51 protein-coding genes (2 of these 51 cut by a window edge) are annotated in these 57671 nt (G+C 50.2%); 32 read left to right on the forward strand and 19 right to left on the reverse strand.

What is annotated here, in order from left to right:
• A protein-coding gene (locus QOL41_RS00255; RefSeq protein ID WP_283428179.1) for a CDP-alcohol phosphatidyltransferase family protein crosses the window boundary here: on the forward strand, positions 1 to 89 show its final stretch. 706 nt of this gene lie to the left of the window's left edge; only the last 89 of its 795 coding nucleotides appear in the window; the start codon falls outside the window, past its left edge; it ends in the stop codon at positions 87 to 89.
• Here QOL41_RS00255 and mpaA read toward each other — a convergent pair.
• From mpaA to ruvC, 3 genes are read right to left on the reverse strand one after another with little or no spacing between them, the layout of a single operon-like run.
• A complete protein-coding gene (mpaA, locus tag QOL41_RS00260; protein WP_283428180.1) occupies positions 61 to 759 on the reverse strand; it encodes a murein tripeptide amidase MpaA in 699 nt (232 codons plus the stop codon). The two genes, QOL41_RS00255 and mpaA, sit on opposite strands and share 29 nt — an antisense overlap.
• A gap of 14 nt (positions 760 to 773) precedes the next feature.
• On the reverse strand, positions 774 to 1448 hold the full coding sequence (locus QOL41_RS00265) for a M15 family metallopeptidase (RefSeq protein ID WP_283428181.1): 675 nt from the start codon (positions 1446 to 1448) through the stop codon (positions 774 to 776).
• Positions 1448 to 2026 (reverse strand): crossover junction endodeoxyribonuclease RuvC, encoded by a 579-nt coding sequence (ruvC, locus tag QOL41_RS00270; protein WP_283428182.1) that lies wholly within the window; start codon positions 2024 to 2026, stop codon positions 1448 to 1450. The genes QOL41_RS00265 and ruvC overlap by 1 nt, the downstream gene beginning before the upstream one ends.
• Before the next feature lie 77 nt (positions 2027 to 2103).
• On the opposite strand from ruvC, the gene QOL41_RS00275 reads away from it, so the two are divergent.
• The 6 genes from QOL41_RS00275 to QOL41_RS00300 all read left to right on the forward strand — a co-directional run bounded on the left by QOL41_RS00275 (position 2104) and on the right by QOL41_RS00300 (position 9578).
• Positions 2104 to 3999, forward strand: coding sequence for a CHC2 zinc finger domain-containing protein (locus tag QOL41_RS00275; protein ID WP_283428183.1), 1896 nt, complete (start codon positions 2104 to 2106; stop codon positions 3997 to 3999).
• The gene (locus QOL41_RS00280) at positions 3999 to 5186 is read left to right on the forward strand and encodes a glycosyltransferase (protein WP_283428184.1); all 1188 of its coding nucleotides are present in this window, start codon (positions 3999 to 4001) and stop codon (positions 5184 to 5186) included. The genes QOL41_RS00275 and QOL41_RS00280 overlap by 1 nt, the downstream gene beginning before the upstream one ends.
• A complete protein-coding gene (locus tag QOL41_RS00285; protein WP_283428185.1) occupies positions 5183 to 5500 on the forward strand; it encodes a Dabb family protein in 318 nt (105 codons plus the stop codon). The genes QOL41_RS00280 and QOL41_RS00285 overlap by 4 nt, the downstream gene beginning before the upstream one ends.
• A gap of 78 nt (positions 5501 to 5578) precedes the next feature.
• Entirely contained in the window at positions 5579 to 6073 is a 495-nt protein-coding gene (locus QOL41_RS00290) for an SRPBCC family protein (RefSeq protein ID WP_173652774.1), read from the forward strand.
• 14 nt (positions 6074 to 6087) lie between these two features.
• Positions 6088 to 7941, forward strand: coding sequence for a UbiD family decarboxylase (locus QOL41_RS00295; protein WP_283428186.1), 1854 nt, complete (start codon positions 6088 to 6090; stop codon positions 7939 to 7941).
• On the forward strand, positions 7938 to 9578 hold the full coding sequence (locus tag QOL41_RS00300; protein ID WP_283428187.1) for a hypothetical protein: 1641 nt from the start codon (positions 7938 to 7940) through the stop codon (positions 9576 to 9578). Before QOL41_RS00295 ends, QOL41_RS00300 begins: the two co-directional genes overlap by 4 nt.
• Here the strand turns inward: QOL41_RS00300 and QOL41_RS00305 are convergent.
• Genes QOL41_RS00305 through QOL41_RS00320 form a run of 4 tightly spaced genes read right to left on the reverse strand, consistent with a single transcriptional unit; the run spans position 9575 to position 15177 of the window.
• Positions 9575 to 11143: a glycoside hydrolase family 57 protein gene (locus tag QOL41_RS00305; RefSeq protein ID WP_283428188.1), complete on the reverse strand. Its 1569-nt coding sequence runs from the start codon at positions 11141 to 11143 to the stop codon at positions 9575 to 9577. The genes QOL41_RS00300 and QOL41_RS00305 overlap by 4 nt on opposite strands.
• A gap of 39 nt (positions 11144 to 11182) precedes the next feature.
• Positions 11183 to 12397, reverse strand: a complete 1215-nt coding sequence (locus tag QOL41_RS00310) for a DUF4912 domain-containing protein (RefSeq protein WP_283428189.1) — start codon at positions 12395 to 12397, stop codon at positions 11183 to 11185.
• A 24-nt stretch (positions 12398 to 12421) separates the two neighbouring features.
• Entirely contained in the window at positions 12422 to 13663 is a 1242-nt protein-coding gene (locus QOL41_RS00315) for a BamG-related protein (RefSeq protein ID WP_283428190.1), read from the reverse strand.
• Positions 13663 to 15177 (reverse strand): hypothetical protein, encoded by a 1515-nt coding sequence (locus QOL41_RS00320; protein WP_283428191.1) that lies wholly within the window; start codon positions 15175 to 15177, stop codon positions 13663 to 13665. The genes QOL41_RS00315 and QOL41_RS00320 overlap by 1 nt, the downstream gene beginning before the upstream one ends.
• A 106-nt stretch (positions 15178 to 15283) precedes the next feature.
• On the opposite strand from QOL41_RS00320, the gene thrC reads away from it, so the two are divergent.
• A complete protein-coding gene (thrC, locus tag QOL41_RS00325) occupies positions 15284 to 16624 on the forward strand; it encodes a threonine synthase (protein ID WP_173652767.1) in 1341 nt (446 codons plus the stop codon).
• A gap of 71 nt (positions 16625 to 16695) precedes the next feature.
• Here thrC and QOL41_RS00330 read toward each other — a convergent pair whose 3' ends face one another.
• The gene (locus QOL41_RS00330; protein ID WP_283428192.1) at positions 16696 to 16875 is read right to left on the reverse strand and encodes a hypothetical protein; all 180 of its coding nucleotides are present in this window, start codon (positions 16873 to 16875) and stop codon (positions 16696 to 16698) included.
• Positions 16876 to 16989: 114 nt separating this feature from the next.
• Entirely contained in the window at positions 16990 to 18396 is a 1407-nt protein-coding gene (locus tag QOL41_RS00335) for a sodium-dependent transporter (protein ID WP_283428193.1), read from the reverse strand.
• A gap of 103 nt (positions 18397 to 18499) precedes the next feature.
• Between QOL41_RS00335 and sufB the strand changes: the two genes are divergently transcribed.
• Both sufB and QOL41_RS00345 read left to right on the forward strand, forming a co-directional pair.
• Positions 18500 to 19939: a Fe-S cluster assembly protein SufB gene (gene sufB, locus QOL41_RS00340; RefSeq protein ID WP_502846873.1), complete on the forward strand. Its 1440-nt coding sequence runs from the start codon at positions 18500 to 18502 to the stop codon at positions 19937 to 19939.
• A gap of 82 nt (positions 19940 to 20021) precedes the next feature.
• Complete coding sequence (locus QOL41_RS00345) at positions 20022 to 20567, forward strand: DJ-1 family glyoxalase III (RefSeq protein WP_283428194.1); 546 nt, start codon at positions 20022 to 20024, stop codon at positions 20565 to 20567.
• An 89-nt stretch (positions 20568 to 20656) separates the two neighbouring features.
• On the opposite strand, the gene QOL41_RS00350 is transcribed toward QOL41_RS00345, so the two are convergent.
• The 3 genes from QOL41_RS00350 to QOL41_RS00360 all read right to left on the reverse strand — a co-directional run bounded on the left by QOL41_RS00350 (position 20657) and on the right by QOL41_RS00360 (position 29525).
• Entirely contained in the window at positions 20657 to 27541 is a 6885-nt protein-coding gene (locus QOL41_RS00350; protein WP_283428195.1) for a hypothetical protein, read from the reverse strand.
• A gap of 11 nt (positions 27542 to 27552) precedes the next feature.
• Positions 27553 to 28911: a PulJ/GspJ family protein gene (locus tag QOL41_RS00355; protein ID WP_283428196.1), complete on the reverse strand. Its 1359-nt coding sequence runs from the start codon at positions 28909 to 28911 to the stop codon at positions 27553 to 27555.
• A gap of 122 nt (positions 28912 to 29033) precedes the next feature.
• Positions 29034 to 29525, reverse strand: coding sequence for a type IV pilus modification PilV family protein (locus tag QOL41_RS00360; protein WP_283428197.1), 492 nt, complete (start codon positions 29523 to 29525; stop codon positions 29034 to 29036).
• Between the two features lie 100 nt (positions 29526 to 29625).
• Here QOL41_RS00360 and QOL41_RS00365 point away from each other — a divergent pair, with 100 nt between their 5' ends.
• From QOL41_RS00365 to QOL41_RS00380, 4 genes are all read left to right on the forward strand, one after another.
• Positions 29626 to 30504 (forward strand): Hsp33 family molecular chaperone HslO, encoded by an 879-nt coding sequence (locus QOL41_RS00365; protein ID WP_283428198.1) that lies wholly within the window; start codon positions 29626 to 29628, stop codon positions 30502 to 30504.
• Positions 30505 to 30508: 4 nt separating this feature from the next.
• A complete protein-coding gene (gene thrH, locus QOL41_RS00370) occupies positions 30509 to 31126 on the forward strand; it encodes a bifunctional phosphoserine phosphatase/homoserine phosphotransferase ThrH (protein WP_173654463.1) in 618 nt (205 codons plus the stop codon).
• 323 nt (positions 31127 to 31449) lie between these two features.
• Complete coding sequence (locus QOL41_RS00375; RefSeq protein WP_283428199.1) at positions 31450 to 32622, forward strand: hypothetical protein; 1173 nt, start codon at positions 31450 to 31452, stop codon at positions 32620 to 32622.
• 24 nt (positions 32623 to 32646) lie between these two features.
• Positions 32647 to 33411 carry a hypothetical protein gene (locus tag QOL41_RS00380; RefSeq protein ID WP_173654461.1) on the forward strand — a complete coding sequence of 255 codons (765 nt, stop codon included), beginning with the start codon at positions 32647 to 32649 and terminating at the stop codon, positions 33409 to 33411.
• Between the two features lie 101 nt (positions 33412 to 33512).
• Here the strand turns inward: QOL41_RS00380 and trpA are convergent, their stop codons facing one another.
• The 7 genes from trpA to QOL41_RS00415 all read right to left on the reverse strand — a co-directional run bounded on the left by trpA (position 33513) and on the right by QOL41_RS00415 (position 42918).
• The gene (gene trpA, locus QOL41_RS00385; protein ID WP_283428200.1) at positions 33513 to 34265 is read right to left on the reverse strand and encodes a tryptophan synthase subunit alpha; all 753 of its coding nucleotides are present in this window, start codon (positions 34263 to 34265) and stop codon (positions 33513 to 33515) included.
• A 9-nt stretch (positions 34266 to 34274) separates the two neighbouring features.
• The gene (gene trpB / locus QOL41_RS00390; protein WP_283428201.1) at positions 34275 to 35546 is read right to left on the reverse strand and encodes a tryptophan synthase subunit beta; all 1272 of its coding nucleotides are present in this window, start codon (positions 35544 to 35546) and stop codon (positions 34275 to 34277) included.
• 460 nt (positions 35547 to 36006) lie between these two features.
• Positions 36007 to 37521, reverse strand: a complete 1515-nt coding sequence (locus tag QOL41_RS00395; RefSeq protein WP_283428202.1) for a bifunctional indole-3-glycerol phosphate synthase/phosphoribosylanthranilate isomerase — start codon at positions 37519 to 37521, stop codon at positions 36007 to 36009.
• The gene (locus QOL41_RS00400; RefSeq protein ID WP_283428203.1) at positions 37518 to 38708 is read right to left on the reverse strand and encodes a cytosine permease; all 1191 of its coding nucleotides are present in this window, start codon (positions 38706 to 38708) and stop codon (positions 37518 to 37520) included. The genes QOL41_RS00395 and QOL41_RS00400 overlap by 4 nt, the downstream gene beginning before the upstream one ends.
• Before the next feature lie 109 nt (positions 38709 to 38817).
• Entirely contained in the window at positions 38818 to 39744 is a 927-nt protein-coding gene (locus QOL41_RS00405; protein ID WP_283428204.1) for a LysR family transcriptional regulator, read from the reverse strand.
• A gap of 128 nt (positions 39745 to 39872) precedes the next feature.
• Complete coding sequence (locus tag QOL41_RS00410; RefSeq protein WP_283428205.1) at positions 39873 to 41468, reverse strand: bifunctional anthranilate synthase component II/anthranilate phosphoribosyltransferase; 1596 nt, start codon at positions 41466 to 41468, stop codon at positions 39873 to 39875.
• A 1-nt stretch (position 41469) separates the two neighbouring features.
• Positions 41470 to 42918, reverse strand: coding sequence for an anthranilate synthase component I family protein (locus tag QOL41_RS00415; protein WP_283428206.1), 1449 nt, complete (start codon positions 42916 to 42918; stop codon positions 41470 to 41472).
• A 406-nt stretch (positions 42919 to 43324) separates the two neighbouring features.
• On the opposite strand from QOL41_RS00415, the gene QOL41_RS00420 reads away from it, so the two are divergent.
• From QOL41_RS00420 to QOL41_RS00505, 18 genes are all read left to right on the forward strand, one after another.
• Positions 43325 to 43864, forward strand: a complete 540-nt coding sequence (locus QOL41_RS00420) for a hypothetical protein (RefSeq protein WP_283428207.1) — start codon at positions 43325 to 43327, stop codon at positions 43862 to 43864.
• Positions 43865 to 43888: 24 nt separating this feature from the next.
• Complete coding sequence (locus QOL41_RS00425; RefSeq protein ID WP_283428208.1) at positions 43889 to 44473, forward strand: hypothetical protein; 585 nt, start codon at positions 43889 to 43891, stop codon at positions 44471 to 44473.
• A 27-nt stretch (positions 44474 to 44500) separates the two neighbouring features.
• On the forward strand, positions 44501 to 45235 hold the full coding sequence (locus tag QOL41_RS00430; RefSeq protein WP_283428209.1) for a hypothetical protein: 735 nt from the start codon (positions 44501 to 44503) through the stop codon (positions 45233 to 45235).
• Positions 45236 to 45237: 2 nt separating this feature from the next.
• Positions 45238 to 45558, forward strand: coding sequence for a hypothetical protein (locus QOL41_RS00435; protein WP_173654452.1), 321 nt, complete (start codon positions 45238 to 45240; stop codon positions 45556 to 45558).
• 16 nt (positions 45559 to 45574) lie between these two features.
• Positions 45575 to 45937, forward strand: a complete 363-nt coding sequence (locus tag QOL41_RS00440) for a hypothetical protein (RefSeq protein ID WP_283428210.1) — start codon at positions 45575 to 45577, stop codon at positions 45935 to 45937.
• Positions 45934 to 47010: a TIGR04133 family radical SAM/SPASM protein gene (locus QOL41_RS00445; protein WP_283428211.1), complete on the forward strand. Its 1077-nt coding sequence runs from the start codon at positions 45934 to 45936 to the stop codon at positions 47008 to 47010. Before QOL41_RS00440 ends, QOL41_RS00445 begins: the two co-directional genes overlap by 4 nt.
• 105 nt (positions 47011 to 47115) lie before the next feature.
• A complete protein-coding gene (locus tag QOL41_RS00450) occupies positions 47116 to 47250 on the forward strand; it encodes a hypothetical protein (protein ID WP_283428212.1) in 135 nt (44 codons plus the stop codon).
• Positions 47251 to 47545: 295 nt separating this feature from the next.
• Entirely contained in the window at positions 47546 to 49645 is a 2100-nt protein-coding gene (locus QOL41_RS00455; protein ID WP_283428213.1) for a RelA/SpoT family protein, read from the forward strand.
• Positions 49642 to 50235, forward strand: coding sequence for a hypothetical protein (locus QOL41_RS00460; RefSeq protein WP_173654448.1), 594 nt, complete (start codon positions 49642 to 49644; stop codon positions 50233 to 50235). The genes QOL41_RS00455 and QOL41_RS00460 overlap by 4 nt, the downstream gene beginning before the upstream one ends.
• Positions 50236 to 50264: 29 nt before the next feature.
• Positions 50265 to 50645 (forward strand): NADH-quinone oxidoreductase subunit A, encoded by a 381-nt coding sequence (locus QOL41_RS00465; protein WP_072978267.1) that lies wholly within the window; start codon positions 50265 to 50267, stop codon positions 50643 to 50645.
• Between the two features lie 4 nt (positions 50646 to 50649).
• A complete protein-coding gene (gene nuoB, locus QOL41_RS00470; RefSeq protein WP_283428214.1) occupies positions 50650 to 51909 on the forward strand; it encodes an NADH-quinone oxidoreductase subunit NuoB in 1260 nt (419 codons plus the stop codon).
• Positions 51906 to 53048 (forward strand): NADH-quinone oxidoreductase subunit D, encoded by a 1143-nt coding sequence (locus tag QOL41_RS00475; protein ID WP_283428215.1) that lies wholly within the window; start codon positions 51906 to 51908, stop codon positions 53046 to 53048. Before nuoB ends, QOL41_RS00475 begins: the two co-directional genes overlap by 4 nt.
• A 3-nt stretch (positions 53049 to 53051) precedes the next feature.
• Entirely contained in the window at positions 53052 to 54173 is a 1122-nt protein-coding gene (locus tag QOL41_RS00480; protein ID WP_163436912.1) for a complex I subunit 1/NuoH family protein, read from the forward strand.
• 1 nt (position 54174) lies between these two features.
• Positions 54175 to 54648 carry a 4Fe-4S binding protein gene (locus tag QOL41_RS00485; protein ID WP_163436910.1) on the forward strand — a complete coding sequence of 158 codons (474 nt, stop codon included), beginning with the start codon at positions 54175 to 54177 and terminating at the stop codon, positions 54646 to 54648.
• Positions 54648 to 55226: an NADH-quinone oxidoreductase subunit J family protein gene (locus QOL41_RS00490; protein ID WP_173654444.1), complete on the forward strand. Its 579-nt coding sequence runs from the start codon at positions 54648 to 54650 to the stop codon at positions 55224 to 55226. Before QOL41_RS00485 ends, QOL41_RS00490 begins: the two co-directional genes overlap by 1 nt.
• Complete coding sequence (gene nuoK, locus QOL41_RS00495; RefSeq protein WP_072798596.1) at positions 55223 to 55528, forward strand: NADH-quinone oxidoreductase subunit NuoK; 306 nt, start codon at positions 55223 to 55225, stop codon at positions 55526 to 55528. Before QOL41_RS00490 ends, nuoK begins: the two co-directional genes overlap by 4 nt.
• Positions 55521 to 57476 (forward strand): NADH-quinone oxidoreductase subunit L, encoded by a 1956-nt coding sequence (nuoL, locus tag QOL41_RS00500; RefSeq protein WP_283428216.1) that lies wholly within the window; start codon positions 55521 to 55523, stop codon positions 57474 to 57476. Before nuoK ends, nuoL begins: the two co-directional genes overlap by 8 nt.
• 14 nt (positions 57477 to 57490) lie before the next feature.
• Positions 57491 to 57671: the 5' portion of a complex I subunit 4 family protein gene (locus QOL41_RS00505; RefSeq protein ID WP_283428217.1), read on the forward strand. Its footprint extends 1325 nt past the window's final position; only the first 181 of its 1506 coding nucleotides appear in the window; its start codon is at positions 57491 to 57493; the stop codon falls past the right edge of the window.

Below are 57671 nucleotides of genomic sequence, written 5' to 3' on the forward strand. Positions count from 1 at the left end.
CGCTCTGCTCTGTATACCTGATTGCAGGCTTTACCTTAGGCTTGATTCAGCGTAAGAAGATTATCGAAGAAGCGAAAGAAGGAAAGTAACAAAGCTTTCGCTATAGCGATCAAAGAGCGCTTCTAGCGACATTCGAGGAAGTTCCAGAGTGATGCACTCTGGACTTTTTTGTTCTTTGCACCAAGTGCCGAGACTCCCTGGTGTGGGGTATCCAATGTCGGCATGCCAAGGCAAATTGAAGGATTCGCACAAACTTTTTACAAGATCTGTACATGCCGGAGCATCGACACAAGCCATAGGAGCGTGCATCGAAATAATGCTTTCGGGCGAAAGTTTTTGAATGAGTGCTACGAGCGCAGCCGTTTCCGGCTCACTGCCAGGAGCATTCCCTGCCGACAGGAACGTATCGCGCGGGGCTTCTAGAATGGAGCGTGAGCCTACGGGTTCCTTGCTCCAATTTGCCGTCGGAAAGTTGCGGTTCAAGTCTACCCCATTTGCGTTTCCGCGGGTTCCAAGCGTCATGCCGTCGGGATTTGCACAAAGCACGAAAGCGACCGATTCAAAAGGGTTTTCGAACGCCCGAAGGACTCGGCTCAGCAGAAACGTGGTTTCGGGCTCTTCGCCATGGATTCCAGCAACCACAAGCACGCGGCATGAGTCGGAGCACGGAATGTAGCGCAAGGGCGTACCGAGAACGGAGTGCCCGTATTCAGCAAAGGGCAAGCGAAGGATTCCACGGGTTTCAGGAGCAAAGGGCATAACAGATTCAAGACCTACACAAAATACGGGTAGATGTAATTTTCAGCGAGCGATTCCAAATTATCCAGCAATGCGGATTTGCAAGCGATATCCGTCTTTTCGTAGAGAGCGCGAAGGTCTTTGAGCGAGAAGTTTTCAAGGTATTTTCGCGAGGTCGGCAAGTGCGCGATATGCCACTTTTCGGGCTGAATCTTGCCGCGGCCAGGCACGAATACGCGCTCGAAGCCGAAGGACTCGCCCGCCCCGATTAGTTCGGTCAACTTTTCATGGAAGGGGCGGAACATGCCGTCACATTCGGCGGGGGTGAGTTCCACCTCGTAGCCGGCAGGGCATGCATTGCCATCGACCACGTCTAAATCAGTGCCCAAATGGTGACGGCTTGCGCCAGGGAGCGCCGACCAAGTTAAAATCGCATACATCAATTGTTCTTCGTCTGCCGGGCGCTCCATGGGGAGTCCTTCGGCAGAAAGCAGTTTGAGTTCACCACTTGCCTTGCGATTCCAAATCGAAAGTTGACGTTCGAACGGGCGGTAGGCGGATTCTATGCGGAGAGCAAAACCGCACTTCGCAAAAGTCTCTTTTAATTTGTTGTAATCGCCGAGAACCTGTTTGTCAACAATGTAGCCATCGACCTCAACAAAATCAGCAGAGTCAACCGGACGAAGGCCGTAACAAATCTTGAAGTCCATCAGACATGCCCTCCCATCTTTTCAATCAAATCTAGCCACTGCTTGGTAGTCGCCTTCTTTTTGCGCACGACCTTCTTTTTACCGAGAACCTTAGACACCGCATCGTTCAGCGGAGACGGATTCGCATGAGTCCATGCGATTGCTAAAGCATCGGAAGCATCGAGCGGCAAGCCACTCCCTTGTATTCCGAGGCGCGCAAAAATCATGTTGGCCACTTGTTCCTTGGAAGCGCCACCATCGCCTGTAACCGCCTGTTTGACAACTCGCGGGCTGTATTCGCTATACGTAATTCCGCGCTTGCGGCAGGCCACCAGAACCGCGCCACGAATGTGGCCTAGCACTAGAGCACTCTTGGCATTTTTCGCAAAGAAAATACCTTCCATGCCAAACGATTCGGGCTTGTATTTGTCCAATAATTCTTCGAGCCCGGACACGATATGCAACAGTCGATCTTCGAGCGCATGGCTTGCTGGAGCATGCAAAGTTCCGTATTCCAGGACCTTTACTTTTTGTGCGCTAGATTCAATAAATGCATAACCGGTCGTAATGGTGCCGGGGTCAATTCCAAGGACAATCATACCCTAAAAATAAAAAAGATTTACTACCCTAGCCCAAAAGAAATAACTAGATTTTCAATGTATAAAAGAGGACCGCTATGATTATCGACCAAGAACATGCAGGAATTGTCATGCGAGCCAAGACCCATCCGCGACAGCTGGGAATCCCTTTAAGTCGCTGGGGCCGAAATCTGATTGCATGCTGCCCGTTTCATTCTCCCGAAGAAACGTCTCTGTTCTTTTATGACGCTTTAGGATACTGGCGCTATCGTTGCTTGCAGTGCGGCAGCGAAGGTGACCTTGTTGAATTTGTAATGCGCAGTCGCTTTAACGGCATGGACGAACAAGCCGCTAGAGCGGAAGCTGTAGACTTTTTAGGAACGCTTGAACCGGATCGCGACCGCGAACAAGATGAACATCCGTGGATCAAGGAAATCGGTGGCGAAAAATCCAAGGTTCTCGAAAACTTTGTGCGCTACTGCCACTGGGCCGCCTGCAGAAGCCCGTCTTCGGCCGACTTCTTGGCCGCCCGCGGATGGAGCATTGGTCAGGCTCAGCTTTATGGCATTGGCTATTACAGCGGCGACCCGGAACCGTTCGTGAGCTTCTGCATGATGTCGGGCATTGAACGCCACCAAATCAGTTTTTATCTGGACAACTTGGATGCCTACCACGAACCGCGTATCACGATTCCTGCCCGCAATTCTAAGGGCTTGATTCACTCCGTTTACGGTCGCCTGATCGATGAATCTGACGGACCGCACACCTATGTTTCTTACGCCTCGGGCCCGGCAGACATTCCGTTCAACATTCAGTCCGACATTACAAAACCTGTAATTGTCGAAGGCTTCTTCGATGCACTGACCGCCGACCTCGCCGGCATTCCGGGTGTGGTTTCGACCATGTACCAGGAACTGAGCCTGAGCCACCTGTACAAGCTGAAGGCTTGCGGAGCCGAATCGGTAACGGTTATCTTAAGGCGCGAACAGGACCGCCGCGAACAGGAATACCGCATTCAGAAATACCTGAAAATGGCCGAGCACCTCGGTCTGAAATTCAAGTCCATCGTTCTCCCGAAAGACGAAACGGTCGACATTGTGGTCCGCAAGAACGGCGCCGACCAGTTGCTTTCGCTTGTCGAAAATACAGTCGAAGACACGGTACACACCCACCGCCGCTCCATGCTGTTGCAGGACATCAAGGAAAACTTCGATGCCGCCATGGTTTGCCCGCCGGATGTAAGCGTTGGCTACGCCCTCAACACCTTCCCGAAGTTGACTCAGGAAATTGACGGCATTCAGTCTGGCTGCTTCTATGTGTCATCGAAGCCCTTCGGCCTGAAGACGACCCTCCTTTCGAGCCTTGCTTTGGATTTGGTCCAAAGTAACCCGAAGCTCAAGCTGATTTACATTGCCCTCGAAACGCCTCGCCGTCAAATCTTTGACAGGCTCGTCGCCATGCTGATTGGCGAATCGGTGCTGACCGTGCGCAAACAAAGCGAAGACGAAGGCGTAAACCAGAAGATTCTGGAAGCGACCCGCGACCTGATGGCATTCGTGCGCAACAACCGCTTGGAAATCTGGGACGACCAATTTGATTTCGACAATATTGAACTGCTTGCGAACTTGAGAGAAGAAATCAAACAGCACCACAACTTGGTCGTTGTCATTGACGGCATCGACCATTTGAAGGTTTCGGACTACGCGGAACTTCTGGACATTCACGAAAGACGTTCTTCGGTAATCCTCGACTTGTACAAGGCCCTGGACATTCCGATGTTCGTTGGCGGAGAGCTCATCTCTTCTGACGAAGGACTTGTGGGACCACGCGCCTACCTGCGCGATTCCGATGCCATTTACTGGCTGGAATCCAAGGACGGGAAAATGGTTCTTACCGTCGATTCCAAGCGCTTGGGCAACAACCAGCTGTACCAAGGTTCGATTTCAATCGACCCGGCTTCTAACCGCATGCAAGAAGAAGCCGAGATCGACTAATGTTCACCATAGTTGATTTCAACAACTTCTGGAGTCCATCGGGCGGTGGCGTACGACGCTACCACCTGCAAAAGATGGCATTTTACGAACAACAAGAAGAAGTCTTGTCGGTGTTCGTGATGCCGGATTCCAAGACTTATACCGAACAGAAAAGCAACGGGCTCATTATCGAGCACGTGGAAGCGTACCGATTCCCGGGCAAGTGGGAATACCGCTTTATGTGGCGTCCGTCGCAAATCAAGCCCATCCTTGAGAAGTACAAGCCCCAAGTGATTGAAGTCGGTTCGCCCTATATTTTGCCGACCGTGGTGCGACACGTTGCCAAGAAGGTTGTGCCCAACGCCATTCTTTTGAGTTTCTGGCATGCGGACTTTCCCATTACCTACGTGCAACGCCCCGTGACAAACAAGTTCGGCCGTACGCTAGGCATTTTGGCGAAGAAGGTCGCCTTCTGGTACGCTAGACAAGAATTCAAGCATTTTGACGGCATCCAGGTTTCTTGCGACGAAGTCCTGAAGCGCCTCGAAAAGAATCGCCTGCCCAAATCGCACTGGATTCCGCTCGGTTGCGATATTCAGATGTTCTCGCCCGCAAAACGCGACGAAGCGCTTGTTCAGAAATTAAAAGCCGGAAAACCGGAACGACTCACTATCTTTTTCCCGCATCGTTTTTGCGAAGAAAAGGGAATCGAGCTCTTGTTGGGCGCCTACCCCCTGATTGCAGAAAAGCTGGGATGCGAACCGGCGCTTGTCTTTGCCGGCACAGGCCCGTACCTGCCGCAGGTCGAAGAAGCGGTCAAGAAGCATTCTCACATTCAATACGCCGGATTCATTTCGTCGATCGATGAAATGGCAAGACATTACGCCAGCGTAGACATGGGACTGGCCCTTTCGGGCTGGGAAACCTTCGGGCTTTCGATTCTGGAAAGCATGGCCTGCGGAAACGCCCAAATTGGGGCAAGCACAGGCGCCGCTGCTGAACATGTGCTGAACTCAGGTGCTGGCGTTGTCTTGAAAAAGCGCACGCCCGAAGCCCTGGCAGACGCCATTGTAGAACTTTACCGTTCGGACCTGAGCCAAAAGAAGGCAAACGCCCGAACCTACGCCGAAAAATTTAGTTGGAACGATTGCTTTAAGCGGCAATTGGACCTTTACAAACAAATTTATAATCAAAAGAGGAAATCATGATCCGTCACATTGTATTTTGGAAATTGAAGAGTGAAGCTGAAGGTGCTTCTGCAAAAGAAAACGGCCAGAAGATGGTCGATGCATTCCACGCTTTGGCCGGAAAGATTCCTGGTCTCTTGAGCATTGAATCGGGTTTGAACTTTAACAAGGCCGAACTGGGCAACGGGGATGTAGAATACGATGTCGCACTCGACACTACATTCCACACCAAAGCAGCACTCGACATTTACCAGAACCATCCGGAACATTTGGCAATTGTATCGTTTGTTAAAAAAGTCGTAACAGAACGCCATGCAGTTGATTTCGAGTTCTAATCGTTGAGCTTGGAAAAAACTCATTTTATTTTGTAAGACTCACGACAAATCTCATTTCTTTTTGCTAAATTATTGAATATGGTTCAATACAGTCAAACTTCATGGCAGGAATATACTCTGGCAAATTTGCTGGAGACCATGCGCTATGCGCCCATGAACGTGACTATCGGAAAATCCCCCGTTGTACACTATACGCTGCCCAAGGCAATCGAAGCTGGCGAAATCGTACGCTACACTGTTGTAGTCGGGTTCCGCAAGATTTGCTGGACGGGCCGCATTAGTGCAATCAACAAGGGCAAAATCATGGTCCGCCTGGACAAGGGTCCTTTCCGCGGATTCAATGCGAGCCACGAATTTGTAGACGAAGGCAATTTGACCGCCTGCTACGACGACTTTTCTTTCCAAGGATTCAGCGAATTCCCGGAAGAAGCTTTTGCAAAAGTGATGGACAACGCTTCGATTGTTTACGCTGTGGCTAGCCGTAAGGACGCCCGCGATACTCTCGCAGCCATCGAAAGCAAGAAACAGACCCAAGGGTTCAGCGCCATCGACCAATCCGCTACCGCCGGATAGCAGCGGAGATTTCCATGTACAGAAACCTGGAACAGGCACTGCTAGATCTTGAACGAGCAGGCATGCTCAAGCGCATTCAGCGCGAGGTGGACCCGTACTTGGAAATGGCCGAAATTGCCCGCCAGGCATTTGAAAACAAGGGACCGGCCATTCTTTTCGAACATGTGAAAGGAAGCCCGTTCAGGGCCGTTTGCAATATCTTTGGCACGCAGGAACGGCTTGATTTTCTGTTCCGCGACACCCTGAAAGGGACTCAAACCGCGGTCCTGTTCAAGTCGAATCCGGTCGAATTCTTTAAGCACGCCTCGCCCGCCAAGCTTTTAAGAGCCGCACGCACAGGCCTGCATTCACTCCCGAAAAAAAGCGGAAGCCTTAAGGATTTTAAGGAATGCAAGCTTTCGGACTTGCCGCAAATTGTCTGCTGGCCTAATGACGGCGGTGCCTTCTTGACGCTCCCGCAGGTAGCGACCCGACCCGCCGAGAACGCCTCGATTATGACGACGAATATGGGCATGTACCGCGTGCAGATTTCGGGAAACGATTACGCCAGCAACGAATGCGGGCTCCATTACCAAATCAAGCGCGACATCGCTAGGCACCACCAGAAAGCGATTGAAGAAGGCAGACCGCTTAAGGTCAGCATCTTTATCGGTGGCACGCCCGCGCAGACGGTGGCAGCCGTCATGCCCATGCCCGAAAACCTGAGCGAGCTCCTGTTTGCAGGTATGCTCGGCGGCAAGCGTTTCCGTTACTTTATTCACGACGGCTACCTGGTTTCGAGCGATGCGGACTTTTGCATTCTGGGCGAACTCCAGCCGGATTTAAAGCCCGAAGGCCCTTTCGGCGATCACATTGGCTACTATTCCGATAGGCACCCGTTCCCGTATCTCAAGATCGAAAAAGTCTTGTGCAAGAAGAACGCGATCTACCCCTTTACCGTCGTAGGGCGCCCGCCGCAAGAAGACACCTTATTCGGAAGCTTTATTCACCAGATTACAAAGCCCATGGTGCCCGCCTCGATTCCGGGGCTTGTGGCGCTCCACGCCGTCGATGACGCCGGCGTACACCCGCTTTGCCTAGCGCTTGCCCACGAACGCTTTAGGCCCTACGCCAAGCCCGAAGACCGCGAGCCGCTCGAACTCCTGAAGACGGCAAACGCTATTCTCGGATTCAATCAGGCAAGCCTGACCAAGTACCTTTTGATTGCCGCCGCCGAAGACGAAGAGGCCGGCCATAAAATCGACGTCAACGACGTTGCCGGATTCTTCGGGCATGTGCTGGAGCGAATCGACTTTAGCCGCGACTTGCATTTTGAAACCAGCACCAGCATCGACACGCTTGACTACACCGGAAGCAAACTGAATCACGGTTCCAAGCTGACACTTGCTGCCGCAGGCTTAAAGAAACGCGAACTGCGCCACAATCCCGAAGATTTGCAATCACTCAAGATCCCGGGAATTACCTCGGCCAAGATTCCGATGCCAGGCGTCATCGTTTTGCAAGGCCCCGCTTACGATAGCTCTGGCCGCGAAAACTTCATCGCAGAAATCGAAGAGGCGCTCGCTCACTGGGAATTCCGCGAGAATTATCCCTGGATTTCGATTGTCGACTCAGAACTCGATTCTTCTCTGGACACTAGCAATCTTCGCGATTTCTTGTGGCTAACCTTTACACGTTCTGATCCGGCAAAGGATGTTTTCGGTTATCAAGCCCGCATGAGCGAAAAGCACTGGGCATGCGAAGCCCCGTTGATCGTGGACGCTCGTATCAAGCCGCATCATCAGAAAGCGCTTACCGTGCCTGCAGAAATTCGAGAACAAGCGCATCAAGTTTTGGAGGAAGAAAAAGTTTTTGGGGGTTGTAAATGAAACGTTTTTGTTGGATAACCGTACTTTTTTTGAGTTTTGCATCGTTTGCCTTTGCAGATCATGTCTGCGGGACATCCATCATGATGGAAAACTTTTTAAACAACAAAAACAAGTCCTTCTCGCATTTCAAATATTCTAAACCGAGCGCTCTCGAGTCTGCAACAGCCTGCACAGATTCAGACCTTTATGATAGCGTTTACACTCGCACTACAAAACATTTCGAAATTTTCTATACGCTCGAAGGCCCGCACAAAACGACTAAGGCCTACATTGACTCGCTAGAAAAAGCCCTTGAATACGCATGGGACTTTCATGTGAACAAATCGGGAATGCGCCCTCCTAAAGGGTACTTCGAAACGCATCAATACCAAAAGTCAACACAGAGTGACCTTTATCCGGTTGAAGTGATAGACCTATCCATGTTACGCAACGCCAAGGAGCTCCTCAATGGCGAAACCTGCGATTTGTGTTTCGGGCTCACACTTCTCATGAATGACGACGAAAGCGTCCTGCTGATAGAAAACGATTTTAGGCATGGAGTGGAGAAAGCCTCAACCATTGATACAGCCCATGTCAATGGAAAGTCCTGCCCATACATTAGCCCCACAGAAGATTTCACGAACCCGATTTATAATTATTCTTACGCTAAAAACTTTATGCCAGCGCTCCGCGTGACGGCGGTTCATGAGCTTTACCACGCCATTCAATTTCGCTATTTGAACACCTCTGTGAACTTCTGGTTCGAAGCATCGGCTTCGGGAGTTGAAGAAGTTGCGGCTCCAGATGTCGATGACTATTTCGAACACCTTTCGTATGTGGCAAACAGAGTCGGGCAACCCTACCCCACTCTTGCCAAACCTTACGGCGCAAGCGTCTTGTTCTTGTACCTGAACAACCATGTGGGCAGCGACATAAACAGACTTATCTGGGAAAACTTTACGAAAGAACCCAACAAAAATTTCCAGTACCAATTAACGCAAGTCGCAAAGAAAAAGGGTCTTTCAGCTGATTCCTTGTTCCACGACTTCGCAGTCAGACTTTCGTTTGCGGGCGATCGAAGCAAACTTGTCGATTCTACGTTCTTGATTGCAGACGATCAAACAAAATGGCCCCAATTCAAGACGACACCTCAAACCGGAAATTTCGAAGCACTCCCTCTTGACTATGTAGCCTACTATTATAACACGAACGGAACGCCCGATTTGTCCAATTTTGAAGGAAAGGCCTCGGCGGTCGCAATTTATCCGGATTCCTACAAGATTCGATTCTTGCCAACAACGAACAGCATCGATTCTGTCAAGACCGAATTTTTACGCCAAGGAACTCCAGATTCTACCATCTGGGTTTTCAGCCGTTTTTTCGAAGACGACTTGATTCCGACCGTATTAAAGGATTCTACGCTACGAGCCTACCCCACCCCTTGGCGCCAAGGCCCGCTTTGCTTTACTCCGCTTCCGCGTAACAAAGATTATATTGAGCTCCGTAATCGCCGCGGTAACCTGATTACCAAAATCAAGTATAACGGCAGTACGCATTGCATTGACGAAAGCGAAGTCAAATCGCTTTTTGCGCCAGGAATATACCGCTTTAGAATTGAAAATAGCGGTAAGTTGAAAGACTTTATAATTGTTTATTAAAGCCAGCTGAAAATATTGTTCGTCTTTTCGAGACCGGGCAATATGGAGCTTGCGGCAGGCTTATCCGTATTGCGGAGAATTGCCTTGCAGGCTTCGGCAAACAGTTCATGTCCGTTATTGTAGTGGTCGTCGAGACGGCGACGAGCATAGCCTTCTGCGGAATGGTTGTGAATCATGAACGCCCAGTCCGAAGACTGGAACAGCATGAGTTCGCGTTCCATCTGCTTAATGTAGCGGGTCAAGAGTTTTCCTCGCGGAGACCCCTCGCCCATCTTTTCGCGAATAGATATCAAATGATCAATCATCGCCCGCATACGATACGATTGCGGGTAATACTTGTCCGTTTCACCGTTAATCCAAACGGAGCCGAAACCGCCTTCGCCCCAGCTGGAGAAAGCCGGCTCATGCACATCGGGGTCCGCAGAATTAGTCATCACCTGGTCTGCGCCCGCAAATTCAATCACCGACGAAGAGGCTGCACGCATCAGCATTTCTTCGAGGAATATCGGGCCTTCAAACCACCAGTGGCCAAAAAGTTCAGCATCGTAGGGACAAAGCATGGCTGCCTTGTGGCCTTCCATGTTCACCAGCAATTCCGAAATGGTGGCTTCGCGGTTTACCACAAAAAGTCGCGCATGGTCTTCGGCGAGTTTCATGGCATTCCACGGGCGGTAAATTTCTTTGTGTTCGCCACCGGTAATGCGCTTGTACTTAAAGCCAGAATCAATCGGAGTATCGCCGGCAAAGAAGTATTCGCCCAAATAATCACGCGGGCGTTCTCTGGCGATATCCGTAAAGAATTCACGGTACTCGGGGTGGCCCGGATAACCTGTACGGCGGCTCCAGACCTCCATGGAACTTTTCTGTTCGCGGCCCATGCAGTAAAGCCCCTGCGTGGTACGCAGCGGCGTGAACACGCCGTACTTGGGCGGAGGCGACGCCAGCAAGGCGCCATGGGTCTCTAAGAAGAAATAATGCAGGCCGAATTCGGCAAGGTACTTGTCGAGTCCCGGGAAGTAGCCGCATTCAGGAAGCCACACGCCCATGGGCTTACGGCCAAAAGCGCGCTCGAACGTTCGCACTGTGACATCGAGCTGCATGCGAATAGATTCCGGATCGCTCTGGTATGCCGGCAAGAACGGGTGCGTGCCCACGCAAGTGAGCAAGTTCAACTTTCCAGCCTTTTCAAGCTCCAGGAATTCCGCAAGCAAGTTGCGATGGATGCGATTTTCCCACAAGTCAATCAGCGTGTGCTGACGCGAAAGGTAAAAATGAGAGAGAGTCTCTAAATCCGTGCCCGCGTTGCGGGCCACTTCTTTTTCAATCAGCTTAAGTTGCTGTTTCAAATGGTCCGAAAACTTGTTCAGCAAGCTTTCGTCCGAAAGCATTTCAATCAGCGGAGGAGAAACGCTTAAATTGAGCGTCCCGGGCACACCCTTTTCCAAGAGACGGCGCATGGCCTGCACCAAGGGCAGGTAGGTTTCTGCAATAGCTTCAAACAGCCAATTCTCTTCGAAAAAGCGTGTATAATCCGGATGCCGCACAAAAGGTAAATGTGCGTGCATCAGGAAAATGATTTTTCCGGGAGCTCCCATTAAAACGGATTACTCCGTGCGCTTCACGACAATCGGAACGATCGTGGTCGGGAAATCGCCATCCTTGTCGGTCGCAAACACCGGAATGATCTTGGTAGAATCCGGCAAGTCTTCTTCAAAGCTGAAGGTGCCATCCGGGTTCAGCGGGAACGGTTCGCCGCGCACCTGGAGGTGTGCATCCGGACGAGTTCCGCCGTAAACGATCAAGCGAGTCTTGACCCACAGGAAGAAATCCTTACCGTAGTTCACGGAATCCTTAGCGACTTCGATGTTGTTCGACTGGAGGGCAGCGCTAGAAAGGGCGCCCGAGAACATCGATTCCGAAGAGCTACCAAAGTTACCGCCAAGCTTCTTGAGCCAAGATTCAGCCGTCTGGCTAGAGAATCCGGAACTCATGAAGTTGCCGAGCGTGTTGCCACCGAGAGAAGCCTTGGCAAAGGCATCGTCTTCGGCAGGAGCGGCTGCGGACTTGTCAAAAGTCATGACCGGAGCCGATTCCACAATGGGCATAAAGTTCTTGCCGGATACGGCACCGAGAACGGCGACGCAGGCCTTGCCGGCGGTATTTTCGACATACCAGCTACGGGCATTTGCCGGAACTTCGACATCGCGGAACTTGCGCTTCTTGCCGCGCTGCACCGTAAGGTCATCGGCAATGTCGAACAGACGAAGAACGATTTTCCCCTTACCGTGCTTCGCTTCGTTAATTCTGTTTTCGGACACTTCCCAGAAGGCGTGCATCCAGTTCGGGTCCTTCTGCATGAGCACCAGGTATTCGGCGTCAAAGGACTGTGCCATTTTGGCGACATCTTTTTCGGACACCTTAGCCCTAGGCTTTCTTGCAACCGGCTTTGCAGGCACAGCCTTTACGGCAGGCTTGATAGCGGGCTTTGCAACAGGCTTTACTGCAGGCTTAACAGCCGGTTTAGCGGCGGGTTTAACAGCGGGCTTTGCAGCAACCTTAGCGGCAGGCTTTTCAGCAGCTTTTGGAGCAGCGGCCTTCGTTGCAGTCTTTTTCGCGGCGACCTTTTTCACTTCGTCCGAAATCTTGGAAACCTTCGTTGCAGCAGCCTTCTTCACCTTGGCTACGGCTTTTACAGCCTTTTCTTCAGCATCCTTCATCGTCTTAAGGGTTGCGGTCTTTTTGGCAGCGACCTTCGCCACCTTTTCCTTTACCACAGCCTTAATTTTCGACTTTGTTTCTGTTTCTTTTTTTATAGCCATACTAGGCCTCCTTCATTAAAAATCCTACCTGCGCTCCTGGCCCCATGTAGCAATACCGGTGAGACCAATACGGAGCCCGATAAACGTTTCTTCCCATTCTGTTTTAGAATCGGAGAAGCGCTTGCCCCCTTGCAATGCAATATCGATTGTGGTGCCCTTGCGGCCCAGCGGGAATCCGCCACCGAGCGAGCCACCCACTTCATAAACATCCTTGATGTACCAATTTCTGTACCATGCTCCGGCGCGATAACTAATTCGGCTCCAGTAAGCATCATAGAACAGCGGAGATCCATCAAACTGGTAACCAAGCGACACCATGTAATCTGTCTGGGTTTCAGTTTCTTCGGGCATGTTCCAACCACCCGCGATATTCTGAATATCCTTGTCCCAAATGCGCCAAGTCAAATCCATCATGACATTGTGACGCTTTGCCAAGCGGTAATTGACGCCTGTGGCAAGCATTGCCGGCACATCAATTTCGCGCTTAGAATGGGTCGATACAATCGAATCCAGTTCGCTGAATCTAAAGTCATAATCCAGCGAATTGACCAAGGTATAACCGGTCGTATACGACAAGAAATACGATGCCATCTTACCGCGATACTGGATAGCTCCCGTATAGTAAGCCGGGTGATGCTTGATTTCCCAATCGCCTTCAACATGGTCAGAAAGATTGCTTGCATCTGCAGCCCAAGTTTCAGAAGATTCCAGGTCGTCGTAACTAGGACCAATCGTCAAATCACGAGAAATATTGCCCATTACAACGTGCGCAGACGCACCCACAGAAAGGGAACGGAAGAACGGCAAACGAACCGCATAAGTCGGAACGAGTTCGTAGACGCTACCCTTGTATTCAATTTTGGAATCAGTCGTCGCATTTTTATTTTCGAATTCATCGTTCAGAGAAGACGAATAATGCTGCCACAACGAAAGACCCATTGCACCGAACATGCCCATAGGGAACGAAAAGTTCATGGACGGAAGCGTCATGCCGGAATACGCATAATGCTTACCCCCGTTACGGGCTGCATCGAGTTCCATAGCAAAGTTCAGGTTAAAAACCACCTTCGCATCAAAAGCCATTCGTGCCGGGTTCACGACAGACAAGCCTTCGGCATCGCCCGTTTTGGCATTACCGGCAAAACCGCGTGCCGCCGCAGACGTAACACCACCCATCACCTGTTCTTCGCCCAAGGCATCAAGCCCGATCATCGAAGAAAAAGCAAAACTCGTAAAAGCACCTAATGCAAGCAGAAATTTTTTCATTATTCATCCCCCCGCCTAGATGCAAGCCAGAGCTTAAGAGTCATCGGATTTTCCAAAGAGGTTGAAAAATCGTAGCGGGCATAATCAAAGTAATTCACATACTGAAGGAGAGTGTCTGTCACACTCACGATCGAATCGCCACGATCGGTCTCAATCGTATCTTTCCTAGACTTCGTATAATCCGTGAAGGTCGGGTCCTTTTCCTGCAAGTACGGAAGGCCCATACGCATCATGAACTTCATATTACGGCCATCGCTAGCCTTATTCAAGAATTCACGCACGCCGTAAGTCAGCTGAATCGTCAAGGAATCGCCGTCGTGGAAAATCAAGTTCTGGAAACCCGATTCGACAACCGTAGCCGTATCGATAAGGTACTTCGACTGCATACGGCGAACCACCTGGTCAGCACTATCCACAAAGGAGCCGCTCAGCATCTGGATGGGATAACCAAATTCGTTACTGCCCTTGGAATCATCGCGGGCCATCGTAAGTTGCGCATGGAGAACCACCTGGCGAACATCGTTGCCGTCGCCATCTGCACTGGGGAATTCATCGCCATAAAATTCAGACAGAGCCTCAAGGATAGGTTCGGACGGAAGTTCAACAACCAAGGAATCGTAAGTACCAGCATGCAGAATCGGGCATTCCGGACAATCTTCCTCGTTAGTCATGACATCTGCCATACGGAACGGATTAGGCGTAACGTATGTCATCGAATCTGAATGCATTTCGAAAATAGGCGGACGAGCCGTTCCATCGCCATAGAAACGGTACATACGGGGCGACTTCGGCGCAGAAAGACGAATCTGCAAGCGAGCGGCACCCTTCACCTGTTTAAGTTCGTTCACTAACTTCGAAGGCATATCCAAGCGGAGCCCTCTAGCCGTCGTGGTATCGGTGTCTTTAGCCTTAAGCATCTTCTTTGTCAGCTTGACTTGATAAGTCGTATCAACCGAGCCATCGCTTTCCCATTCCGTCAGGCTTTTGTACCAGGTCGTATCAGCTTCGTCCATCACATTCGAAAGGAACTTCTTATACGAAACAGAATCCGTGGATGTAAGTTTCCAGCTCACCGTGAAATCGACTTCTTCGTCAAAAGGAACATAATCCGACGGGATAGCGTTGTCTTCGTAGAAAGGCTTATGCCAGAACAGTCCCAAATACGCGCCCGAAGTATCCGATTCCGTAAACGACTTCATAAAATTCGACTTGGCTTCAAAAGCAATATCAAACACCAAGTCATGCGTAATGTTCGAAGAATGTCCAAGAACAGCACTGATGTCTGCAGACCTAGGCAACTCAGGAGCATACCTTTGGGCCGATGCCACCTTGATATTTTCAATGCTCAAAGTCTGCACCTTATAGCTACTCGGCAAGCCGCGAGCATCAAGCCAAGATTCCACACCATTTTCGTCAGAATCGAACAAGCAGGCGGTCAACGTAATTGTGCATAGCGATAGCGCCAACGCCAGTAAATGGGTCTTTTTCAAATGATTAAGCAATGTTTTCTTCACTCAGTACTCCGAGTCTAATCTGTAATTCCAAGGACAATATAGCAAATTAGGTACAAATAACCGCCAAAATTTCCTATATTTAGGCCCGAAAAAACTAGAGGATATTATGGCCCAATTCAACGCCCATTTTAGGAACATCAACGGGGACGATACTTACCCGCTGACCGACGTCATTTACCGCAGCAAAGTCGACGGTAGCTTGCTCGAAGTCGAACATGACCGCGCAGCACTTGCAAGCAAGAGCCCCGACGAATGGAAGAAGCTCTTTGCCGAACGCCGCATGAGCTTTGAACCGGCCGACATGAGCGGTATTTGGAGCAAGCGCGAAATGGTGCTTCCCGACATGCCTCTCGAAGACATCGTGACCATGCGCGAAGGCTGGAGCCCGCTGTTTGACGCCGCTCCGCTCGCAAAAGAAATGGGCATCAAGAGCCTGAAGGTCAAGCTTTGCGGTAACTCTCACACAGGTTCTTTCAAGGACCTCGGTATGACGGTTCTCGTGAGCCAGGTGAACCACATTATCAAGAAGGGTATTCACCCGATTGACGCTGTGGCTTGCGCCTCTACCGGTGACACCTCTGCCGCTTTGAGCGCCTACTGCGCCAAGGCCGGCATTCCGAGCATCGTGTTCCTGCCCGCCGGCAAGACGAGCGTTGCCCAGCTGATTCAGCCGATTTCTAACGGCAGCATCGTGCTCGCCCTCGACACCGACTTTGACGGTTGCATGAAGATTGTGCAGCAGGTCACTGCCGACAACCGCATTTACCTCGCCAACTCCATGAACAGCCTCCGCGTGGAAGGCCAGAAGACGATTTCTCCGGAAATCTGCCAGGAAATGGGCTGGAAGGTGCCCGACACCGTGATTATCCCGGGCGGCAACCTCGGCAACGTGAGCGCTCTGGCCAAGGGTTTCGAAGACTGCAAGGCCATGGGCCTTATCGACCGCATTCCTCGCATTATCGTGGCTCAGGCCGAAAACGCCAACCCGTTCTTCCAGGCTTACGAACGCGGTTTCGACAAGCTCGTTCCGATGCAGGCCAAGAAGACTCTCGCTAGCGCCATTCAGATTGGTAACCCGGTCAGCTATCCGAAGGCCGTGCGCGCCATCCAGAAGACGAACGGCATGGTCGTGAGCGTTACCGAAGAAGAACTCGCCAATGCCGCCCACCGCGGCGACCGTATCGGTCTCTACTGCTGCCCGCACACTGGCGTGGCTCTCGGCGCCCTCGAAAAGCTCGTTGCCGCAGGCAAGATCGATAAGGAAGAAAACGTGGTCGTCATCAGCACGGCACACGGCCTCAAGTTCACCGAATTCAAGGTCGGCTATCACGAAAAGAAGCTCGAAAACATCTGCTCCAAGTTCGCGAACCCCGTATTCAAGGCTCCGGCAGACCTCGGCGCCGTCATGGACATCTTGAAGAAAGAGATGGCCGAAAGAAGGCGCTAATGCGACAAATCGTCATTCCGGCCACCGCCGGAATCTAGAAAAGCTCCGCGTCAAAGCGGAGCTTTCTTGTTTTAGGAATTTTGAGCGGAGTCCAGCCGTTCCCCGATAACCAGGCTTAAATAGGCGATTGCGGCCGAAGATGCGGCAACCACGCTATCAGAACCATAGAACATAGCGCCGAAAACGACCGGAGCCAAGACCAGGAGCGTGGAAAACAGGATGTTGTTATTTGCAATGCTAAAGCGATTCATAATTTACCTCTCTTTTACGCATACAAATATACCTTTAAAATAATGACAAAAATTGTCATTTTGCAAACAATAAAAAAGGCGGGACTTGCCCGCCATATTAGCTAATAAAAAGAATTAGCCAAATATCTTGTTGTACAATTCCGGAGCGAACTTCTGGAAGTACCCCTGAATCAAGATTATCGCGATTACAACGGGAATCACCCACTTTACATAAAAGCGAACAATCTTATGAGTCGGGAACTTGAACCCTTTACCGGTATTGATTTCGGCATAGAACTTTTCTTCGCCCCAGCCGCGCTTATGACAACAGAACACGATAAACAAAATCGAACCGATTGGCAACAGCGTATTGGAGACTAAGAAATCTTCGAGATCCAGCACACAACTACCTTCGCCAAAAGGCTGGAAACCAGAAATCATATTGAAGCCGATGGCGCAAGGAATCGAAAGCAGCACTACCAGCACGGCATTCACGCGCACCACTTCCCTACGGTCAAAGCGGCGGGCATCGCGCCAGAAGGTCGTGATGTTTTCAAACACGGCCACCACAGTCGAAAGAGCCGCAAACGAAAGGAACAGGAAGAACGCCGCACCGCAAAGTCGCCCCGCAGGCATCTGCGAGAACACATTCGGAAGCGTCACAAAAATCAAGCCCGGCCCCGCATTGGGTTCAAGCCCAAAGGCAAAACAACTGGGAATAATAATCAGACCAGCAAGCAAGGCAACTGCGGTATCCAAGGCGCAAATATTGGCCGCCTCTTTTGCTATCGAATGATCCTTTTTGATATAACTTCCAAAAATGGTCATGGCTCCAATACCGAGACTCAGCGTAAAGAAGCTCTGACCCAACGCCGCAAAGAGCGCTTCGCCAATGCCGTTCTTCACAAGGTGGTCAAAATTGGGCAACAAGTAAAAACGCAAACCCGCCCCAGCACCAGGAAGCGTGACAGCGCGAATCGCAAGCGCAATCATAATGACAAACAAAAACGACATCATCCACTTGGTAATGCGTTCTACGCCCTTTTGGAGTCCGAGCGAAACAATACCGAAACCAATCAGCGTTGTCGCGACCATCCAGCCAACCTGAATCGCAGGACTTGCAAGCGTTTCGCCGAACATTGCGCCGACCTGTGCCGGAGTCACGTTCGAGAAATCGCCCACCACCATACGGTAGAAATAATAAAGCATCCAGCCGCAGACCGTGGTATAGAACATCATGAGCAGGTAGTTACCCGCAATCATGGGCCACTTCGCCAAATGCCACTTGGAATGTTTCGGTTCAAGTCGTTCAAAAGCACGACCCACACTGCGGTTCGCGGCACGGCCCACGGCAAATTCCGCCATGAGAATCGGAAGGCCGAACACGAGCAAGAAGAACAGGTAGATCACCACAAAAGCGGCACCACCGTACTGCCCCGTAATAAACGGGAAACGCCATACGTTACCTAGGCCAATGGCGCAGCCTGCCGAAATGAGGATGAACCCCATACGGGAAGCAAAGGATTCTCTGTTACTATTCATATAAAAAAATATAGAGTGTTGTAAGTTTTTTGTCACATTTTAGTTTCGAAGAATCCGATTAAAACGGATCCTTATTTGGCATATTCCATATCATTTTCTAAATTTGCACGCGCAAAAAAGGTGTAAAATGAGCGAAAACTACAAATACGGTTTTGTAACGGATATCGAGAACGAGGCCTTCGAGAAAGGTCTGAACGAAGATGTTATCCGCAGGGCGTCCAAGCTCCGCGGTGAACCGCAGTTCATGCTCGATTTCCGACTGAAAGCGTATGAAAAGCTCAAGACCATGGAGCAGCCGAACTGGGGCGAACTGAGTTTCGCACCGGTGGACTTGCAAGACATTGTCTACTACTCCGCCCCGAAGACCAAGAAGAGCCACGAAAAGATTGAAGACGTGGACCCGGAACTCTTGGCCACCTTCGAAAAGCTCGGCATTCCGCTAGACGAACAGAAGCGCCTTGCCAACGTGGCCGTGGACGCGGTCTTTGATTCGGTGAGCATTTACACCAGCCATAAGCGCAAACTCATGGAAATGGGCATTCTGTTCTGCAGCATCAGCGACGCCATCAAGGAATACCCCGAACTCATCGAGGAATATCTGGGTTCAGTCGTGCCCGCAGGCGACAACTATTTTGCAGCACTGAACAGCGCGGTCTTTGGCGACGGAAGCTTTGTGTATATTCCGCCTGGAGTCAAGTGCCCGATGGATCTTTCCACCTACTTCCGCATTAACAACAAGGAAGCAGGCCAGTTCGAACGCACCTTGATCATCGCTGATGAAGGTGCGAGCGTAAGCTACCTGGAAGGTTGCACGGCGCCGGAATTTAGCAGCAAGCAGTTGCACAGCGCAATCGTGGAACTCGTGGCGAAGGACAACGCCAGCATCAAGTATTCGACCGTGCAAAACTGGTACGCGGGCGACCGCGAGACGGGAGCCGGCGGCGTGTACAACTTCGTGACCAAGCGCGGCAAATGTGCCGGCAAGAACAGCCGCATCAGCTGGACGCAGGTCGAAACAGGTTCTGCCATCACTTGGAAATATCCGAGCTGCGTGCTGCTAGGCGACAACTCTGTCGGAGAATTCTACAGCGTAGCCCTCACCAACGGGCACATGCAGGCCGATACCGGCACCAAGATGATCCACATTGGCAAGAACACCAAGAGCACGATTATCAGCAAGGGTATTAGCGCCGACTATTCTAGCAACGCCTACCGCGGCGAAGTGAACATTCACAAGTCCGCCACAGGTGCCCGCAACTACACGCAGTGCGATAGCATGCTCGTGGGCGACAAGAGCGCGGCACACACGTTCCCGTACATCACGGTCGCAAACGCAAGCTCCACCACCGAACACGAAGCAACCACCAGCCGCATTAGCGAAGACCAGCTTTTCTACTTCGAAAGCCGCGGAATCAAGCGCGAAGACGCCATCCAGGCAATGGTCGGCGGATTCTGCAAAGACGTGTTCAAGGAACTCCCCGGCGAATTCGCCACGGAAGCTCGCCAGTTGCTGACTTTAAAGCTCGAACACAGCGTCGGGTAGCAGCCTCAAAAAACTTGTCATGCCGGCCCCAATCCGGCATCTTTTTTTTATTACCTTTTGAACATCCTTTCACGGAGGTTTTATGCAGATCTTATTCTTGATGGCAGATGGTTTCGAAGAAACCGAATTCGTCACTCCCTTTGACTACTGGCAGCGCGGCGGCCTCAATGTGACCCTCGCATCCATTAGCGACAGTTTGTCCGTAACAGGTAAGCTCGGGCTCCGTATTCAAGCAGATATTCTGCTGAAGGACGCCGACCTTGCACAGTTTGATGCCATTTACCTCCCCGGCGGGGGTCTGGGCGTCAAGAATCTCGCGGCAAGTGCAGCTGTCGAAGCAGCCATCAAGCAGTTTGACGCCCAGGGTAAATGGCTGTTCGCCATTTGCGCGGCACCGCTGGTACTTTCGAAGGCAGGCCTCTTGAAAGACCGCAAGTGCACTTGCTTCCCCGGCTGCGAAGGCGACCTCATTTGCAAGCAGTACCTGACCGACCGCGTGGTAGTCGACGGCAAGGTGATTACCAGCTGCGGTGCCGGCTCCGCCGAAGAATTCGCCTTCGAATGCCTCGCTCAAGTAGCGGGTCGCGAAATCTCTGAAAAGATTCGCAACCAAGTCGTCGCCCGCTAAAGCGCAACTGAATACAGAATTTTCCGAAACAAAAAAACCGGGTTGCTTTTGAAGCAGCCCGGTTTATTTCATAGAAAAGGTTTTAAAAGTTAAGGACTAGTAACCTTACACGACATCTTCTTTCCTGGCAAGCACTCTGTTGCAAAAGTTCCCCTGCAAGAAGTTGGTGTATTTCCATATCCATGCGAATCACAAACATGAACCGAAGTTACGTTATATTGACCAGCTGTTGAAGATCCTACAGTTTTATCAAAAGACCCTGAACAATATAAGCCAGTTCCATTATTTTCGTCTGTTGTTGTTGAAACCACAATCGTCTTTCTACAGGGAACTTCCGTATCCACACCCTTCGAAGATATTTCAACAGAACCAGTCACCACGACATCATTCACCGTAACATCAGCCACACATGAAGCCTCGCCTTTGTCACCACTGGTTACAGTATATGTATAGCGCTGCGTTCCAATTGCCAACGGTGTAATCTCATAACGGTTTGCACAGCCCGCAGCCCCACTCGTTCCAGATCCAGTCAATGCAGAAGTCCAACATGAACCACCATAACTAGGCGTTAAAGTAAATGATTGTCCCAAATCAAGGGTCAACTTACTAAACGTACAACCAATAGAACCAGTGGTTGAGACACCTCCAGAACTTGCTGCCGCATAATTCACCGTATAGGTTCCTGTACAATTTACAGCATCATCCTCTCCATGCTTAATTGACACAGTATAATCATGCTTTCCCGGAGCAGTAGCGCCAGTAAAATAGAGATTATAGCCACTATTATACGTTGTAGGGCCTCCCACTATCGAAGAACCATCCTTAACAGTATAAGTACATTCATTCGCGCCGCAACCACTTACAGTCACAGAACTAGCAGGAATCGCCATAGACGGACCTGTACTAGTAGCAACCGCATTCACCGTTGCAGAAGTAATGCTACATGAAACTTCATTCTGGTTTCCTGCACTAGAATTACCGCTATTAGAGCCTCCTCCCGAAGAAGAGCTTCCTCCGGTTCCACTTGATCCAACAGTATAAGGAACAGTACAAGCAGACTCTCCATTTAAAGTCAGCACTAGGGTATACGATCCATTAGGAAGGTCTACTGCCTGAGTAAATTCAGTGTATTCAGAAATTGTCCTTTCGCTGCCAATCACATTTCCAATAAGATCGCCATACCACAACTTGGCCTTTGCTGCGCCTGAAGACGGTGCCGTTATATTGGCCTTGAACACACCTTCTTCTACGCGGCAATTCGACGCCGAAGCCGGAGTTACCGCATTCACCGTAACTGTAGCTTCGCAAACTGGCAACGTAGAGTATTTCAGTCTATACGTTAATGTACCTGCCGCCGTATTAATATCAGCAGGAGTCCAGCTCTGTGCTTCGCAAGAAACACTTTCTGTGCAGTTTTTATTGTAAGTCACGGACTGTTCATCTACTTTGCCAACCAGTTCTACAGTCGCATCGCAGCCACCTGTAGGACAATTTTGCATATAGTACCTGAACGCCGGCAAATTCTCACCAGCATCAATTTCACTCGCCTCAACCCAGCAAGACATGGATGTTTTTTTCACGTTAACGACATTTGTCTGACAAGTTGTTTGAACGTTTTCCTTGTCCGTCATCGTTATGGTGAAGGTATAATCCTGCGATTCTGCGTTACCACTATTCAAACCTTCATAGACATCGGATCCTGGCACATAGAACGAACCATTCGCAGGGCAGTCCTGAGTCATATCGCTAAGAATTTTTTCATTATTGGAAACAGTACAGCCACCATTAGCCGCATTTATCGTATTGGTGATTGTAGAATTAATCATAAACCCATTCCCATCAAATGAGGCTGTACAATCAAAAACGCCAGGAGCATTGCTACAATAGCTCTGTAAGCCCGAAACCGTAAAGCCCGTAGATCCAACAAACTTTACTGCCGAAACAGTCTGAGGATCAAAGCCCATCTTTTCCGAAACTTGCGATACGTCAAATTCAATAGTACCATCGGCATTAATGGAATACGGATCACTAGCTACATTATTTTGGTCAATCAAATAAGCGTTGATGGATCCACTTAAATTCGAAATAGCCATCGAAAGTTTAGCTTCTCTCAAATTCGCATATTGATTATCCGGCATACTAACAAAGCAAGGATCTTCGCTACAATATTTTTCCTGATTAAAGGAGCGTTCATGCTTGGTACAAGGGATAATATCACCTACATAGAATTGACCACAATCCGTAGAATAGGTGGTACTGCCACATGTAATTTGGACAGATGCATTCTTGGCATAGCCGCTTAACCGAAGGTTACTGAATATAGCCATCGCTCTTGAAGTATCAATTTTATGGTAGCCTTCGTCTTTAAAATTATAAACATTACTGTTCAACTCGGCACCTTCATCCCAGAAGGCACCTATTCCACCTTCATCTGAACAATTGAACGCCGTTCCTAAATAACTAAAGCCCCTTTTATACAAACTACTACTCATATCACAGCCATTGTAGTAATATCCTACATCATTACAGTCGCTTCCGTTAAACCAACTAGACATGCTAACCCACGGAGTTACATTAGAATCCTTGGGCACGGTACCACCAAGGTACTGGTTTGCGAAAGAGCAATAGATTCGGGGGGTATTAAAGCAACTGTCACTATAGGTTTCAGAAGACCAAGATATGTCCTTATAGCGATAGAACGTATTGAACATTTTTATGCCCACGTATTCATGTCCTGGCGCTCCATAAGACAGCGATGTATTTTTCAATTTGCTCAAATCAAATGACACGGTACCTAAATCATGAGAACCAGTAGCAATGAAAGCCGTATTATAGTCCAAATCAATCGTAAGTGAAGCCCCATCCAGAGTAATATTCATCGATACATCCGTTAGGGATTCCATTGGAACAAAATTTCCATCATACTCATTTTTAAAGTTTGCTTCAAGGCAAGCGGTGCTATCGTTAAATTGTCCTTGAACATAACAAACACGAGCCCTAGCACCTATTCCTTGACCCTTCAATATCTTGGCTCTATACAAGGTTACCGACAAATAACTATTGCCTGCCGAATCGGATCTAAGCACGGCCCCGTCATTAAGATCTTCTCCTATACCAAAAAGGCTTTCAATTGTAGACGTAGTTCCAGTAGGAAGTTTCATTTTTAAGGACATTTTTCCATTTGTTCCAGCCTTTGCACGATTCAAAATAAATGTCGGGGCGTAGGCGTCCCAGATGTCACTGATATCACCCGCAATTTTTGGGGATTGAAGCAAACCATCATCTAAAAAGAATTCTGTCAAATTACCATGGGAGGCGGGTCGCTTAAAATCACGATATTTACGTTCTACACACTTATAGACTGGTACAAAACCAAGCGCCGACACCCACTCCCTTTTCACACATTCTGCATCAGAATTAGTGTAAATCATCATCCAGTTCGCTTCGGGATCATAACCTTCATACGCTTGCCCTTCAACACCTACAGAACAATGAGTCTTGCTCTTGCAACGGTCAAGGCAATTTTCATAGGTATTGTTAGGACACCACATTACAAATTTTTCATTCACACCGTTACTATTTTTTTGATCGTTAAACGAGTCAAAGAAACAATGGCCGTCACGTTCATTGAAATGAGCGACTAAGGTATCTACTCCTGTAACCGAAAACGCCGCGGTATCAGCATTTATAATACCATTGTTAACAGCATCGCAATCTGGGCCTTTACATTTCCAGTAATTAAAATTATCATCACCTTTATTTATTATCTCAGCCTTCACGCGATAGCCTGCATACACCTGATAAACCCTATAACCGTTTTCTGTGGTAATGGGATCAATTATCGTATAGCTAGACTCACCCGCTGTTTTCTTGATAGATACCTGAGGAGTTGCTGAACCTTTTTCGCCCACCATTTTCACATATAATTTATGTGGTTTACGCTTTAGCGAGGCATAAAGTAGGTATGTTTCATCGTTATCAGCTTCCAAGCTTGTATCTGGAATAAATGCCAAGCAATATTTCGAAATGTTATATTTCAGCAAACGAATAGCGAAATTCGTGCCACAAGTCCATGATTCATTGTCCGCAATAGTAGTCAACGAATTACAGTAAGGATAAACCCAGACCCCGTTCTGCACATCATCGCAAGATGGCCAATCAGAGCTAGTCACGTCGCTACAGTTATAAACTGAATTATCTGAAGCCGTAAGGGTTGCGTGACCTTCAGCATCACAGAATGATGCAGGAATCGGATCACGATTAATGGTCGCAGAACCAGAAATAGAAACATCGTATGTTCCAGGAGTACCCACAACACAACCGCTCAAGGGTCCACTCAGTTCAAAGTGGACCGTTGCAGCAGCAGCATCGGAAGGTGCCGAAATTTTGAACAGAGGCTTTTTGGCTTCGTTCGCCTTAAACGACACAACATAGGAACTCTGACCTTCCACACCAGAGATTACCGACTGAGCAGTAACACCCGGCTGAGGAACTAGCGTCCAAGATGCAGGCAAGTTATAGACATTGACACCCACCGTCATGGTCGCAGAACCCGTAGCCTGCTTTACAAGCATATTGACTGTTGCCGCGCTACCGCCTGCAGTAATTTGGGTCCACCCCGGTTCTTCAAACGTTACCGCAGGTGTTTTACCTTTCTTACCGTTCACGACAACATAGAACGGATTGTCTCCATAGGTAGATTCATACTTACAGGTATAGATATCATCTGGCACATTAGTTTTGCCATCATACTTAATCGTCGTAGATAAACCACCCGGGTTACAAGAGACAGATGCATTCCCCTTGTCAGCCGCCTTATTCAAATTCAAGACGCTGTAATAATCGGACAGTTTACCCACAAGATTCTGCGGCACGTATATAACACGAGGCATCACGATTACAGAAGGCTGAATATCCGTTCTCTTGGCTTCACTCAGAGAGGCTGGGTCAATTTCCTTGTTTTTGTACTGCGATTCAAGCGAAATATTCAACTGCGGAGCTGTAGCCACATAATAGGCATCCAAAGCTCCTGCACCTGCAGAATATGCACCACCAGTGCCATCTGGATTTGCCACCGCCGTGTAATCCGGATTTTCCTTAATCAAGCCGGCTTCAGCCATTGTATTCACAACGGTGCGACCAAATTGTAAACGAGTTTCCCCCTGCGTTTTAAGAAGTCTCTTACCGGGTTCAAGAATCAAGGTTCCCGTAAGTTTCAAGCCATTGATTTGATCAATGTCTTCTTTAGAATAAATCACATAGTTGTGTTCACCTACAGCATTCAACTGTCCGGCACCCTGTTCCAAATACAACAAGACCATGCCTTCATCAGAAGTTGCGGGCAGATACGGGTCGCCACCTAGTTTTTGAGTAGCATAGAAAACAAACTTATGGTCCAATGTATGAGAAGGTTGCTTATTCTGGTTATAATTCCACTTAATAACCAAAAAATCATTATATAGCTTACCTGCTAATGCGGCCCTTGTATAACATTCATTTAAAGAATCAACAGCAGCATCATCCATATCAAACTTGCCATTTGCGTTATTGAAACGGCCGCCACAAAATGAATTTGCCGTATCCGCTTTCCAGGCATCTTCATGATCTATCAATATCGGCTGTGGAATCGCATCGTCAACAATAAGGTTACCATAAGCATTTATTTTATCAATCTTGGTCCAATATTGTCCGCTAACATTTTTCAAGACATTATCCGTTCTATCCCATTTGACAATTGTTTGGGTTTCATAAGATGAAGCAGAAATACTTGCAATTCGATGATTTTTGTTATAATCCTCACTGTCGTAAATAGAATTCTGCTCTGTAGTTTTCATATAAACGCCATATGCCGTACCACTAGAATTCTGTTGTAAAATTCTATAATAGTTGGTCGAATTATAACGATAGACCGCCCCCGAGACAGTAATTGCCCTATTCCCATTTACATCACCACACTGTCCGCTAGGTTCACAATGAGCCTCAATTTTATCTGGTAGATAAAGGTTACCGCCAACAGTTATCGAGGAGTACGAATTAAAGTCCGCTCCTTGCTTATTATAATTCAACACACCGGTCTCCGTAAAGACCATATTCTTCCCAACCTTGATTTTAACGATATTACTGTTGTCAGCCACATCCAAGTGACCCGCCACGGTCAAGTTGCCTTTAACGTCCAAAATACATTTCTCAATAGGACCAACAAGATACAGGTCTCCATACACGGTAAAAGGCTGACCATCAGCACATTTTACTTTTCCGCCGACATAGCCAACCAAAGTATCAATGGTCGTCGCATTACCGAAAGTAATTTTACCCGTCGTTTCAATTCCTTTACCGATATAAACATCGCCAAGATGTTCAATATCGCCACCATATTTAGCCTTTCCGGTAATAACCATTTTTGAATATATTTTAGGAATATTATTGGCTTCAAAATCACCTGTAATCAAGCCGGATTCCAAACTATCGGATCCCGTAATACCAGCATGCTGACCAGCGAAAGCCCCATCAAAGTTGATACCTAAATGCTTTTCGGGAATTCTCACTCGATACAAGCCATTCACTTTTAAAATGGAGTTTTCGCTATAGGTCGCAGCCCCTCCACGAGCCGTTCCGACAGATGTAATCTTGAGTCGATACGGAGATGTTGAGGCATCCACTCCGGTAAGCCATACCGAGTAATCCTGCTTATGGGAACCAAATGCCTTTACGACAGCATCCAACCGAACCGGTTTATTGCCGCCGTTAATGTATTGATGCATCACAGCACCCACATCGTTAGCATGGAATGTCATCCATGCACGAACGGCGTCCAAACCCGCTCTAGAAGCCTGCTGAGCCTCTGCAATATTCATTCGACTCGCGCTAGAGCCCTGCGCGGAAGAAAGCCATTTATAGGTTGCCGTACCAGCAATTGTTGCTATTAGCATAAACAGCAACACCGTAACGAGAGATACACCTTTCTTGTTAAACATATCTGCCCCCCTTAGTCTCTAGGACCATTGCTTGGGATTGGAATAACTTGTCGAATCGCAGAACCTTCGCCATTACGCTTTGCCACCACCTTAAGAAGCAAAGCCTTGATATTCTTTTTGTCCTTCTTGAACTCTGTATGATTAGGATCATCAGGATAGTAGTTTTCATCGGAAAAATCAAAGTTGGAGAATTCTACCTTTTTCAGAGCAACGTTACGGAGTGTCAACTGCCCTGTTGCCGCAATGGGAGAATAGCTCGCAAAGGTGAAGGCCATGCAAACGTTTGCCGCCTGGGTTTTTACGGTAAAACGGAACGTACGTTCAGCAGATTCGTTCGACGACGCCGGCATAAAGAAATTAAAGTCATCTAGACCGGCTATCATGGCTCCATCCTGGGTTCTAAACCCTACAGCAGCATAGTCGCGACCAGGACAGAACATTCTGCTGTTCGATTCCACATAGGGCGCCACGAATGAAATTTCGTATTCCACCTGAGGTTCCAGAGTAACCTTTTTACAAAGGGTTTTCCAAGTGCCCGTGGTACCATCGCTTGCCCCCACAAACACCTGATTCGCCTTTTGACCGGTCGTAATCGGTTCATTGATATCAAAATCATAATTTGCAACAAAGCCAGACAGCGTTACAGAAGTGCCCCCTGCAGGCGGGTTAGCCGACAACAACTCGAAATTACCTTCGCCATAACGCGGGACCAACCTGAATTCCTTCACGGAAGCATCAGTGCTTGGCAACAAATAAGAAAGAGCAGCAGCACTCTTGGTTTCCGTAGACAGGACTCTCGGCTTTGCAGGAATCACCTTAAAGGTGTCAATATGGTCAGCAACCTCGACCGGCTCGTAGTCGGTAGATTCATCGGGGCAATCCGTCGACGCTGTCGATGACGTATTAGGAACGATTCGACAGCTACGGAAAAGTTTTTTACCTACGGTAAACCATTGAACCTGTTCTACCGCCTTGAAGTGACCATCGTCGTCATAACGCACACGGCGTACCGTTAAGGTGTCTGTATTACAGGTATTACAAGACCTAGATATTCTGAACGAAGAAGAATCTTTTGTTCCAACCGTAGGATCCATGTAAAGAGAATCCTTCGTAGAAAAAGATTCAGCAGCAGCGTCCTTAGCACTCTTAGCACCAGTCTGACCAATGTCGTCTAACATAAAGAACGACACATCGCTTGCTATCGCATTGGACTTGATCATGCCTTCGGACCGGACCCTAAACTTGGTACTATCACTAAATACCTGGCCCGCAATAACTACAATCACACCTACCAGTGCCATATACACCAGTAGTTCCATAAGGGTAAAACCACCCTTTTCCCTGCAGTTTTTAATCAATATCTTTTTCATGTCCTTCTTACCATGAAAAACGGAATACCGGCAATAGCATTCCGTACCCCACTTAATATAATTTTATTTTTACAATAATGGTCAAAAATTTTTCGTAAAAAAGCCCCCCAAAGGGGCCATTTTTACCTCAAAACAGTGGACATACTGATTGAATGCGGAGTGCCCTTATAGGTCCATTCCACTTCTATATCCACTTTTTTGGCATAAACATGCTCTGTAGTCTTATAAAGAGATGAATTTTGCTCTTTATAATCAGCATCATTAGAAATCCCTATCCTGACCGTATAGTCAACCGTCATTTTATGGGCATAAACGCCAGGTTTACCTTCCCATTCACGGATTTTATGGAGAACTATCTTGTTCCCGCTAGCGGGCATCTGCAGAGAGGCCACCCCCACAGCAGACAAGGAATCCAGGACCTCCTGGGAAATCGCCACAGCGCCATCACGGGTGCGAATGCGGATAATAGAATCCCTATTGCTGGTCTGCAGCAAATTCAAGGCAACGATCATAAAGCCCAAAACAGCCGCAGAAATCAGGATTTCCATGATTCCGAAACCGGCTTTGCGACGACGCACTTCAGGAGAAATGCTCTTTTCGGTCCAAAAACGCATAAATAACGCCACCCTCCATTAAATGCACGAATACACCAATAAAGATAATATTATTTAACAGAAAAAGACTCACTTTTTTTCATTTTACTAAATTTGGGCTATGAATTTCAAGGACCGCATTATCCGCGCTACGGGCAAAAAAACGCCCTTCCGCCTGATTGTCGTCGACTTGACCGCGACGATGAACGAAATCGGCAAAAAACACAACGCCCAGGGGTTCGCCCTGAAGCTTTTGGCCGAAAACTCCATCGCAAGCATTTTCTTGAGTGCTTCGCTCAAGTTCCCGGGCACCGTGAGCTTTACCACCCGCTTTTCGGGCGAAATCACGCTGGTGCAGTCGGACTCCACGCCGCAGGGCCTGGTGCGCGCCATGATTCCGCAGCCGGAACTCCAGGCTGTTGGCGGTAACGAGCCCGCCCTGATTCCTCAGAGTGTCCGCGTCGTCAAGCTGAACGAACAGGGCAAGCGCGTCCACGAAAGCATTATCGAGGCTCCCGCCGTATCGATGGGTCAGAACCTCGCCACCTACCTTTTGCAGTCCGAACAGATCCGCTCGGCCGTAGGCATCGAAGCCGCCTTCAATAAAGAAGACCCGAGCAAACTCGACTACGCCGCCGGTTTCTACATCGAAGCCTTCCCCGACCTCGAAGACAAGGACATCAACCTGATCGAAGTCATCGTGCAGAACTTGCCGAAGTTCTGCGACATGAACACGCCCGAAGGCTTTGACCTGGACGAGCTCCTGGACCAGCTGCGCGGCCCCTACGAAATCGATATCGTGAAAGAAATCGACCCGAAGGCCTACTGTCCCTGCAGTCGCGAACGCACCGTGGCAACGCTTGCCACACTCCCGCTCAAGGACTTGCAGGACCTCGAAAAAGAAGGCAAGGACCTCGAAGTGATTTGCGACTTCTGCCGCACCCCGTACCAGATTACGATTGCGGATTTGCGCTCCATCATCAACGAACGAAAGAAATAGCCCTATGTTTACCAAGCAATGTGTCGTTACCCTGGACCTTGAAGGTGTCCTCGCCCCTGAAATCTGGATTGCCGTCGCCGAAAAGACCGGCATCAAGGACCTGCGCCTGACTACGCGCGACATTCCCGACTACGACGTGCTCATGAAGGGCCGCATCAAGATTCTCGAACGCGAAGGCATCAAGCTTTCGGACATCCAGAACGTGATTGCAAACCTCGGCTTGCTCGACGGCGCCCGCGACTTTATGGACAAACTCCGCGACGAAGCCCAGGTGATTATTCTTTCGGACACTTTCCAGGAATTCGCCTACCCCATCATGAAGAACCTCGGTTTCCCGACTATCTTCTGCCACAACCTGGAAGTCGAAAACGACATGATCAAGGGTTACCACCTGCGACTCAACGACCAGAAGACGAAGGTCGTGAAGCACCTGCAGGACCTGAACTTTAAAGTGTTCGCCAGCGGCGATTCCTTCAACGATACGGGCATGCTCAAGCAGGCCGACAAGGGCTGCTTCTTCTGCGCCCCGGACTCCATCGTCGCCCAGTTCCCGCAGCTGGATTCCACCAAGACCTACGCCGAACTCCTGGAAAAATTCCACCAGTTCCAGGCCACTTTATAAGACCGCTCGACTCTATCGCATAAATAAAAATGTGATTTCGCCTCGCTCTCACAAACGCCCTCGGTTAACACCCGAGGGCTTTGTTGTTCACGGTAAGACCGCTCGCGCCCAATCGTACTAAGTACGTACCCTGAGCGCTCGCTCTCGCAACCGCCCCAGCTTAACGCATGGGGCTTTGTTGCTCACGGTAATCCCCCAAAAGTACTTTTGGAACTTTTTTGTAAAAAATTATACACATTTAAAAGAAATAAGATATATTCAAAAGCAAGGTTCAATTCGGTACCGCTAAAAACCGAACGTAATCGACTACAGGGGATAAATCGATGAATAAAATATATGTGCCCAAATTTGCCATAACGGCAATTGCGCTTTCCACCATGCTCGTCGGGTGTGCAAGCATAGTCAAATCTATCGGACAATCTGTCGCAAGCAATGCCGTTAACGCTGTCGTGAATAGTGGCGAGAGCTCTAGCAAGTGGTATTCCGGCGAATTCGTGTTGGAATCTCCAGAGAAGATGACAGTGTTCTTGCCCGAACCGAAATGGGAACTCAAGAAAAACTCCTCGACGATGAACAGCCAAGAAGTCAAATTTGAGCGTAACTCGAGCGACGAGAAAATTGAAATATTTGCTCTTGGCAAGAGCGCGCTGGACAATCAGTTCAAGTCGTTGTTGGGAAGCGCGAAGACGGATGCCGCCAAGATAAAGTATATGCTGAATTGGAGAGCGGGGCAACTGAACAACGCCAATGATTCAGAGGACGCGGTAAAGACCGAAGGGCAGGATTTGGAGAAGCGCAGAGCATGGACCTGCCTTGCCGCCAACGCAAAGAAGGTGTGCGACTTCGCTATCTATACCGAAAAAGAAAACTGGGTGCTCGTGCATGTTGAAGCCCCCCTGTCTAGCGATGCACGGGAAATAGGCGTCGCACTTTTTGAACAAAAAGAAGAAGAGGAAGAAGAGAAGGTAGCCGAAGTCGAGAGCTCGGAAAATAAAAAACGTGCCGGCGCATCCCGTAAATGGCGCACGATAGGCGGAGGCATGTCTATCTGGTACAACTGGGAAGACGAAGACCTGAACCCAGACCGCGACTTCAGCAGAGCAGCCTCCCTTCGCGAAGGTAAAATTTACGATCAGGGAGGAAGATTCGCGTTAACCTCTCTGAATATCTACGGATTCAACCCGGGCAACGGATGGCACAACTGGGGCTGGCGTGCAATGCTCATGTACGGTTTCCGCATCAACATGTTTAATCTCCCGGTTACACCCTTTGTCGGTGCGCAACTCGGTCTCGGCATGCAATACGATGACCATTATCGCAGGTTCCGCGATAAGTTCGCCATAAATATTGCAGGCGACGTTAATGCAGGCATCGTCTTCTGCCGTTACTGCAAATACCAATTTGAAATGGGAGCATCTTACGATGCTGTTGAAGATGGATTCTTCAACGACCAAGTTTTCGGTTCGTTCAACTTCTACGGCGCCGTAAACTACTAGCTTTTTTTAAAAAGGAGAAAAAACATGCTCAACTTCAAGTTTCTTGCCATTTTAGGCATTACAAGTATGTTCGTCGGTTGTGCGAGCATGCCTAGGGAACTTTCTGACCACAAGGAAATCCCCGGTGGCGAATACTCCGGATCGGCACAGAACAACCGCCCCGAAGAAATCAAGTACCAAAAGCTCCCTGATAACATGCAGTACGTACTTGCAAGCGACTCGCTCGTTATCGCCACATACAACAAGCTAAAAGAAGACCTTGCTGTCGAAGAAAGCAATCTCCCCATTGCCAAGTACCTATTCTTGATGCCGGGCACTTGGGAAAAAATTGACCAAACCGGTCAGAACGAATTCTTTAACAAGCGCAAAAACACATTCACCTTCAAGGCTGGCGACGAAAAGTTCAAATTCAAGTACGCCATTCCCAAGACTGCGAAATCCGCTAGAAAAGCTTGGGAAGGAGTCAGACAAGAAATCCGCCGCCCCGCATTCTACACCGCCCCAGCAGGCAGCGAAGAAGCTAACGCGCTTGGAGAAATCACCATTCGAACCATCAGCACCGCTGAAATGGAAACCATCGTTTGGTTCAGCCCGTTCAAGATGGTCGAGCCCCTCTTCATTGTCAACGACACCTATATGCTTGGATTCAACAAACAGGGTGAACTTGAAGTTATCGATGAAGTCCCCTACTACCTCCCCTTCTATGAAAGGTTAAAGCCAATCATTGCCGAATATGAGCATCAAAAGAAATTGATGGAAGAGCAACAGGCACAGCAAAAGAAAAAATAAAAGAAAAAGCCGATGGAAATAATCCACCGGCAAATTTTAATCGCCCACTTTTTCTGAAATGCCGTTAGGCATTTCGAACCCGTATGGCAATCTAATAGATTTTAATTTCCTGAGATTTCCTTAGCCTTCGCCTCGATTTCGGCGATGGCTTTTTTGCGTCCTTCAGCAGAGTCTTCGTTGTTCAGCACAATGTTCACAAACACGGAGCCCGCGACCACGGCGTACACGTGCTTGCTAAGCACTTTAGACTGTTCGCCATTACGGATACCGAAGCCGCCGAGCACTTTTGCGCCACCCTTACCGACGGTGTCGATAAAGTCAAGCGTTGCCTGGTCAATCGTCGTTTCGCTACCGGTCGTACCTGCGCGGAGTGCGGCGTAGATGTACTTGAAGCCTTTGGAAGCCATCGCTTCGAGGCGTTCCTTGGTCATGCTGGGGGCCGCCACCGGAATGTTTTCGAGGCCGTGCTTCTTGCAAGCTTCAGTCAGACCTTCGTCACCGTCGAACGGCAAATCCGGAATGATGCAAGCGGAAACGCCCACGTCCTTGCACATCTTGACGAAGTTTTCGACGCCTGGCGTAAAGGCGAGCGAGCCGTAAGTCATAATGTAGATGGGCGTTTCGGGGTGACGTTCGTGAATCTTCTTCACGATTTCGAGGCCCTGCTTGGTAGAATAGCCCTTATCGAGAGCAATGGTCGATGCCGTCTGAATGGCCGGACCGTCGGCACTCGGATCACTGAAGGCAAGCTGGATTTCAAGGATGTTGGCGCCACCCTTCACAAGTGCGTCGGCGATAGCGATAGAAGTTTCTGCGTCAGGAAAACCCGCAATAAGATGAGACATTAAGTTCATAGTGATTACCTACTTATTCATAATTTCCGCATCGTGGATGTCTTCGTTGTTTTCGAGGCGAACAAGTTCCGCCTTCAGGAATTCCTTCCACTTTTCGGGGCGGAACACCGGACTCGTGATAAAGATGTCCTTGTCGCCGCGGCCACTCATATTGATGACGAGCGCCTTGTCCTTCGGAAGTTCCTTCGCAATCTTCATGGCGGCGGCGCCAGCATGAGCGCTTTCGAGAGCAAAGAGAATGCCTTCATTGCGGGCAAAGAACTTCACCGCTTCCAAGGCTTCCTTGTCGAGAATCGCGGTGAATTCCACGCGGCCAGATTCGCCGAGGGCAGCGAGCTGCGGGCCGATTCCCATGTAGTCAAGGCCCGCCGAGATGGAACGAGTCGGCAGCGACTGACCGTCTTCATCAATCAGGAAGCGGCTCTTGTAACCCTGCAGAATGCCTTCGCGGCTCGCGTTACCCGTCATGCGGGCAGCGTTTTCTCCCTTGTTCGGGCCGATGCCACCGGCTTCGGCACCAATCAAGCGCACATTCTTGTCTTCGATAAACGGAGTGAATACGCCGATAGAGTTGCTACCGCCACCCACGCAAGCGACCACGGCAGCGATGTCGATGTTGCGTTCAGCGGCCTGGCGCTTGACTTCTTCACCGATAATGGACTGGAAGGTACGAACAATATCCGGGAACGGAGCCGGACCGAGAGCAGAACCGAGCACATAGTGGGTGTTCTTGAAATTCGTAGCCCAGTCGCGCATGGCTTCGTTCACGGCGTCCTTAAGGGTGCGGGCACCGCTCGTGACCGGCACGACCTTGGCACCGTACATTTCCATGGTCGCCACATTCGGCTGCTGGCGACGAACGTCCACTTCGCCCATGTAGACAACGCATTCGAGGCCGAGCTTTGCGCAGGCTGCTGCGGTGGCAAGGCCGTGCTGACCGGCACCCGTTTCAGCGATAATGCGGGTCTTGCCCATCTTCTTCGCCAAAAGGCACTGACCGATGGCGTTGTTGATCTTGTGGGCACCGGTGTTGGCAAGGCCTTCAAGCTTGATGTAAATCTGTGCGCCACCCAGAAGTTCCGTTGCGGTCGGAGCGTAATACAGCGGCGTTTCGCGGCCAATGTAATCACGCTGAATAATGCGGAGCTCTTCGAGGAATTCCGGATCGTGGATGTACTTGTTGAAGGCCGCTTCGAGGTCGTCGAGCGGACGACGGATGATTTCGGCAACATACTTGCCGCCGAACTTGTCAAAGAAACCGTTGTTTGAAGAAGTAGTCATATTGGGTTTTGGGGTTTAGGTTTAAATTCTCGGGGTAAAAAATTAAAGGCCTTCGGTGAGTCCGAAAGCCTTTTACAAACACTTGATGAAATCAGCAAAACGGACTCTATTTAGTAGAGCCCCACCACCAACGGTTGAAACGGATTGCTGAATTCATCTTCATATGCACTAATTTAGGAATGTCTCTTTAATGTGGCAAGGGGTTCAGCTTAAAAAAAGTGAAGACTCTCGATTATCGAGAGTCTTCCTTTAAACACTTGATGAAATGGCAATGCCTAAATCCCTTCTTTGAGAACCTCGTCGATAGCGGCGCTAGCGTCAAAGCGGATTGCCAATTTCATCTTTATGTCTTCAATATATATACTAATTCGTTGTCTGTCAATAGGTTAGCGCAAGATTTTTGTAAAAATTTCTTTCATAATTTGTACAAAAAGACCTAAATTCGGCCATTTGGGCTATTTTACGAAAGAGCCGCAAACAACGCCTTCAGTTTTTCACTGTTTTTGATTCCGGGGGCATCTTCGACACCGCTGGAAACATCGACGAGTTCCAGGTGGAACTTTTGGACAATCGCGCCCACATTTTCAGGCGTGATGCCGCCAGCAAGCCAGAGAGGGATATCCCCCGCTTTTTCGCGGAGCAGGTTTTCGGGAATGGTCTTGCCCGTGCCGCCAGGGATTCCTTCGACTTTGGCATCTAAGAGAATGCGTGGTTCACCATTCTTGCGGAGAGCGGTCACCTTATCGAAATCGGATTCTTCGCCAACGCGGGCGGCACAATAGTATGCAAAGTCAGCATTTTTCGGTTCAACGCCGTGAAGCTGGACTGCATCGAGCACGCCTTCTTTGGCAAGCTTGATAGCGGTTTTGCCTTCAACGGATTCGGGATCGGTGATGACGCCAACAAGGAGCGGAGATCCTTCGACTCCGTTTGCACTGCGCTCAGGATGACACTCGCGAATCTTTTCGGCAAAACTGCGCACGAATTCTTCGGTAGTCAAGCGCTTGGTGGTGCTGAATACAAAGCCGAGCATGTCGGCGCCGAGTTCAGCAGCCAGCTTACCATCTTCGTCGCGAGTAATGCCACAAATTTTAACGAGCGGGCCCGCCTTTTTGGCAGCCTTGCGTTCTGCAAACTTTTTCCAGAACTTGCCGCGGGCATTTTCTGAGCCCGATTCAAATGCGCCTACCACTTCTTTAGCAAGCGGCGGATTCTTGGCAACGGCCTCGCCCACCAGGATTCCCGTGAAGCCAAGGTTGCGGGCATAAGTCGCATCGGCCGGGCATAAAATTCCAGATTCAAAAACAGCCTTGGCCGGAAGTTTGCTACGCACCGACGCCGGCACCAGCGGGTCCGTATGGAAGGTCGCCAAATCGCGAGAATTCACGCCCGCGACAATGGTCTTGGCAGCAGATTCGCCAAGGGCTTCGGTCACGACTTTCAGCTTGCGCAAGTCATCGACTTCGCGTACTTCGACAAAGGCCTGCATGTCAAAAGACTGTGCACGCTTCGCCATCTTCACAAGCTGATTGTCTTCTAAAATACGAGCAATCAAGAGCACCGCATCGGCACCGCAACGGTAAGCGATATCGATTTCATCTTCAAACAAGAGAAAATCTTTGCGAAGTACGGCGCAGGCATGCAAGCCCTGCTTGCGACGGCGTTCCATCAAGTCGGCAACCGCAATCAAATCGCGCAGCGAGCCTTTAAAGAAATTACCTTCGGTAAGCACCGAAACCGCCTGCGCATGGGCCTCGGCATAAGTCGTCGCCAGCGCCACCGGATCCAAATCCGGCGCAATGTCGCCCTTCGAAGGCGATGCTCGCTTGACTTCAAGAATCGCACCGGCGTTCCCAAGAAATTCGGTATGACCGCCACGGCGTTTTTCGGGAATTTCAATTCCGAAATTCAAACCCAACCGCGAAATATCTTCGCGGCGCATACGTACGATTTTGGCTAAAATGTCTTCGCTCATGAATTTCCCTTAGGCTTCAAAGTCAAGGCCTTAGAGAAAAGATAGGAAATTATGGCCGACGCCAGGATAGAAAGAAGCGTGGGGCCAAGAATTACAGAATCCAGGTGCGACGTGACTTGGTAAACGGCAAAGCCCACCAACCATGCGAATATGTTCAAAATCCAGTACTTATGGCCCACCTGGTGATTTTTCGCCAAGAAGAACGAAACCAGGAGTACGGCAGCCATCGGGGCAAACACCGAGGCAATCAGGTAAAGGAAACCAATGTAATGATCCATGATGCCCGAAATGGCAAGGACTGCGCTGATACCGCTGACCACGACACCCGTGATTTTCGGATTCAACTTATGGACAATGGCCTTGGCCGATTCGCCAGCAGAGTTTGCAGCCAAGAAATTGGTGGTCACGGTCGAAAGCACCACGATAATGATTCCCGGGATTCCAAGGCCCGCCAGCAGAATGGCTCGGGCAATATCGTTACCGACTCCGGCAGCGGCAATCTGAAGCCCGATAAAGTACATCCAGAAACTTGCCACCGAGTAGGCAATTGCAGAGACCGCCGTGGCACGCGTCGGCTTTTCAACATCCTTGGTGTAGTCCGAAATCACCGGCAACCAAGAAAGCGGAAGCGCCATCGAAATTTCAAAGATATTCCAGAAGCTAAGCGCATGTTCTGCGGCAGGCGCACTCGAAGTTCCGACACCGAACAACTTGGCCGTAAGCACAATCAAGAGCACCGTCAAAACCGCCATCACAGCCGTCGTGACTTTCGCAAAACGGCGGAGTCCGACAAAGACCCAAATTGCAATCAGCACCGCAAGAATCACGCAAGTCAGCGGGAACGAAATCGGGAGATTGAGGCCCGCCAAGACCGAGGCTCCCTGCGCATTCAGCACGGCAATCCAAGCAATCAACTGGAACAAGTTCAGCGAGGCAAAGAACTTAGAACCGTAAGAGCCGTAGACAGACGCGGTCGTTTCCATGGCATTCAGGCGAACGCGTGCACCGATAAGGCCCACGAAGAACAGCAAAATGCCGCCCAGAATATGACCCAAAATCAGCGGGAGCCAAACAGAATCGTAAGAGGAGGCAGCCCCAATTTCAATACCGGCTTCGATTTCGGAAACCGAGATAGCCACCCCAAACCAGATGACTCCATTCGTTAATAGATTCGTGCGTTTTTCCACAATGCACCTCCATAAATTCCAAAGACGAGCCAATAATAGTAAAGCCCGTCTTAGAACTCAAGGAATAGTTTAATACTTCTTTTTAATGTTCTGTTATAGTTCGTAGCTATTACGACGAGCAGGTTGCCAAGTAGCGCTGCAATTCTTCGACATAGCGCTCGCCCACCAGGCCAAGCAGCATGTTGCGCTTTGCGATGTAGCCGATTTCCATGACGCGGCGGGATTCTTCGCTCTTGTCCTTGAAGGGCACGGCCAAGTAATCGGAGCCGTTCAATTCTTCGCAGATAATGCCGGAGCAAAGCGTGTAACCGTTCAGGCCAATCATCAAGTTCAGCATGGTGGCACGGTCGTTCGCCTTAATGGTACGCTTGTATTCGTTCGTACTCAAGATTTCTTCGGCAAAATAGAACGAGCTGTTGTCACCCTGTTCAAAAGAAAGGCACGGGTATTCAGCCAGTTCATCGAGCGTAATGAACTTGTTGTTGGCAAGCGGGTGGCCCTTCCACAGGTACACATAAGCCTTACAGTCGATGAGCTTATGGAAAGCGAGGTCGCGGGCATTCAGCAAGTTCATGATAATCTTGCGGTTGAAATCGCTCAGGTAAAGAATACCGATGTCGCTCTTGAAAGAGGCCACATCTTCGATGACTTCTTTGGTGCGGGTTTCGCGAATAGCGAATTCGTACTTGTCGGTATCGAAGAGCTTGACGGTTTCCACAAAGCTCTTGACCGCAAAGGAATAATGCTGCGTCGAGACGCCAAACTTCTTTTTGCGCTTGCCGATTTTGCCGTACTTGTCGAGCACCGATTCGTAATGATGGTAAAGTTCGCGAGCGTACGCAACGAATTCTTCGCCTTCGCTGGTGAGTTTGACACCGCGGCTAGTACGGTTGAAAATGAGGATATTCAGCTCATCTTCAAGATCCTTAATGGCGGCGGTCAGCGACGGCTGCGAAATATAAAGTTTTTCGGCGGCCTTGTTAAAGGAACCGGTTTCTGCAATGCCGATGGCATAACGTAATTGTTGTAGAGTCATGTTTTTCGGCCTCCTGTTGAAAATCGTTGCGGGTTTTCATTTTCCTAGTTGTTTAGTAGGAATAAAAATATAGTTAAAAGCTATAAGGTTGGCAAGGGGTTATAAAACCCTTTGCCAACCTTATTTGATTACGAGTTGGTTGCGACCTTGACTTCTTCAATCTTTTTCAGGACCGAGCCGTCTTCCATCGCCTTCATGGCCTTATCGAAGCCTTCCTTGAGGCTGGCAGCCTTCTTGCTGATGTAGAGGGCGGCACCGGCGTTCAGAGCGCAGGCATACTTGATGCCCGGGCGGCCCTTGCCATTCAGCACGTCGAGAGCGAGGTTAAAGTTATCGACACCCGTACCGCCGGCGAGGTCTTCGGGGTCCACAGCCGGGACGCCGAAGTCCTTCGGGTCGATGCGGTATTCGCGATATTCACCGTCTTCGAGGATTTCGGCAATGGTCGTCGGGACGCACGGAGAGATTTCGTCGTAGCCGTCGTCGGAGATGGCGACCATCACGCGCTTGGCACCGAGGGACTTCGCCGCCTTGGTGAAGGGTTCCAGAATCGACTTGCTGTAAACGCCGAGCATGAGGTACTTGGCTTCGGCCGGGTTCGTGAGGGGGCCGAGCAAGTTCATGATGGTCTTCACGCCGAGGGCACCGCGAACCGGGCCGGCAAAGCGCATGGCGCTGTGGTAGACCGGAGCCATAAGGAACACGAAGTTCGTCTTGTCGATGACACTGGCGGCTTTTTCCGGAGTCATGTCCAGCTTGAAGCCGGCTGCAGTATAGAAGTCGGCAGCACCGGACTTGCTGGAAACAGCGCGGTTGCCGTGCTTGGCAATCTTGGCGCCGCAGCTTGCTGCGATAAGACCGGAGAGAGAGCTCACGTTGAAGCTGCCCTTGCCGTCGCCACCGGTACCCACGATATCGGTGAGTTCGTCACCGCTATACGGGAACTTGCGCTTCTTGCTGCTCAAAACCTTGGCGCAGCCTGCGATTTCTTCGGTCACGGGGCCCTTGCTGGAAAGGGCGGTAAGGATTGCGGCCATCTGGCGTTCGTCCATGATGCCGTCGGTCAGGTCTTCCATGAACATTTCGGCAGTTTCGCGGCTCAGGTCCTTGCCTGCGGTAAGCGTGTTCAAGATTCCGCGAATATCCAGCGGTTCGCGACGGTAGTTGAGGAAAGCCTTGAAGAATTCGTCGGCGCGGCCGCTAGCGATGGATTCCGGGTGGAACTGCACGCCTTCAATGGGGAGCGTCTTGTGGCGAATGCCCATGATGTCACCATCGGTAGCGCGGGCGGTCACTTCGAAGTCAGAAGAGAGCGTCGATTCGTCGATGACGAGGCTGTGGTAACGCGTGAAGATGTTCTTCTTGCCAATGGTGCGGAAGAGACCCTTACCGTCGAGGTCGATTTCTTCGGCGATGCCGTGCTTGATGAACTTGGCCTGCACAATCTTGGCGCCGAAAGCGTAACCGATAGCCTGGTGGCCGAGGCACACGCCGAGAATCGGGAGCTTGCCAGCAAAGTGCTTGATAGCTTCCACAGAAACGCCAGCATCTTCGGGGCGGCCCGGGCCCGGGCTCACGATGAGGCGGCTCGGGTTCAACTTTTCGATGTCTGCAATGGTGCATTCGCGGCTACGGAGCACGCGGATTTCTTCAGTGGTAATCTTGGCCAACGCCTGGTAAACGTTGTAAGTAAAAGAGTCGTAGTTATCGATAATGACGATCATCTTAGTTTTCTCCTTCGAGCACGGCGCGGATGGCACCCAATTTTTCGTTCGTTTCTTCAAATTCGCGGTCGGCGTTCGAGGCCGCGACAATGCCACCACCGGCCTGCAGGCTGATAGTCTTACCCTGCTTCAAACAGCAACGGATAGCGATACAGAAATCCAAGTCACCGTCGGATTCCATGTAGCCCACTGCACCGGCGTAGAAACGGCGCTTAACCTTTTCGAGGCCAGAAAGGATTTCGATAGCGCTGATTTTCGGGGCGCCGCTCACCGTACCTGCCGGGAAGCTGGAGCGCAGCACTTCGATGGCCTTCTTGTTCTTTGCCACACGGCCCTGCACATCAGAGACCAGGTGAATCACGTGGCTGAACTTTTCGCATTCCATGTACTTGGTGGTTTCCACCGTACCGGCTTCGCAAACGCGGCCAAGGTCGTTACGGGCCAAGTCCACGAGCATCAAGTGTTCGGCACGTTCCTTCGGGTCGCCCTTCAAGTTCTTCATCAGGGCTTCGTCTTCCACGTCGTCCTTGCCGCGGCGGCGAGTGCCTGCAATCGGGTGGATGGTGGCGATGCCATCACGCACGCGCACGAGGCTTTCCGGCGATGCACCGATAAACTGGTGCGTGCCGTAATCGAGGAAGAACATGTACGGAGACGGGTTCACCGTGCGGAGGCGGCGGTAGATGTCGAGGGCTTCGATATCGCTTGCGAACTGGATACGGCGAGAAGGCACAGCCTGCACAATGTTACCGGCGATAATATGCTTCTGAAGGGCTTCGACCTTTTCGGTGTATTCCTTGCGGGACTGTTCCAGGTCGGTCATCGTGATGCCCTTGCCGTACTGCTTTTCCGGAGCGAGATAGCTGAAGTCCAGGTCAGCGAGGCGGGCCTTCACCTTTTCAATCGCGGCCTTCAGGTCAATCTGGTGTTCTTCGTAGTTCAGGGCGAACAAGTGAAGCTTTTCGGTAAAGTGGTCGAACACGATGTAGATGTGGCCCACCAAGAATTCCGCTTCAGGAATGTTGAGTTCGTCTACCTGCGGGGCGAGGCGAATCGTATCGCAACGGGCACAGAATTCGTAGCCGAGGTAGCCCACGCCCGAAGAAGGAATAGGAATCTGGTTAGGCGGCACCGTATTTTCGGCAGAAATCAGCGTGAGGGCGTCCAAAATATCGCCTTCGCCTTCCTTCAGGAACACACTTTCCTTGCCATCGACAACGATGCTCACATCCTTTTCATTCTGGCGCAGACGGAAGCCTTCGTCCACCATCAGGGTCGAATAACGGCTACGACCGTGGGAGAAACTTGCGGATTCGAAAATAGCCTTCGCACCGAGCTTCTTGCCGAGCGAAAACGGGGTGTAACGTTCACCGGGCAGTGCCACGTAGATACTGTCGGTACGGGGTTCGAAGTTAGGGCTTTCAGTAATGTGCCTTATGTTCGTAGTCATTTTGATCCTCTGGTTTAAAAATTCGTTTGCCTTTTCGTTTCGGGTTCCGCAAAGGCTTAGGTCCCGGAGGATTTCGATATAAAAAAAAGGAAGGCCTCCGTGAGTCCGGAAGCCTTTGCTTTAAAATCTTGGGTGATTTGCGACAAATACCGGGCTCTATGTTAGAGTCCGCGCCACCAACGACGGTTAAGGGTTGCTGTAGTCACAAAATTCATCATGGCACCAAAAATATCAAACGAAAATTCCCTTGGCAAGGGGTTTGCCGTGAATTTTCGTAAAAAAATTGAAATTATCGGATAAAACAAGCAAAAAACAGCACCTGTTATCACACTATTTTGCCCCTCGGTTGCAAGGGTATAGTCATTTATATATATTCGTTTCCGAGACACTTAGAAGGGAGAACTGTATGTTCTACAAGCATTGGAAAAAGATTGCACTCGCACTAACCGGTTTTTTCTGGGCAAGTTGCGACGACTCTGCCTCATCGGCCGTATGCCTTTATGGCCCGGATCCTAACTACAGTAATCCCGCCGAGAACCCGACATCCAGTTCTTCTGAAGCTGTCAAGCCCGAAAGTTCCAGCAGCAACGATTTTGACAAAATGATGCCGCTATACGGTGTCGAAATGGACAAAACGGTATGTACCCAGATTAAGGGCGAACCTACAATTACCTGCGAAGACGGAACTGTCTGCACGCAAAAAACCGAAGAGCGTTGGGGCAATCTTCCTTGCAGCGATGACATCTGCCCCGCTTACGGCGTGGTACAAATTTCTGAAAACACCTACGAATGCGACGGCAAGGTCTACAACGAAGCTGAATTCCGCGCTCGATTCGGAAAAATAACTGTAGTCGAGGAACCTCAAGATACCTTATTCACACAAGAACCCGTCCTTTATGGTCCACCTTGCGTATTCGACGGCACATGCGACGACGAAAAGGAATAGAAGTCGATAATCAGGGAACCAGCCATGTTTTACAAGCACTGGAAAAAAATCGCTCTTGCTCTGGCCAGTTTTTTCTGGGCCAGCTGTGGTGGCGATGGCTCCAGCGAAGAGATTTCAGCAGTTCAAGCTAATCCCAGTCTTTATGGGGTAATAGGTCCCATAGAGAATGATTCCAGTGATGTTACATTCTCTTCTAGTTCGGTAGAAGAAAGTTCCAGCAGCGATTTCATTTTGATAGCTCTTGACTATGGCGTTCCATACGATCCTGACGACAGAGACACTATATACACAGACCAAACACTCTGTTTTAACGATTCTGTGCAAAATGTCGAAGGCAGGGTGTTCAAGATTATCGACTGTATTGACGGCAACAAGTACTTGCGAAATCCAGGCGACGCCGGGTCCGAAGGCGTAGAACTCCCCGAAGGAATCCAGGTTTTCGCCCCGAAGGCAGGCAGCGAAAAAGCTCCCAACTGCACCAGCGACCAAGATATCTGCATTGAACGCGACCCATCAAAGCCGATTGAACAGGATTCACTTGCAGGCTGCCACCCCATTATTAACTGCCCCGCAAAGCCAGATGATACAACCTTTATTAAGGTGGAATAAACATCCGTCAAAAGACCTTAGGAGAAAATGAAGATGTTCTACAAACACTGGAAAAAAATCGCCCTCACGCTGACCGCCCTATTCTGGGCAAGCTGCAGCGAAACTCATGAAGAAGCCGTTCTTTACGGGTGTCCTCCGGATGATTGCTATGATGAGCCCGAAAGTAGCGATTCAAACAATGATGAATCCAGTTCTAGCGAGAAAACTATTTCGTCAAGTTCTGAAACAGCAAGTTCAAGTTCCGAGACTTCCAAGCCCGAAAGTTCCGAGACCGCGAATACAGAAAGTTCCAGCAGTGAATCAATCGAGACCGAGTCAAGTTCTAGTGAGGCAAAGTCCAGTTCCAGCGAAATTACATGCGTTCCCCTAGATTCCACTGTATCCTATTTTACTGATGATTACAACGAAGATCTAGAAAAATTGTGGAGTAAGCAAGCCGCCCAGCACGATGCCGCAAAAAGGATTGACTCCATCAAGACCACCCTGGCAGAAACGCCCATGTGCCTCGAAAACTTGCGCATGGAACTCGAGCGTTTCGTGGCACTTTACGGCGCACCGATTGACATCAAAAACGCAGTAGACTCTTGCAGCGACGGCACCATCAGGCCTAGCGAAGAATATGCCAAGTTCCTGAAGATGCAGGAAGAGTGGGAAGCGAACAAGCCCGCTCTAGACGCAGAATGCAAGAAAGTCTACGAAGACAAGCTGAAAGAAATCGAAGCCCGAATCAACAAATGCCTTTCCGGCGAAACTGAAGAATAATCATGTTCAAGAAACATTGGAAAAAAATTCTTCTAGGCCTGTGCACGCTGTTTTGGGGTGGATGCAGCGACGATTCGGTACCCCTTTACGGAACCCCGCAGGTCGCTTGTGAATTAGACCACATGTGGAGTGACGAGTGCGGCACCACATCCAATATCGTATGCACGGACACCTACTATTGTAAAGACAAAGTTGTCTGTTTCAAGCAATATGAAGGGAAAAACGCGACCTTTGACTGTCGCGATGAACTGGGCAACAAGACTACCTATACCGAAGACGAATTCAACTCATTATACTATGTTGAAAGCGAACGCATTCACTAACTTTAGACGAGGAAAAATGTTCTACAAGCATTGGAAAAAAATTGCACTGGCTTTTACCGCCCTGTTCTGGGCCGGATGCGGCGATGATTCGTCAAGCGACAGCAAGGAGCTGGTTGCCTGCGACCTGCAGCAAATGTGTCCCGAATACGGCGTCGCCGGTTATTCTTGCGATGACGGCTTTTACGGAGACGATAACGGTCAGAACTGCACCTTCATTCCAGCACCAACATGTTCCAAATATTATCAATGCGAAGACAATGTAACTTGTTGGGCTAATGAAGGTGATACTGTTCTAAATTGCTCCGACAAGCAAGACAAAGACTTTTCAATCAATGAAAATGATTTTAATTCAAAATATTACGTAAAGGAAAACGAATGAAGCTCTCTCTCAAAAAGAAACTCGCTCTCGAAGCATATCGCCTTTACCGCCACAACGAAATCAAGGCACACCCGCTTACGTACTTTTTCTGGGAATGCACGCTCCGCTGCAACTTGCACTGTCTGCACTGCGGTAGCGACTGCGTGAAAGACGCCATTCCCGATATGCCCCGCGAAGATTTTATGAATGTGCTGGACAAATTGGCCCCGCACATCGACCCGAAGCATTTTATCGTGGTGATTACCGGCGGCGAACCCTTGATGCGCCAGGACCTTGAAGAATGCGGCATGGAAATCAAAAAACGCGGTTACCCCTGGGGAATGGTCAGCAACGGCCTTGCGATGACCCCCGAACGCTACACCAAGCTGCTGAATGCAGGGCTCCGCTCACTCACGATTAGCCTGGACGGCCTCAAGGAAAGCCACAACCATTTCCGCGGCGCCCCCACGAGTTTCGATAACGCACTCCGCGCCATCGACATGGCCGCCCACACGCAAGGCCTCACCTTCGACGTGATGACCTGCGTGAACCGCCAGAACTTGAAGGAGCTCCCGAAGATTCTTGACATCCTCCTGAAAATCGGCGTAAAGCGCTGGAGAATCGCGACGGTGTTCCCGAAGGGCCGCGCCAAGGACAATCCGCTGTTTCAGCTCACCAACCAGGAATTCCGCCAGGTATTCGACTTTATCCGCGAAGTCAAGAAACTGAACGTCATCAACGTGAACTACGGCTGCGAAGGATTCCTCGGCAGCTACGAAAAAGACGCCCGCAACTACCCGTTCTTCTGCCGTGCCGGCGTGAACGTGTCCTCTGTGCTTTGCGACGGTAGCATTTCGGCATGCCCGAGCTTACGCGGCGACTACATACAAGGTAATATTTACAAGGACGACCTCTGGGACGTATGGCAGAACCGCTATCAGGTGATGCGCGACCGCAGTTGGGCAAAAATCGGCGACTGCAAGACTTGCAAATACTGGCGCTACTGCGAAGGCTCCAGCCTGCATCTCCGTGATGAGAAAACGAAGGAATTGGCTTACTGCCACGTAAAGCGTTTGGAAGACGCAGGCGCATAAGAAAGTTCTATCCCTCACAAATGCGTAAGGCGAGCGTCGCGACCAAGTTTACTTGGGCATGACCGAGCCTAGCATTTAACGCCGTTGGCGTTCGTGGCTGCGGTTATGCCATATCTGAATACAAGTATTCAGCTGCGTCATAACCTTGCACACTTTTGGTACTTGAGCGAAGCGAAAGTACAAAAGACCAAGGAACTCGCCTACTGTCATGTAAAGCGTTTGGAAGACGCCGGCGCATAGGCAAAAAAGATTTCAATCACCTGAAAAAAGCAAGAGCCGCACCCTATGGGTGCGGCTTTTTCCAAACCATTACCTAGCCTTGTAATTAGCTTGGCTGTAAGATAGGTTTTTAACCTCAAAATTCAACGGATTCACAAAACAAAGTGTTGTACATAAAAACAACAGTGAAATACTTAAAAACCCTTATTTTTCGCTTATTTCGCGAAAAACAACGAATCAAAGTGTGAATTTTTAGATATTATTTATACCGATGTTACAAGCGAGCCTCACATCGAATCAAACGCACATTGTAGATGTGCTTTTAAAGAAGAATCCCAAGCTTGACCGAGAGATTCTTGAAAAGGCTGTAGCTTTTATTGCAGAGGCTCACGAGGGGCAATACCGCAAGAGCGGAATGCCTTACACAGAACACCCCTACGAGGTTGCAAAGATCCTTGCAGACCTAAAGCAAGACCAGTCGACGGTCTTGGCCGGGTTGTTGCACGATGTGGTCGAAGATACCGACCACTCACTCGAAGAAATTGCCGAAAAATTTGGCGATGACACCGCCTTCATGGTAGATGCCGTCACCAAGATTACAGCCGCTCAAGAATCGAGCAAGACCGCCCAAAAAGCGGAAACGTACCGAAAGTTAATTGTCGCCATGGCGAAAGACCCTCGGGTCATCATGATCAAAATCGCAGACCGCATTCACAACATGCGTACCATGCGATACATGAAGCCCGAAAAGCGCCAGGCAATCGCACAAGAAACACTCGACATTTACATTCCGCTCACGCACAGGTTCGGTCTTTACAAGCTCAAGAACGAACTCGAAGATTTAAGTTTCAAGTACGTAAATCCCGACGAATACCAGAAGCTGGTGGACCTGCTCATCGAGAACAAAGAATCCCGCGAAAAGTATATCCAGTCGGTGATTGGCCCTCTGCAAATCAAGATGGCACTCGAAGATTTCGACTGCACCATCCAGGGGCGCACCAAGAACATTTACAGCATCTACAACAAGATGATTAGCCGTGGCTGCCAGTTCGAAGACATCTTCGACATTTTCGCCATCCGCATCATTGTAGAAACCATTCCCGAATGCTACCTGGCTTTGGGCTACGTCCACAACCTGTGGACGCCCCTGCAGAGTCGCTTTAAAGACTACATCGCGACCCCGAAGCCGAACCTTTACCAGAGCATTCACACCACCGTGATTGGTCCTGAAAACAAGATGGTCGAAGTCCAGATTCGAACCAAGGATATGGACCTGACCGCCGAAAAGGGATTCGCCGCCCACTGGGCCTACAAGCTTGAAACCCAGCACGAAGGCGAAGAACTGGCCTGGCTGAACCACATGGTGAAGTTGCAGTCCGAAATTTCGGACTCCAAGGAATACCTCGACTTCTTGAAGGTGGACCTGAAACCCGCCGGCATGACCGTGTTTACCCCCAAGGGCACTTCGATTGAACTGCCGCAGGGGTCCATTGTTTTGGACTTTGCGTTTGCCGTTCATACCGAACTTGGCCTGCACTGCATTGGCGCGAAGATTAACGACGAAGTGGTGAACCTTGATACGGTTGTGGAACACGGAGCCACCATTCAGGTGCTCAAGAGCCCGAACCAGGAACCCAGCCCCGAATGGCTTGAAATGGTCAAGACCGTGAAGGCCAAACAGGAACTGCGCCGCTGGATGAAAAACAGCATCATGAAGCAGGCCCTGGACCTGGGTAAAGAAATTTGGGTCCGCGAACTTAGACTGCAAAAAATCGAAAAGGACAAGCGTCCTTCCGAAGAAAGCATTTGCAAGTACTTTGGCACACCGACCATCGACGACTTTTACGAACGCATTGGCCAGGGCGAACTTCCGCTCGCAGATATCCAGCGCTTTTTGAACGGTGGCGAAACCACGCAAAAGGAATCGACCGCACTCCGGTTCTTCCCGATGTTCAACAAAGACGTGAAGGCCGAACGCAAAGACGAAATGCCTCTGCAAATCGGGCAAGAAACCAGTTTGGTGGTTCACTTTGCCAAGTGCTGTAGCCCGATTCCCGGCGATCCGGTGGTGGGAGTCTTGCGTCCGAAAATCGGTATCGAAGTCCACAATACGGACTGTCCGCAGCTCAAGAACCTGCCGATGGAACAGCGCATTGCAGTGGAATGGAGCGAAGACATTAAGCATTCGTTCGAGACGCACCTCACGATTGACACCGAGAACCGCAAGAACATTACGTTCGACGTGTTGCAGGAACTCAAGCGCGCCAATGTTTTCCTTGACCGCATTACGGCAGCAAGCCAACATTACTCGGGCAGAATCCGGCTGGTGTTCAAGGCTTTCCGCAAGGAACAAGTCGATACAATCATTAACGCTATCAAGAGTATTTCTGGCGTAAAACAGGTGGTAAAATCATGATTTCAAAGCTCCACCATAGCGACTACACGCTCAAGAACCGCGCCTTCAACTGTCGTATGCGTAACCGCTACTACGAAGAAGTCTACTACGCGTTCAGAGCCATTTTTCCGAATGAAGTCGCTGAGCGGAGCGAAAAGAATCCAGTTGCCGACACCATCTGGTTCCAGAACCTGAGCAAAGAAATCAAACGCTACGAAAGGCTAATCATGACCTGCCTGGAATACGCGCAAGCCGCCATCTTTTACGGCAAGGCCGAAAACAAGGCCATGTATTCCAAGGACAAGCGTTGGGGTATATTGCAAGAAGAAATCTTCTTGGTTCACTTTTTGCAAGAGCTACTATCTACCACACGCTACGTGATTGCCCGAATCGACACCGACCAAATGCTACAACGCTGGGCCGGCGAAATGCAAGACCTAAAAACCAAACCGGTGGCATCAGGTTACGTGAACGCCATTCAAGAAAAACTGAACGAAATGAACGCAGCCACGCTTGACGAATTCAAGGATTTGCTCAAACACGTGCTAGACCGATTCCAGATAGGAAACACGCTGTTTGGTACGGTTCAGGAGCTACAGAACTTTTACTAAACGAGAGACGAAAGACAAGAGACACAAAAATGTCAGAGTACATCATCCTTTCAATCTTCCTTTTCCTGGGCGCGTTTATCGCGGCAGCAGCTACCGTTACGGGGTTACTGCTCGGTTACCGCACCAAGAATACCAAGAACAAGATGGCGCCATACGAATGCGGTATGGAAACCATCGGAAATGCGCGAATCCAGTTCAAGGTAGGTTACTACCTGTTTGCGCTTCTGTTCCTGGTGTTTGACATCGAAGCCCTTTTCCTGTTCCCCGTCATGGCGAACTTCAAGGAAATTATGGCTGGCAACACTCCGCTGCCCCCTCAAGTCGTTGTCATTGACCTTGTGATTTTCATGGCAATCCTCGTTTCGGGCCTTGCCTACGCATGGAAGAAAGGAATCCTTAAGTGGGAATAACCCTATGGGAATTATCAACCTAGCTCCTAAGATTTTAGATCCTATCCCGGGCGGCAAGTATGTCGTCAACGCGATAGACTACGTTGTAAACTGGGCCCGAGCAAACTCGATTTGGCCCCTCACCTACGGCACAAGTTGCTGCGCCATCGAAATGATGAGTAGCTCTATGGCCCGCTACGATATCGCCCGCTTTGGCTCCGAAGTGTTCCGCGCTTCGCCCCGCCAGGCGGACCTTTTCATTATCGCAGGAACCATTACCCGCCGTATGGCGCCCGCTCTCCAGATGCTCTGGGAACAAATGCCCGGCCCCAAGTACGTGCTTGCCATGGGCGCTTGCACCATCAGCGGTGGCCCGTTCATTTATGATAACTACGCTGTGGTGCGCGGGGCGCAGAACCTGATTCCGGTCGACGTATTCGTCCCTGGTTGCCCGCCTCGCCCCGAAGCCTTGTTCCACGGACTTTTGACTCTGCGCGAAAAGATTTTGAAGGAAACCTGCCGCGAACCTTGGCACGAAGGCGACGTGCGTAACGTGTCGACTATGGACCGCTACCGTGAAGCCGCCAAGGCATGGGCCGCCCTCGAACGCATCAAGGATGAGGAAATGGCCGAAGCCCGCGCCAAGTTCAAGGAAGAAAATCCGGATTACAAGAGCAGCTTCAAGCCCGTGCGCGTGAAAAAGGAAGACTTCCCCGAAGTGGAACGAGTCGCCTGCAAGCGCTTTGGTTTAAGCCAACTTGACATTTACAAGAAGCTCAAGGCGAAGTTCCCAAACATCACCGTGCACACGCACAGTGAAGACCCGATTGAAGACGTTGTGGCCGCCATGCCCGCCGACCGTCCGCTCGAAGTGATGATCGATGTGGAAGACTACTTGCCCGCTGTCGAATACGTGAAAAACGATCCCGAATTCAAAATGAATTACCTGATTGACGTTACGGCAATCGACTACGATGACCACTTTGACATGGTAACGCAGTTGCGCAGCCTCGAAAAGGGCCACAAGGTATTCTTCTGCGTGCAAATCAAGAAGAACTTCAACATTCCCGAAGAAGATCGCCCGACAGCGCTGCTCGGATCCGTTCCGACAATTAGCCACCTGTACCCGGGCGCCGAAGTCAAGGAACGCGAAGTTTATGACATGTTCGGCATCAACTTTGAAGGTCACCCCGACCTGCGCCGCATTTTCTTGGACAAGGACTTTGTAGGCTACCCCTTGCGTAAAGACTTTACCCACCCGCAAATGATCAAGAGGCCCGTATGAGTATGACAAGACTCCCGCCGGGATTCAAGATTACCCGCGATACCAATACCGAAGAATTTTTCATTAACATGGGCCCGCAGCACCCGAGTACACACGGTGCATTGCGCCTCGCCCTGCGTATGGACGGCGAAAACATTGTGGAAATCGTGCCGCACTTTGGCTACATCCACCGCGGCATGGAAAAGCAGGCCGAATCCATGAGCTACCTGCAGTACATCGCCATGTCTGACCGTCAGGACTATTTGACCGCCATCCAGAACAACCTGGGTGTTGTCATCGCTCTTGAAAAGGGCATGAACATTGGCGTGCCCGAAAAAGGCGAATACATTCGCGTGATGCTTTCGGAACTCGGACGTATCGCTAGCCACCTGGTGTTCTTCGGCTGCTTCGGCGGCGATTTGGGCGGCCAGACCTGCTTGCTGTTCGGCTTCAAGGAACGCGAAATGATCCACGACATTCTGGAAGAAGTCACCGGATCGCGCCTGACCACCAACTTCTTTAGACCGGGTGGCAGCCGCTTTGATGTTCCCGAAAACTTTATCGACCGCGTGAAAGCATTCCTCAAGCACCTCGAAGGTGCGATGAAGGACTACGAAAGATTCCTTTCGAAGAACATCATCGTGCTTGAACGCAGCAAGGGCATCGGCATTCTTTCTGCCGAAGACGCCATCGCTTACGGATGTTCCGGCCCGGTACTTCGTGCCAGCGGCGTCGACTTCGATGTGCGCAAGGCGAACCCCTATAGCATTTACGACCAACTGCAGTTTGACGTGCCCGTGACCTACACCGGCGACTGCTACGACCGCTACACGGTGCGTATCGCTGAAATTCACGAATCTATGCGCATTCTGTACCAGTGCATTGAAAAGTTCCCGAAAGAAGGCCCCTGGCGCTCCAAGGAAAAGCCGGTGCGCCTTCCGGTCGGTCGCTACTATAGCGAGATTGAAACCGCAAAGGGTCTGTATGCCACTTACGTGGTGGCCGCCACAACCGGCGAAAAGCCTTACCGTATTCACACGCGTGGGCCGAGCTTCCCGCACATTGCCGCCCTCAACAAGATGGCGCAGGGCCACAAGATTTCGGACCTTGTGACCATTATGGCAACGCTTGACCCGGTGATTCCCGAAATTGACAGGTAATATATGTTTGTACCTTCTATTACACATCCTGTAGGCGACTTTATTCGCGAATGGGTTCCGAAGCTTTCGGCTTACTTGCCCGAACAGCTGCAGTCCCAGACGCTCGATAGTATTGCCGCCTTCTTGATTAACGCGCTCCTCTGCATTATCGCAGTCTGCGCTGTGAATATCGGTTCTGCCCCGATTCTGATTTACATGGAACGCAAGGTTTGCGCCCACGTGCAATGCCGCTTGGGCCCCATGCGTCTCGGTTGGCATGGTACTCTGCAGACCATCGCCGATGTGATCAAGATGCTCTTCAAGGAAGTCTATTCCCCGAGCGGCGCCGACAAGCTGATGTTCTATGTAGCACCGCTGATTGTGCTGATTGCCCCGTTCATTATCGCAGCCCTGATTCCGTTCGACCACAACCTGATTGTCGCCGACATCGATATGGGCATTCCGATGATTATCGCGGTAAACGGCTTTGGCGTGCTGGGAATTTTGCTTGGCGGCTGGAGCAGCAACAACAAGTATTCCTTGCTCGGTGCTCTCCGTAGCGGCGCCCAGATGATCAGCTACGAAATCTCTTTTGCGATGATTCTTTTGTTCGTCGTAATGATTTCGGGTTCTACAAGCCTGATGGACATTGCCCAGGCTCAGGACGGCACGGTTCTTGACTGGTTTATCTTCAAGATTCCGGTGCTCGGCTTTATCGCCTTCATTCTCTTCTTTATTTCTAGTACCGCTGAAATGAACCGCGCTCCCTTCGACATTGCCGAAGCAGAACAGGAACTGACTGGTGGTTACCACACGGAATACAACGGCACCCCGTTTGCCATGTTCTACCTGGCCGAATATATCGCCTTGGTCACGAACTCGGCACTTGCCGCCACCTGTTTCTTGGGTGGATTCCATGCACCCTGCATTGGCGTTGCCGCTATCGATGGCGTTCTGCAGATGGTACCCGGAGTCGTGTGGCTCTTCGCGAAGATTTACTTTATGATTTGGTGCTACATGATGGTGCGCTGGACATTTGTCCGCCCGCGTGTGGACCAGCTCATGGACTTTGAATGGAAATTCCTTTTGCCGGTGAACTTGGTACTCCTTGCCGCCGGCGCCGTGTGGATGATTTTTGTAGGGTAATATGCAAGAAAAACTTTCAACACGCCGATACATCAAGCGCTACCTGAAGCGCTGCATTACGGGCCCCTGGAGTCTGATTTGCGGTCTGTCCGTTTCGCTTAAGTATTTCTTTGACCCCAGACGCATCGTGACCGAGCAGTATCCTGAAAACAGGAAGACGCTCAAGATGCACGAACGTTACCGCGGCCGCCTCGAAATGATCGAAGACGCCGATGGCAATAACCATTGCACCGCTTGCGGCATGTGCGAACGCGCCTGCCCGAACGCCTCGATCAACGTACTTTCGACCAAGAATATCGCAGGCAAGAAAGTGCTCGGTCGTTACGTTTACCACTTTGCGAGTTGCACCCAGTGCGGGCTTTGCGTAGAAGCCTGCCCGTTTGGCGCTATTCGCATGAGCCAGGCGTTCGAAGTCGCCACCACCGACCCGAACACGCTCGAAATGATTCTCAACAAGAAGGAGGGCCAAGGCTAATGATCCAGAATCTGTTGGCTGGGCTTATCCCACAGAATATCGCTTTCCCGCTCGGGGGTATGGACCTCGCGTTCTACGCGGTCGCCTTCATTATCCTTGTAACGGCTGTTTGTACGGTTGCAGTCAAGAACATTCTGCAGAGCGCCGTATTCCTGATTTTCAGCTTCGTCGCAACCGCGATTCTTTACCTGCTTTTGCATGCGGAATTTACCGCACTCGCCCAGGTGATGGTCTATGTGGGCGGCGTCGTGATTTTCGTGGTGTTCACGATTCTCTTGACAAGCCGCCTCGGCGAAGATGCCTTCTCGGTCAAAATTCCGAGAATCTTTGCTGCATTCGCACTATCGATTATCTTTGTACTCGTGATGGTCAAGTGCCTGTTGCCCATCGAAGGACTTTCGAGCGGAGCAGTCGCTGCCCCCGAAGGCTACGCCTCGCTCAAGGCTTTCGCCTTTAGATTGCTCGGCTACGGCGAAGACGGATTCGTGATTCCGTTCGAAGTCGTGAGTATCCTTCTCTTGATGACTCTGATTTGCGCCATCACGATTGCCCGCAAAGGCAAGGAGGACGAAGAATGACTTTAATGAATTGCCTTATTCTTGCATTCTTGCTGTTTGGCATTGGCGTTTGGGGCTTAATGCGCCGCCGTCACTTGATTGGCATGCTGATTTCGATTGAACTCATGCTGAATGCAGCGAACATTAACTTTATTTCGTTTGCCTACTTTAGCGCAAAGGACTCGACCGCAGGCGCCTTGTTCAGCATCTTCGTGATTGCCGTGACCGCCTGCGAAATGGCAATTGCACTTGCCATTATCGTGTCGATGTACCGCCGCTATAAGAGCTTGGACGTAGAACAGTTGAGGGACCTCCATGATTAACGACGTTTCCATCAGCTATTTAATCTTCTTGATGCCGCTTTTGGTATTTGCGATTAACGGACTTTTCCTAGGTCGCAAATCGGACAAGGCTGCCGCCACTTTTGCCGTTATCGGTAACGGTATTGCCATGTGCGCTGCCCTGATTGTGGCAGTCCACTACTTCAGTTCAACTTTTGCCCCGCAAAAAGCGGTCCTGTTCAATTTTCCGTTCCTTAAGTTTGCAGAACACTTTGCCGCAAACATCGGACTTTTGATTGACCCGCTTTCGGTCATGATGCTTGTGGTCGTCACGGTGATTTCGTTCCTCGTGAACATCTACAGCATTGGCTACATGAAGGGCGACCGCAGTGCCGGCCGATTCTTCTCGATTCTTTCGCTGTTCAGCTTTAGCATGCTCGGCCTCGTTGCCGCCACCAACCTTTTCCAGATGTTCATTTTCTGGGAACTCGTGGGTGTATCTAGCTACTTGCTGATTGGTTTCTGGTATCACAAGCCCTCGGCCGTGAGCGCATCTAAGCAGGCCTTCATTCTCACCCGCTTTGCCGACAGCTTCTTCTTGCTTGGCATTGTGATTGTGAGCTATGTGGTGCAGAGCTTCGACTTCTTTGCCCTTAACGGTCTGACACTCAGCTCTTTCACCAATCAAACGATAGACCTCGGCCTCACTGTCGTGAGCAAGGCAGACGCCCTCATTCTTGGCTCCATCTTGATTTTCACAGGTGGCTGGGGCAAGTCGGCCATGTTCCCGATGCATATCTGGCTTCCGAACGCCATGGAAGGTCCGACTCCGGTGTCTTCAATCATTCACAGCGCCACCATGGTGGTCGCAGGTGTTTACCTGGTTGCAAGACTCTTCCCGTTCTTCGCTGTCTGTGGCAATTCACTCACGCTGATTATGTGGGTGGGCGCCTTCACGATGATTTTTGCCGCGGTTATCGCCTGCACGCAGAAAGACATCAAGCGCATTCTCGCCTACTCGACGCTTTCGCAGCTCGGCTACATGATGTTTGCGCTTGGCGCTTGCAAAATCGGCGACGCCGTCATTACCACCGGCTGGACCGCTTCTACCTTCCACATCTTTACGCACGCCTTCTTCAAGTGTGCCCTGTTCTTGATTGCAGGTAGCTTGATTCACCAAGTGCATACGAATGATTTGGACGCCATGGGCGGACTTCGCAAGAAAATGCCGCTGACCTATTGGAGCAGCCTCATTTGCGTACTCGCTATCGCAGGCATTCCGCCGTTCTCCGGATTCTTCTCGAAGGACGAAATCATCTTGGCCGCCTTCCAGGGCCATCATTACGTGGTATTCGGTTTAGCTATTCTCACGAGCGGCCTTACCACCTTCTACATGTTCCGTCTGTTCTTCCTCGCCTTCCATGGCACTCCGCGCTGCAAATCTGTTGCCGAAGGCCATGTGCACGAAGACTTCTTCATGACGCTTCCGATTGTGATTCTTGCCGTACCCGCCCTGCTGAGCGGTCTCTTGGGCAAGGGTCTCTTCGAACAGTACTTTGTGCCGGGTAGGCTTCGCGTGCCGCAGCTCGTGATGCTCCCCCACGCCGAATGGATTCCGTATGTGGCCGTGGCGGTCGCTGCCGTCGCGCTGTTGATTGCCTGGTTCTTCTATGCAAGCCCGAAGGCAAAAATCGAACGCGCCCTCGACGAATCGAACCGCAGTTCGATTTACAAAGTCGTTTACCACAAGTTCTACTTCGACGAAATGTACTACGCCGTGGTTCGCCAGTTCGTGATTGGCGGTATCGCTCGCGTGGCACGCTTTATTCAAGACTACATTATCGAAGGCATCCTCGCATTCTGCGTCTGGTTTATCCACAAGTTGGGCGACCTCGTGCGTTACGCGCAGGGTGGCAATTTGAGTTTCTACCTGGGCACCCTGATTGTCGGCGTTATTCTGTGGCGTTTTTTGGGGCAGCTCCCGCTGTAAGGTAAGGTTTGAATATGGATTCTTTGCTTTTTAACTTAATCTGGATCATCCCGCTGTTTACAGTGCTTGTCTGCGCTCCGATTCCCTCACAAAAGGAATCGCTCCTCAAGACAATTCATGCATTCTCGGGCACCCTGGTATTGCTGTTAGTCGGTTATCTGACTTACCGACTCTACACGCTCGGCATTGATTCTG

The sequence above is a fragment of the Fibrobacter sp. UWB10 genome (genome assembly GCF_900182935.1).
GTDB lineage: Bacteria > Fibrobacterota > Fibrobacteria > Fibrobacterales > Fibrobacteraceae > Fibrobacter > Fibrobacter succinogenes_O.

Coding starts and splice junctions, on each gene's coding strand:
- mpaA (WP_283428180.1), bottom strand. CDS start 759: ATGCCCTTTGCTCCTGAAACCCGTGGAATCCTTCGCTTGCCCTTTGCT.
- QOL41_RS00265 (WP_283428181.1), bottom strand. CDS start 1,448: ATGGACTTCAAGATTTGTTACGGCCTTCGTCCGGTTGACTCTGCTGAT.
- ruvC (WP_283428182.1), bottom strand. CDS start 2,026: ATGATTGTCCTTGGAATTGACCCCGGCACCATTACGACCGGTTATGCA.
- QOL41_RS00275 (WP_283428183.1), top strand. CDS start 2,104: ATGATTATCGACCAAGAACATGCAGGAATTGTCATGCGAGCCAAGACC.
- QOL41_RS00280 (WP_283428184.1), top strand. CDS start 3,999: ATGTTCACCATAGTTGATTTCAACAACTTCTGGAGTCCATCGGGCGGT.
- QOL41_RS00285 (WP_283428185.1), top strand. CDS start 5,183: ATGATCCGTCACATTGTATTTTGGAAATTGAAGAGTGAAGCTGAAGGT.
- QOL41_RS00290 (WP_173652774.1), top strand. CDS start 5,579: ATGGTTCAATACAGTCAAACTTCATGGCAGGAATATACTCTGGCAAAT.
- QOL41_RS00295 (WP_283428186.1), top strand. CDS start 6,088: ATGTACAGAAACCTGGAACAGGCACTGCTAGATCTTGAACGAGCAGGC.
- QOL41_RS00300 (WP_283428187.1), top strand. CDS start 7,938: ATGAAACGTTTTTGTTGGATAACCGTACTTTTTTTGAGTTTTGCATCG.
- QOL41_RS00305 (WP_283428188.1), bottom strand. CDS start 11,143: ATGCACGCACATTTACCTTTTGTGCGGCATCCGGATTATACACGCTTT.
- QOL41_RS00310 (WP_283428189.1), bottom strand. CDS start 12,397: ATGGCTATAAAAAAAGAAACAGAAACAAAGTCGAAAATTAAGGCTGTG.
- QOL41_RS00315 (WP_283428190.1), bottom strand. CDS start 13,663: ATGAAAAAATTTCTGCTTGCATTAGGTGCTTTTACGAGTTTTGCTTTT.
- thrC (WP_173652767.1), top strand. CDS start 15,284: ATGGCCCAATTCAACGCCCATTTTAGGAACATCAACGGGGACGATACT.
- QOL41_RS00330 (WP_283428192.1), bottom strand. CDS start 16,875: ATGAATCGCTTTAGCATTGCAAATAACAACATCCTGTTTTCCACGCTC.
- QOL41_RS00335 (WP_283428193.1), bottom strand. CDS start 18,396: ATGAATAGTAACAGAGAATCCTTTGCTTCCCGTATGGGGTTCATCCTC.
- QOL41_RS00345 (WP_283428194.1), top strand. CDS start 20,022: ATGCAGATCTTATTCTTGATGGCAGATGGTTTCGAAGAAACCGAATTC.
- QOL41_RS00350 (WP_283428195.1), bottom strand. CDS start 27,541: ATGTTTAACAAGAAAGGTGTATCTCTCGTTACGGTGTTGCTGTTTATG.
- QOL41_RS00355 (WP_283428196.1), bottom strand. CDS start 28,911: ATGAAAAAGATATTGATTAAAAACTGCAGGGAAAAGGGTGGTTTTACC.
- QOL41_RS00360 (WP_283428197.1), bottom strand. CDS start 29,525: ATGCGTTTTTGGACCGAAAAGAGCATTTCTCCTGAAGTGCGTCGTCGC.
- QOL41_RS00365 (WP_283428198.1), top strand. CDS start 29,626: ATGAATTTCAAGGACCGCATTATCCGCGCTACGGGCAAAAAAACGCCC.
- thrH (WP_173654463.1), top strand. CDS start 30,509: ATGTTTACCAAGCAATGTGTCGTTACCCTGGACCTTGAAGGTGTCCTC.
- QOL41_RS00375 (WP_283428199.1), top strand. CDS start 31,450: ATGAATAAAATATATGTGCCCAAATTTGCCATAACGGCAATTGCGCTT.
- QOL41_RS00380 (WP_173654461.1), top strand. CDS start 32,647: ATGCTCAACTTCAAGTTTCTTGCCATTTTAGGCATTACAAGTATGTTC.
- trpA (WP_283428200.1), bottom strand. CDS start 34,265: ATGAACTTAATGTCTCATCTTATTGCGGGTTTTCCTGACGCAGAAACT.
- trpB (WP_283428201.1), bottom strand. CDS start 35,546: ATGACTACTTCTTCAAACAACGGTTTCTTTGACAAGTTCGGCGGCAAG.
- QOL41_RS00395 (WP_283428202.1), bottom strand. CDS start 37,521: ATGAGCGAAGACATTTTAGCCAAAATCGTACGTATGCGCCGCGAAGAT.
- QOL41_RS00405 (WP_283428204.1), bottom strand. CDS start 39,744: ATGACTCTACAACAATTACGTTATGCCATCGGCATTGCAGAAACCGGT.
- QOL41_RS00410 (WP_283428205.1), bottom strand. CDS start 41,468: ATGATCGTCATTATCGATAACTACGACTCTTTTACTTACAACGTTTAC.
- QOL41_RS00415 (WP_283428206.1), bottom strand. CDS start 42,918: ATGACTACGAACATAAGGCACATTACTGAAAGCCCTAACTTCGAACCC.
- QOL41_RS00420 (WP_283428207.1), top strand. CDS start 43,325: ATGTTCTACAAGCATTGGAAAAAGATTGCACTCGCACTAACCGGTTTT.
- QOL41_RS00425 (WP_283428208.1), top strand. CDS start 43,889: ATGTTTTACAAGCACTGGAAAAAAATCGCTCTTGCTCTGGCCAGTTTT.
- QOL41_RS00430 (WP_283428209.1), top strand. CDS start 44,501: ATGAAGATGTTCTACAAACACTGGAAAAAAATCGCCCTCACGCTGACC.
- QOL41_RS00435 (WP_173654452.1), top strand. CDS start 45,238: ATGTTCAAGAAACATTGGAAAAAAATTCTTCTAGGCCTGTGCACGCTG.
- QOL41_RS00440 (WP_283428210.1), top strand. CDS start 45,575: ATGTTCTACAAGCATTGGAAAAAAATTGCACTGGCTTTTACCGCCCTG.
- QOL41_RS00445 (WP_283428211.1), top strand. CDS start 45,934: ATGAAGCTCTCTCTCAAAAAGAAACTCGCTCTCGAAGCATATCGCCTT.
- QOL41_RS00450 (WP_283428212.1), top strand. CDS start 47,116: ATGCCATATCTGAATACAAGTATTCAGCTGCGTCATAACCTTGCACAC.
- QOL41_RS00460 (WP_173654448.1), top strand. CDS start 49,642: ATGATTTCAAAGCTCCACCATAGCGACTACACGCTCAAGAACCGCGCC.
- QOL41_RS00465 (WP_072978267.1), top strand. CDS start 50,265: ATGTCAGAGTACATCATCCTTTCAATCTTCCTTTTCCTGGGCGCGTTT.
- nuoB (WP_283428214.1), top strand. CDS start 50,650: ATGGGAATTATCAACCTAGCTCCTAAGATTTTAGATCCTATCCCGGGC.
- QOL41_RS00475 (WP_283428215.1), top strand. CDS start 51,906: ATGAGTATGACAAGACTCCCGCCGGGATTCAAGATTACCCGCGATACC.
- QOL41_RS00480 (WP_163436912.1), top strand. CDS start 53,052: ATGTTTGTACCTTCTATTACACATCCTGTAGGCGACTTTATTCGCGAA.
- QOL41_RS00485 (WP_163436910.1), top strand. CDS start 54,175: ATGCAAGAAAAACTTTCAACACGCCGATACATCAAGCGCTACCTGAAG.
- QOL41_RS00490 (WP_173654444.1), top strand. CDS start 54,648: ATGATCCAGAATCTGTTGGCTGGGCTTATCCCACAGAATATCGCTTTC.
- nuoK (WP_072798596.1), top strand. CDS start 55,223: ATGACTTTAATGAATTGCCTTATTCTTGCATTCTTGCTGTTTGGCATT.
- nuoL (WP_283428216.1), top strand. CDS start 55,521: ATGATTAACGACGTTTCCATCAGCTATTTAATCTTCTTGATGCCGCTT.